The following is a 56951-nucleotide window of genomic DNA, read 5'->3' on the forward strand; positions in this document are numbered from 1 at the left end:
CAGCAGCAGCCGCCCCGCTGGTGTGAGTTTGCCGCGTGCCCGGCCCATAAACGCCTCCCAGAGTGGGGCTTAGCTGCTCTGCCCCACAGGAACGCTGGAAGGCTCTCATGTGTCAACAACCTATCTGGGAACTACAACTAGGCTGTCCGATGTGGATGCCACGCGCGGTGTCCAGTGCGATAAGAGTATCCTGGTAGATAAAAGCGGGATCGTCGTCGGGCGTCTGGAGATACCCACCTACGCCCAGCAAGTAGATGGACCATGGCCCCGGGCCGGCGAATGGTTCGCGTTTCACCGTCGCAAAGGCCTGCTCGATCGGCGGGTCGCGAGTCTTACCCACCGCCGCGACGTAACGGGCAAAGAAATGCCTTAGTTTCGCTGACCGATCCAGCATGATCGGCTGTCTCTATTTGACCATGTCTGACCTGGGCACCTCTCTACCCCTTTCGGGGAATACCGACATACCGGGGCAGGGGTCCGGGCGCACCGCCAGGGCCTATTTTTCAAGAGCCGGCGAGGGGCTATTTTTTCTACCACGAGCTCGCTTCCAAGCCCGCTTCGACCCACGGGTGCTTGCCGCGGCGTGCGCTTCGCAGAACTTTGCGTTGACCGTACGCACGGGCCGATCGCATGCCTCGTCGCCTTCGCGCCAAGCACAGAATCGTGTTGGCAGGCCGAGACCCCGAGATCTCCCTGATGATCGGTCGGACAGGGCGCCCCAAGGAGCCATGAACCGACTAGCGCCTCAGGATCCTTGGTGTCCAGGACCTCGAGCACATGACCCAATGTCATGAACGCGGCGCCGCGGGTATCCTGGAGGTGAAAGAGAAGGGGATAGACCGCCTCAACGGTGTTGCGATGCCCGAGCCAACGTGTTTCTAGCCACCAAGGCGATGCTGCCGCGTCCACAGAGGCACCTGCGAGGATGCTCCATTGCGGCCACGCTTTCTCGACGGCGTTCCCGAGGAGCAGGAGTCCGAAGCGTTTCTTGGGATCGCGCTGGTGTATCTTCATGCCGGCGCGCGGATGGAGGCGCAGGCTGCTCTTGAGCGTGGCCTTGAACTTGCACGCAACAGGACGATGAGGCGCTCGAGGCCCGGATCGAGTTTGCCCTAGCCGCGCTCGACCACGATCTCGAGCAAAGCGGTCAGGCCCAAAGGAGGATCAACCGCGCCATCCACGTGCTCAGCCACAGGGACGACCGGATATCTCGCGTGGCGGCCCGCGATCTCGAGCTTGCGATCGCCGCGGCCGGCGTGGGCGTCCTCGCATAGCCTCGCCGTGCGCTGTCCGCGTCTGCGTCAGCATCCGCACTCCTCGTTTGCTATCGTGCTGCTATTCCGCCAGGAGAAACTCAGGCAAACTGAGCGGGACGGAACATGGTTGGAACCTGTACTGGGAAAGGCTGAGCGGGGCTCAGGACAAACAGGTGTGCCCGGTGGACGATCGCTTACACCGAGGAGGTCGCGGGTTCGACCCTGCCGCGCCCACCATTATCAACATTACTGAACAACCATTCATCGTCCGGAGTACCCGGATTTCGTTAGCAGCCTCACGCCGAGCCATGAAATACAAGGGCTGGCGAGCGGCGCCTCGCTTACACCGAGGTGGCCGCAGGTTCGAGTCCTGCCTCGCCCACCATTCGTTCCACATGGCCCGGAACGCCGACGGCCCCCCGCCAAGCCAGGACCAACCACGTCGCCAGGATAAACAGCGTGGGATTCGTGCTCACCGTTCCAGCGAGCGGGTAATTGGCATTCATGCGTCCTCGGGAGACGGGGGGGAGATTCATGAATGGCTTGGATCTCCGTTGATCGAGTCGAGACTGGCAAGCAGTTCAAAGGGGATCTGCAGCATCGAAGCCTGGAGGTTTTCCCGAAGATGCCTGAGGGAAGATGTTCCTGGAATCAGGAGGATGTTGGGCGAGCGTTGGAGGAGCCAGGCCAGCGCGACCTGCATGGGCGTGGCGTGAAGTGCTGTTGCGGCTGCGTCGAGTACCGACGACTGCAGTGGAGTGAAGCCTCCTAGCGGGAAAAACGGAACGTAGGCTACGCCGTGTGAAGCGAGATGGTCCATGAAAGCATCGTCTCGTCTGTGTGCCACGTTGTAGAAATTCTGGACGCAAACGATCTCCGAAATGGTCTGGGCCTCGGCGAACTGCGCGCGGGTAACATTGCTGAGGCCGATGTGGCGGATGAGCCCTTGACGCTTGAGTTCAAGCAGGGCGGTAAGCGGCGCTTCAATGGAGCCCTCGGCGGGCTCCGATACTCCACCGACCCGAAGGTTGACGACATCGAGAGCGTCGAGGCCGAGATTTCTAAGGTTGTCATGAACGCCATCGATTAACTCCTGACGGGAAAGGGCATGAATCCACGACTTGTCGGCACCCCGGCGGGCGCCAACCTTGGTGACGATCACGAGGCCCTCCGGATAAGGATGGAGCGCCTGTCGAATGATTTGATTCGTCACATGCGGACCGTAGAAGTCGCTGGTATCGATATGGTTCACGCCCGACTCTACGGCCTTGCGCAGAACCGCGATTGCGGCGTCAATATCGTGAGGAGGTCCCCATACCTGCGGGCCGGCAAGTTGCATTGCACCGTAGCCCCCGCGGTTCACTCTCGTTGATGTGCCAGGCAGCACGAAGCTGCCGCCGAGATCAGTGTGTTCAATCATTCCGTTCCTCCTGTTCTGTGCATCACGCGTCGTGGGAAGTCAAAAAGACGCTCCCGCCAGTTCATGCATTCGACGGTGAGTCTACCGCAACGAACTTGAAAGGCTGGACCCAGCGAAATAGCTTGGCCGGTCGAGATCGGCAATAAGCCCTGGCTGCTTGGGCTGCCACCCCAGCAGTTCCCGAGTTCGCTGACTCGAGGCCGGGGTGTCCATCGCTGCAAACTGCGCGAACCAACCAAAGTAGTTGGCCGCTTCCTCGGGAGACTTGCTGACAACCGGCACATTCAGGCGGCGGCCGATTACACGGGCGATTTCTCGGAGGGGTACGCCTTCGTCGGCGACCGCGTGATATCGGGCTCCCGCCGCGCCCTCCTCCAGCGCGAGCCGGTAGAGATGAGCAGCATCGAGGCGGTGCACGGCGGGCCAACGGTTGAGCCCGTCGCCCAGGTACGCCGCATCGCCTTTCTCACGCGCGATCCCGATGAGAAGCGGAACGAAGGCGTGGTCACCGTCGCCATGGACTAGAGGAAGACGCACCATCGACACACGCACGCCACGCTTCAGCAGCGTCTCGGCCGTTGCTTCCGACGCACGGGGATACGAGGCAGAGGCCGGGAGAGGAGCATCTTCCTCCGTAGCCATGCGTCCCAGCGCCACCGTCGCCAGCGCGGAGGTGACAAGCAGTGGCCGTTCGGAGCCTTCGAGCGCCGAGCCGAGCGCCTCGATGGCGTGCTTGTCGATCTCGCAGTTTTCGGCGACTTTCGAGAAGTCGTGGATGAAGCCCGTGTGAATCACGCCATCCGATATGGCTGCTCCGCGACGCAGACTCTCAAGGTCTTCGAGCGAAGCGCGATGTACTTCAGCTCCGGCCGCGGCAAGCGACTTGGCTGCCTTCTCCGAACGGGCGAGGCCGAGTACTTGATGCCCCGCGTCGATCAACTCTCGGACGATTGCGGAGCCGATGAATCCAGTGGCGCCGGTGACGAACACCCGCATTTCAGATTCCTCCTCGAACAGTGCTTCGTTCGTGTTATAATGATTTTATGAAGGATTCTTCGGTTTGGCTATTCGCATTATGGCCACTGACACGCTAACCGCATTTGAGCCAAGAAAGACGCCTGTTCAGGAGCGGGCCGCGGTCACGGTCGAGGCGATTGCCGAAGCGACTGTTCAGGTTTTGTTGACCCACGGCTCCGACCGATTGACGACAACACGTGTCGCGGAACGGGCGGGCGTCTCCGTCGGAACGCTCTACCAGTACTTCCCGAACAAACACTCTCTGCTATTTGCGGTGTTGAAGGAACATCTGAAGGCGGTCTCCGACAGGGTCGAGGTCACCTGTGAGCGTGCAAAACATAGGCCGCTCGCCGAAATGATCAAACAGATGGTCGAGGCATACGTGGACGTCAAGATGGAACGCTCGGACATTGCCGTGGCCCTCTACCACATCGCGCCGGACCTAGGCGGACCCGCGTTGCTGAAGCGAGTTCTCCAACGCCTACGGAAGGCCATCAAAGCGATGCTTGAGACGGCGCCGGATATGACGTCGCAGCCCGACAAGTTCGCCGTAGAAATGATGTTGGCTGCGATGTCAGGCGCGATGCGCTCAGTCCTGGAGGCGGGAGCCTCGCCAGCAATGATGCGGAAGCTGAAAGAGCACCTGGTGCTGCTTTGTCAGTCTTACCTGGCGGCCGCCACGGGAGGTCGTCTTTAATGACTGAGTTCGAACGTGTTGTTCAGTGCTGCCAGCGCCCTACCGGCGCGACGTGACACGAGAGCGTTTGAAGCACTTCATCTAATCGCACCCTGGGGCATCGGGCAAGTCCCACTCGATATTCCGTTTGCCACTGAGAATTCTGAGAGTCGGAAGGGTGTAGGGAATCCGGTTTGGAAGCATTCGTGATGCGCGGGTCAGAGGTTCAATTCCGATCGTCGGCTTCCCGTTGGCGACCGCAGCAGAGCCTCGAGCCCGTGCTTCACACGTCGTTTGACGGGCATGCGGGCGACCCACGAACCCTGATACTAGGGTTACAGTGTACTTCCGTCCGCTTCGACCGGGACATTTGTCAATCCCCGTCACCGCCATGGCGGCGTCCGGAACATAGAGCAATGCGAGCTTGAAAGGCAAATTCATTCCGCGTTCACCGGTTGGCACGCCCTCCTTGGGTGGGGGAGGGGGTGACTTCGTAATGATCGTACGCCAGCGCGCGGGCGGCTCGTAACCGTCTACACGGAGCGTCACCGGGATCGGAGAGACTGCCGATTTCCCTTCCTCGAGCATCGGACCGGCATGAATGACATCCTCGAGCGACGGCGTCGTGAGGTGTGGATTCGGGGGAATGGCATACCGCGCACGCTTGTACAGCACGGGCCGGACGTTCCCGTCGCATTTCCCGCACTCCTGCCACGTCGACGTGTTCGTTCGGCAGGTCGGCCACACCGAACACCGTGAACGTCCCATCATGAACCGCAAAGGCTTCCGGAAGGTCAGCCAGGCGCAGGCCCGTCAGCAGACGGTCACCACCCTCCAACACCTGCGCGACGAGTCCATCCGCATGGCCAAGGAATCGCTGGCGGAGGGGGCGTGGCGAGTCGCGCTGACCTGTTTGGGAAAGGCCGCCTTGTACGACGATCGGGCCACGGCGACGGAGGACATGCGCGACACTCCAAAGTGAGCGGCGAACGCACAGTTGAGAGTAGGGGGTCGGTGAGTTCCCGGCTGCCTCTCTCTTGCTGCGTCGCCCGGTTCCGGCACCGGCTCACCTCTGGTGAACGGGTGGAGTCCCATCTTCGTTGGGCTGCGCCCCATGGTGTTCGGGCACTCGGCAAAGTTGTACACTGCACTCATCGCGGGACAGCATTGCTTCAGGCAGCGTCTCCGGCCGTCCGGGGAAGGTAGTTGTAGACGACAGGACGGCGCAAGGTTCGAGACTCTGGTCGAGGGAAGCGTGATGGCGAGGTGGAGATGCCTGTCTTTCGGACTGCTCGTATGGTGGCTTATCGTGACTTCGAAGGGGCTCGCCGATGGCCCGTTCCCTACGCTCGGTGCTTGCCAACAGTACGCTCGGCATCACGCCGATGCTGCTTGGATATGCGTCGACGACCATCTCGGGCGTTAGGTGAAGGCCGATTCGCGGCTCGCGGTGATCCCCCGGGTGCGAGCGCCCGGGCAGAGTTCAACCAGGAGAGGAGGCAGGTCGGCGCGGCAAAGTAGGCGAGTCGTATGGGGGCGCCCTCCTGGACAGATCACGGAGTCCGGGGGCACGCCGCGTCGCCTATCGACGCCCGGACGCAGACGGATCGCCACGTGTACCGGGAGTAGACCAGGAAACCGCCCAACACCGCAGAGAACCCTCGCGCCAGAAGCGACTGTGCACCCCGAGACCCGGAGGCAGACATGATCCCGCTTGGGGATGTGTCTCGGCGTCCTCGACGCTTTGCCGTCATCACGGCCCTCATCATCCTGACGAACGGGTTCGCCTTCGCGCTTGAGCTGATGGGCGGTGTGACGTTTGTGACGACGTGGTCGGTGATTCCCGCCGACATCGCCGCCGGTCGTCACTGGATCACGATTCTGACGGCGATGTTCCTGCACGGCAGTTGGTTGCACATCGCGGGCAACATGGTGTTCCTGTGGGCGTTTGGCCCAGAGATCGAAGACGCGATGAATCCCGCGCGGTATCTAGTCTTCTACCTCGCCGGCGGGGTGGCAGCGGCGTTCGCCCAGGTCGCGGCCAGCCCGGGTTCCACGGTGCCCACCTTGGGTGCGAGCGGCGCAATCGCTGCGGTGATGGGCGCCTTTCTGGTGACGTACCCACGCGACCAGATTCGCACCGTGCTGTTCTTCGGCTGGTTTGTCCGCGTCACCGTGATTCCGGCCGCACTCTTGATCGGCCTGTGGTTCTTCCTCCAGGTCCTGAGCGTCGGCGTGGTCGCAGACGTTCAAACGGGTGGGGTGGCCTACATGGCGCACATCGGTGGAGTCATCTTTGGGGCCGTGACCGCGCGATTGTTTGAGGATCCCGAGCGCGTCGGCCCGCAACCCTGGAGCGAGTGAGACCGGACGTCTCGGGCATCGAAACGCACGCCCGTGCGCCGGGGTCGACGGCGGTGCCGGCTTCGTTCACGTTCTCACACGCCCCGAAAATCGGAGAGGCGCCCGCCCAGGCCCGGCTTCTCACCATCTCGTGTCCGCCGCCGTCGTCGCCTACAGCTCGTCAGTCGTTCTCCGGAGCTCTCCCCGAAGTACGCCTGACCAGTTTCGGTGTCCGCGCGCGAGCGGTCGAGTCGGGTTTTTCGCCGGAGGGATTGCGCCTCCGTCACTATATGTAACACAGGCCGAACGGCCTCACAATGCGGAAACTCAGTTCGCGCCATTTCTGGACAATGTGGCTAGTATCATGTGGACAAACCGGTCCATCTCTGCCCGATGCTGGGCACGTTAGGGGATAGCGCGTGTCGGGAGGCGGACCACGATGGATACAAAGTGGGCGTTCTGGAGCGGGGTGGCGGCTACCGCGGTCGTGTTCTTCATGACCGGAGCAACGACTGTGCAACTGGACGCCACCGCCTCGGGCCCGCGCGACCTCCTGGTCACCGGTCACACGGACCAGGGAGTGCTCGGCGGTCTCCTCTCGGCAGTGCCGGTGCCCCTCGGCACAGTGCGCGTCGTCAAGCGAAGTTGGGGACTCGTGGACACGTACATGGAACGGGTCGACGTCGTCGCGGCCGCGCTGGCCGACTACGCCGGCACCCCGTTGGCCGTGCAGGTGCGCCTACAACTCCCGGGCACCATCGTGGCCACCAACGCCACCGGACGCGACGGACAGACGCTCGTGTGGGCGTCACTTCCATCGGACGGTCGGTTGTGGGCGCAGTCCCGCGTCGTTCAGTGGCCCGTCGTGCTCCTTGTGGCCGTTGTCGCGATCCTGACGTTCGTCCGTTCAAAACCTCGTCGTGCAACCGGTTTCGTGACCGCGCGCGGTCCCGCTGGCGACCGCCCGTTCGGGCCAAGGCAGATCCGGTAACGGGTAGCGGCCGCTGGCGCACGACGGTCTTGCTCATTCGCGAGGGAGAACACGCGACGCGGTCTGGCGGCGAGGAAGGGAGGAAAAGTCGACGGCCGCCGCCCAGAGCGTAGCACCGGACTGGGCCGTCGCAGCCGTCAGACTCCCATCCTAGAGACGTGGCCCGCACTTGCGCCGGAGGGAGGAGCGCCTTCGTGGCCGTCCGGCGTTGCCGGCCGCACTCGATCGAGACGGTAGGGAGACAGTACACCCACCAGGACTACGGTCGCTACGTTCGGGCGAATACTACCGCCATCTCAAACGTATTAGCTCGTTCGCGGCCGCCGGCCCGCCCATCGGGTCAGGCCGGATGTCCGGGCCCCAGCGCGGCGGTGGGGTTGGCCCGCCTCACCTGCGCCTCGAGGACCTCACGAACCATCTCGTGAGGGAGCTTACGAGTCGTGCGAGCCAAGGACCCATAGTAGTCGATCGCCTGGACGGACAGGCCCAGCGCGCGCAGCAGGTCAAGGGAGTCCTCGAACCTCTGGCGCCGCGCTCCGCCCAGCTGGGTGGTGTCCCGCTTATCCCGCGCCAGCCGTCTGGCTGCGTTAGACATTCAACCGCCGTCTCTCCTCGATATCGCGAGCCGCAAGGGCGCCGGTTGTCGGCTTTCATGCCCTTCTTCGCCGTCGCCTAGACTCACGCACACGCGCAGTCGACCGCGGGGACGGGCGGCCGATCGGGGGCAACCACAGGACAACGCGCTTCCGAGCGCCAACCCACTACCACGAAGAGTGGCGCGAGCGCGCCGGACAACGTCTGTGGGAGGTCGCTATGTGCGCCATGTCTCACGTCGGACCGACGCTTCCCAGGGCCGAGCGGTTGCGCGCCGCAGTGGTGCAGGCCGCTCCGATCGCGTTCGATCGCGAACGGACGCTCGCCAAGGCGTGTGATCTGGTCGCGCAGGCCGCCGGGCAGGGGGCGCAGCTGCTGGTGTTTCCCGAGGCATTCCTGTCCGCGTATCCCAGGGGCGCAAGCTTCGGAACGGTCGTCGGACTTCGCGCCCGCGCCGGCTACGATGCCTTTAAACGGTACTGGGAGAGCGCGGTCGATGTTCCCGGCCCGGTCGTCGACGCGCTCGCGGCCGCCAGCCGCCGGCACGGCGTCTACCTGGCCATCGGGGTCGTGGAACGGGACGGCGGCACGCTATACTGCACGGTGTTGTTCTTCTCCCCCGACGGCTACCTCGGCAAGCACCGCAAGCTGATGCCTACCGCAGCGGAGCGGCTGGTGTGGGGCTTCGGAGACGGCTCGACCCTGCCGGTGTTCGACACGCCGTTCGGCAGGCTCGGCGCCGTGATCTGCTGGGAGAACTACATGCCCCTACTGCGGACCGCGATGTACGCGAAGGGCATCCAACTCTACTGCGCGCCGACCGCCGACCAACGCGACACGTGGCTCGCGACCATGCGCCACATCGCCGTCGAGGGCCGATGCTTCGTGCTGTCGTGCAACCAGTTCGCCCGCCGCAGGGACTACCCGGACGACTACGAGACGAGCTACGGCAACGACCCCGAGACCGTCGTGACCCGCGGCGGGAGCTGCATCGTCACCCCGTTTGGCGAGCTCGTGGCCGGACCGAACTTCGAGGGCGAGACCATCCTGATCGCTGACCTCGACCTCGGCGATCTCATCCGGGGTAAGTACGACTTCGACGTGACCGGGCACTACGCCCGTCCCGACGTGTTCCAGTTGATCGTGGACGAGCGGCGCAAGACCCCGGTGCACACGGTGGCGGCGCCCACAACAGCGGCTGTTCCGGAGGCCGCGGGCGACGTCGCGCAGCCGGAGAAGGCCCCAGCCTAGCCGTGCCGCACGCCGACCCGTCCCGTGGCCGGCACGCCGGTTACGCCACCGGCCGGGCGTTGAAGATGCGCAGGTTGGGCACGAGGCCAAGCGCGCACGCGGGGACGATCGCGCCGGCGATCGCGAGCGCGACCGGCATGCCCAGCACCGATGCCACGGCGCCGATCCCGAGCGCCCCGAGCTGGTTCAACCCCCAGGTCGCGTAGTACAGTCCCATGACGCGGCCGTGCATCTCCTCGCTCGTGCTGACCTGCAACACCGTCGACATCGTCGCATCGTAGAGGCTCCCGAGGTATCCTACGATCGCGATGAGCCCGAGCGAGGCGAGCAACCACGGCGACAGGCTGAACAACACGAGGCACACCCCAAACCCGATCGCCGCGGCGATCATCAACGTGCCCTTGCGCCGTACGTCGCCCCCTGCGGCGACCTGCAGCGTGGCCAGGAACTGTCCGGCGCCGCCCATCGCGGTGAGGTACCCGAGGCCGAGCGCCCCCACCTTGAGCACGTCCCGGGCCATCACCGGGAGCATGTACTGGTACGAGAAACCGAACGACTCGATCGCGAGACTGAGCCACAGCAGCCCGCGCACCGCCGGCGTCCGCAGGGCATATCGAAACCCTTGGCCGACCGCGGCTACGAACGGCTCCGCGTCCCGCCGCACGGACGCGGGGCGGCGAAGCGCCAGCAGGCCGCCGATGCCGACGGCGTAGGCGGCGCAGATGAGCAGATAGTTTTGCCCGACGCCGAGTCGCGCGATGACCAGCCCGCCGGCCAACGCCCCGAGAATGCGGAGGAGGCTCCCGGCCATGAGCTGAAACGCGTTCGCGTTCAGCAAGCGCTGTGCCCCGACCACGTCGTAGATCAACCCGTTGACCATGGGTTTGCTGATCGCGAACGCGCATCCCACGACGACCACGTAAAGCAGCACGTGCCACAGCTGGATCGCATGCGCGAGCACGAGGGCCGCGATGACCAGGGCCGCCCCGGCTTGGACCGCCTGCATCGCGATGAGGGCTGTGCGCCGGTCGGTGTGGTCGGCCAGCGTGCCGCCTGCGAAACTGCACAGGGCCTGGCTCGTGCCCCGTAACCCCGCGGCCAGTCCCACCCACAGGGGGGATTGCGTCAAGATCAAGATGAGCCACCCCTGGCTGATCAGCTCGAGCGTATAGGTCATGGAGGTACACAATGCGTTGAGCCAGAGCCAGCGGTAGCCCGGGGCTTCAAACGCAAGCGAGAAACGCGGCCGCCCGGCGGACACCGCAGTCGATGTCCCCACGGGGTTACCGGGATGCGTCCCGCGTCGGCGGACCAGGGACCGGTTCGTCGTCAGGTGGCCGGCACGTCGACATAGGAGCGATCCAGCGCGGCAACGGACGCGCACCCCAGCAGCCTGAGGGTGCGCTCCAAGTCGGTGCGCAAAATGTCGATCGCGCGCGCCACACCGGCCTCGCCTGCGGCCGCGAGGCCGTATGCGTAGGCGCGCCCCACCAGCACGGCGCAGGCGCCGAGGCAAATAGCTTTGGCGATGTCGCCGCCGCGACGAATGCCGCCGTCCATCAGCACCTCGGCCCGCCCGTTCACGGCCGCCACGACCTCCGGCAATGCCCGCAACGAGGCGGGCGCGGAATCGAGCTGGCGTCCGCCGTGATTCGATACCACCACCGCCACCGCTCCCTCGTCGACGGCCCGGCGGGCGTCGTCGGCCGTGAGCACGCCCTTGATGATAATCGGACCGGGCCAGATTCCTCGGATCCACCGGAGATCGTCCCACGCGAACATGGTGCGCGAGAGATCCGCGCGGGCGTCCGTCAGCGTCATAGAGCCCCGGTTGGGAATGACGATGTTGGGCAGCTTCGGCACGCCTCCGTCCAGCAGAAAATGGGCGAGCCATCCGGGGCGGGCGAGCAGCTGCGGGAGAAAGGGAAGCTTGTCCAGCACGGTTCCGTTCAGGAGTTCCTTCGTGCCGTTGCGCACGTCCCGCTCGCGCATGCCCACCACGGGCGTGTCGATGGTGACGACCAGCGCCGAGAACCCCGCCACCCGGGCTCGTTCGATCGCGCCTTCGGCGGCGCCGCGGCCGCCTACCAAGTACAGCTGGTACCAGACGGGCCCCGGGGACGCCGCTTTGACGTCTTCCAACCGGTGGCCGGAGACGGTGGAGAGCGTGTATCCGGTGCGCGCCGCCCCGGCCGCCCGTGCCGCGGCCACCTCTCCGCCGGGGTGCATCAAGCGGCTGTAGCCGACGGGCGCGAGCAGCGCGGGCAGCGCGAGATCGACGCCCAGCACGCGGACGCGCAGGTCGCACTCAGGGATGGCGACGGCATGCCGCGGCCGGAACGTGACGGCCTCGAGGGCCCGACGGTTCTCCCTGAGCGTGATTTCCCCGTCCGCGCCGCCGTCGAGATAGTCGAAGACCACCCTCGGCAAGCGACGCCGAGCCAAGACCCTGAGGTCTTCGATGCTCACGACACGAGGAGCTGCGACCGCGCGGGACGCCCCAGTCATGCGCACTCTTCCCCCCAATCGCCGCCGCCGTCTCGACGCCAGCTGCGTGCGCACTGGCGTACGATGGTTGAGGTTCGCCCGGAACGAGGTAGGCCCTTGTTTCTTGCCGGTTGCGGGGGAGGTGCCTAAGGGCGGAGGGGGCCGATACGATGTGGGGAGGAACGGCGTAAGGAGGAAATTACGGAAGAGAGCGTAATAGGCAAGAACCCGAGTCGGGCGCGACGCGGCGCCGGGCGTTCGACCGTGGAGCGGGGACGCACAGGGAGGGCACTCCGATGTCCTGGGTCGTGTCCGGTCTCGCAGGCTTCGGCCTCTTCGTCGGACTCTCGCTGCTCTCCACCGGCGAGATGCTCACGTGGGGTCTCCTCGCGGGCTTCGTGTTCGTGGTCGGCGGCGTCACGTGGGACCACCCGCGGTGGTGGCGGCACCATCTGTGGTGGGGCGTTCTCCTCGCGGCGGCCGCGTGCGTCTACGCGTTGGCGCGCTGACCGACGGCCGGGCGACGAGCGGCGCAGGCGCCGGGCCGCGTCACGTTCCGTCGTCTGGGGTCGGTGGTCCGAGCGATCCGTGCACCAGCCGCGGGTAGCGCTCCATGAGAAACAAGACCGCCTGGGCTCGATTCCGCAACCCGAGTTGTCGATAGATCGCCCGCACGTGGCTCTTGACGGTCGACGTCGAGAGATACAGCTTTGCCGCGATTTCCCTGGCGCTTAACCCGCGGGCGATCTCGACCAATACTTCCCACTCTCGCTGTGTGAGCCCCCACCGCGACGTGTGCTCGGCGACCGGGGTGCTGACCGAGGCGGATCCGGGGTTGTGAAGTGTGGCGGTCTCGACCGCCCGAATTGCGTGCACAGCGTTCGCCAACTCCACGGGGGAGATATCCTTGGACAGCACCCCGGCCGCGCCCGCCTCAGATGCGCGTCGGGCCACGGGGGGATCGGCGGCGCCGAGCGCCAGCACGCGCACCCCGGGGCAGTGCTGTCGGATCCGTCGCACGGCGTCGAGGCTGTCGCCGTTGGTCGTGCTGAAATCGATGAGGACCAAGTCGGGGCCAAGCTTCCGCGCCCACGGCACCACGTCGCGGCCGTCGGAGGTCTCGCCGACCACCTCGACGTCCGGCGCCGCGGTGAGCGCCGCCCGGACCCCGAGCCGGATCATGGGGTGGTCGGCGAGGATCAACACGCGAATGTTCATGGAGCGCTCCTCACCCGGTCGTCCCTGATCTGGAGGAATCTCGTGCGCCGCCGTGGCGCGGGGAACGTCTCCGCGGGCGCGCTGAGAGGCCGCTTCCTTGGCCATCGTGATCGCCTTCGTCGGGCGGTCGCTGATGTTCACCGTCGCGCCAGCGAGTTCGCGGGGGGAATGACGCCGATCTCAAACACCTGATTGTAGAAGCCGTATCGCTGGTCTAGCTGAATGCTGAACCACAGCCCCAGCTGCCCGTAGACGAGCTTCCGCAAGTGCAGTTGCGCGTCAAACATCGACTGCGTCGGGTTGCCGATCATTCCCATGATTTGCGCTTCGGTGCTGCCGACGTGCAGTCCGGTCGACGTCGTGTACCGCGCATCGTTGAGCACCCAGATGCGGTCCACCGCGCCCGTCACGTCCACACCGACCCCGACCCCGCTGTTGTTCGGCGGCTGAAACCACCGATACACGCGGCGGCCGTCGAGGAAGGTCCACGTGCTGTGCGGTGCGCCGAGGACCGCGGTCACGTCTTGCGCACGCATGCCGAGCCGCAGCGGCCCGACGCTCTGGCCCGGCGCGACGAGGAACTGTCCCGATGGGACTGCGGATTTGTCGGCGGGCGCAACGGGCGGTGTCTGGGCGGAGGCCGGTACCGTCGCGACCGTCGTGGGCAGCGCACTCAGGAGCGCCGCACACAGGAACGTACTGCACAGGAGCGATGTACGCATGTCCGTCTCTCTTGGCGCGACGTCGTCGGGACAGTGCCGCGATCACTACGGACACTCCGCCACGTGCAGGTCGAGCACGACGGACGTCCGTCCGCGTCGCGCGTGTCCTCTCACGTACTTACCCATCCACGCTCGGGTCCTCACACTCTCACGCGTCGCCAGCGGACGCGCGCGGCGCCTCGGCGGTGTTCCGGTTCGCGTGGGCCTAGTGCGAAAGGACTACGGTCTTCGGTTGATTTTTCCCCAATTCCGGCAACGACGAGTTATCAATTCACGGCGCACGGTGATAGTCAGATGGGAGGCGCAATGATACCTCCGCCCGCGGGATTTGTGTGGCCCGCGCAGGTGCGAGGTGACTCGGTCCGAGCCGGTGATGTGAATTGGTCATGTGGATGATGTGGATGTGGGAGGGCAGCGATGCAACAGCGTCAATCTCGCTTGACCGGTTTCGCGTGGATCGCCGCAGGTAGCGTGGTCGCAGGATTGTTCTTGGGACCGGGGCTCGGTGGGGCGATGTCGCCGACGCGCCCGGGATCGAACGGTGCCGTGCGGCGGTCCGCAGCGGTCGAGAGCATGGTGGTGTCAGATCCGGCCGCGACCAGTCAAACCGGTACGGGTTCTGGCACGCCGGGTACGGCGGGTAGCAACGGGATCGCCGGAACCAACAATACCGGGAGCTCAGGAACTGGCGGTGGTGGAGCGTCGGGCGCGGCCGGGACCAGCGGCAGTGCGGGGACCAATAGCCCGACTCTGACGACGGGAACGCCCAGGGCCAACGGAACCGGCGGCATCAACGACGACGCGAGCAGCGGAAACGGCGGCGCGGGCGGATCCAACGGGACGACTGGGACCGGCAACGCGTCAGGCTCCGGTAGCCCCGGCAACGGTGGGGCGGCCGGGCCCGGCGGCGACGGCAACACCGGAAATTCCGGCAACGGCGGATCGGGTGGCGCCGGCGGCAACGGAGGGAGCAACAACGTCAACGGATCAGGCGCGGGCGGGTCGGGCGGGCCCGGCGGCGGGGGCGGCAGCAACAACAGCAACGGGTCCGGCAACGGCGGCGCCGGCGGTGCAGGCGGCGCCGGCGGCAGCGGCAACAACTAGCCGTCGATCGGGAGCGCGCGCCTGCCGCGTCTTCACACAGCAGCAACGGAGGAGGAACACGCATGGGCAGCAAGACGCACCGCAGGATCTTGGTGTTGAGTGTGACGTGCATTCTCGCGATCGCCGTCCCCGCATGGTTCGCTGCGGTCGGTGTCCCGGCGGCGCAGGCTCAGACGGTGGTTCCCGGGCCGGGTACGGGCGGCAACGGCGGGAGTGGTGGCGCAGGCGGCACCAACAACACGAACGGTCAGGGGAACGGCGGCGCGGGCGGCGGCGGGGGGAACGGCGGTAGCACCGGCGGCGGCAACGGGGGCAACGGGGGCAACGGCGGTGGCGGTGGAAGCTTCCAGGGCGGGAACGGCGGAGCCGGCGGGAGTGCCGGGAACGGCGGCAACGGTGCCGGCAGCTTCGGATTTGGCGGCAACGGCGGGAACGGCGGCAACGGCGGCAACGGTGCGAACACCAACGGTGGCGGCGGCGGGACCGGCGGGAACGGCGGCGCCGGCGGGAACGGCGCATCCGCAGGCGGCCAAGGCGGGGCGGGCGGCGCCGGTGGGAACGGCGGGAACGGCGGAGCCACCGTTGGCGGGAATGGGACGGGCGGTGCCAATGGGACCAACGGCGGGAACGCGAGTGGAACGGAGAACGGCGCGAACGGGCAGAACGGCGCGAACGGGCAGAACGGCGCGAACGGACAGAACGCGCCGAACGGCGGGACCCAACCCGCCCGCGGAGGCGACGGCAGCGGCGGCCCGGGTGGGAACGGAGGGATCGGCGGCAGCTTCGACTTCACGAATTCCGGCAGCGGCGGCGCGGGTGGCGCGGGCGGTGCCGGCGGCAGCTCCAACAGCGGCGGGCATTCCACCGGCTCCGGCGGCGTCGGGGGTCAGGGTGGGAACGGTGGGAACGGCAACAGCACGAGTTCCGGTAACGGCGGCGGCGGTGGCGCTGGCGGCGCCGGGAGCAGCAACAACACCGGCGCCGGTTCCGGTATGGGCGGTAACGGTGGCCAGGGCGGGGACGGCGGCAATGCGAACGTCGACGGGTCCGGCAATGGTGGTGCTGGCGGGAACGGCGGTGCGGGCGGCGGGACCAACAGTGGCGCCGGAAGCGGCAATGGAGGCTCCGGGGCGCAAGGTGGTAACGGCGGCAGTTCGAACACCGGTGCGAGCGCCACAGCCGGCTCAGGGAACGGTGGTGCCGGAGGAAACGGCGGCGCGGGCGGTGGGACCAATAGCGGTGCCGGGAGCGGGAACGGCGGCAACGGCGGTCAAGGCGGGGACGGTGGGCAGGGCAACACCGGTACGTCCGGCAACGGCGGCGCGGGAGGTAACGGTGGTGCGGGCGGCAGCTTGAACGCCGGGAACGCCGGCTCGGGCAACGGTGGCGCCGGCGGGCAGGGTGGAAACGGCGGCAACAGCAACGCCCGAAGCGCCGGCAGCGGTGGCGCTGGCGGCACGGGCGGTGCCGGTGGCAGCTTGAACGGCGGGAACGGATCCGGCACAGGCGGTGCGGGCGGGCAGGGCGGGAACGGCGGCAGCGGGAACGCCGACAGTGCCGGGAGCGGCGGCACGGGCGGTGCCGGTGGCGCCGGCGGCGGCGCAAACAGCGGGAACAACTCGGGCGACGGTGGTGCCGGTGGCCAGGGCGGGAACGGCGGCAATCTGAACACCGGTACTGCGGGCAGTGGCGGCGCAGGTGGCAATGGCGGCGCGGGCGGGGCAGCAAACGGGGGGCACAACTCAGCGAACGGCGGCGCGGGCGGCCAGGGCGGGAACGGCGGCGGCGGCAACGCGGGCGCTTCGGGAAGCGGCGGCGCGGGCGGGAACGGTGGCGCTGGCGGCGGCGCAAACAGCGGGAACAACTCAGGGAACGGCGGCGCGGGCGGCCAGGGTGGTAACGGCGGCAACAGCAATACCGCGAGCGCCGGCACGGGCGGCGCCGGTGGCAGTGGTGGGAGTGGCGGCAGTTCGAACACTGGGGCCAACTCGGGCAACGGCGGCGCGGGCGGTCAGGGCGGCAACGGCGGCAGCAACAACACCAACAACTCCGGAGGCGGTGGCACCGGTGGCACGGGTGGCGCCGGCGGCAGCAACAACGCCAACGGTTCAGGCAATGGTGGTGCCGGTGGTCACGGCGGCAACGGCGGCAGCAGCAATCAGTAGATAGCGGCGTGCATCGCGCGGCGCCCGGGGACACAACTCGTCCTCGGGCGCCGCGATACCCGTCGGCCGCCCGACGTGCGAGCGGCTAACCGGGAACGCGCTGTTCTCCGAGGAACGCGACCGGACCGCCAACCGTGGGCGGGTTCCGCGGTTCGTTCGGGTGCGGTCAGGATACGATCGATCGACGATCTACCGGCAGGGCGGTTGGAGCACCTGGTTCGACTGCGCGGTCCCGGCGCTGTTGTCTGTGTTGGAGTGCCACGTCCACACCCCGATCACGTGGTGCTGGTCGTTCAGCACGGGCGAGCCGCTATTCCCCGCTTGTGGTCTGCCGTCGAACTGCATGTCGAACACCTGCGTCCCATCCTGGGCGGTGTGGAAGCCGCTCACGTGCCCGTCCGCCTTCCATTCCTCTGGAATCGGCGAGATGTGCCCGAACCCAAGCACCTGCACGTGCTGGCCGGTTGCAGCGCCGTCTGCGACCACCAGGGCACGAAACGTCGGCATCGCCCCGTCGCGCGCGGTGGCCAGGGTGATGCGTTGTCCATCGTGCAGCTTATCGACTAGCTCGCGGAACGGGAGCGAAGGAGGCTCCACTGCGATCTCCGCGATGTCCCGGCTCAAGAGCACGGACCTGGTGCCGTCCGTGAGGGGGTTATAGGAGAGTCTGGTTGCGCAGATGATCCGCGCGTCATAAAACGTGTGGCCGACAACCGCCACCAACTTGTACCGATCCGGTCGCGAGAAGCTTGGGAAGACCACGTGGCTATTCGTGATCGCGGTGCCGTCCGGCTTGATGAAGAAACCCGTTCCCGACACCCCCAAGGCCCAATTGGCGTTCCCGTCGAGGTTGATGACCTGGAGCACCGCGTCGGCCGGGTCGGGCGCGTCTGCGCCGGCGAGCGACGCCGCGCCGAGCAACAGGAGCGCGCCGAGCGCGGCGGCGAGACGGTGCGGCATCGCGTTTCCTCCGGCGTACGACGTACCGGACTCTTCACCGCCCCGGGGACCTGTCCCTGGCGAGCGAGCCCGTGGAGATGGGTGTCCTCTGCACCCGCGACCTGGGCATATCTCCAATGACGAACACTGGCTCGGAGCTCGATTATCTTCTCCTCACCGTGGTGACGCATCGTCACGCTCGTCCGCGAGTGGCTACGAGGGTACAGGGCGCCCAACGGATCGGCCGGCCTCCCGGGGGCGGTCCTGCTTCGCCATTCCCTCGTCGTCGGTGCGGGCGCCACGGTGCTCGTGGGGGTCGGGGTGGGGGCGATCGCCGCCGGGATCGGTGAGAAGTATCTTGTGATCTGGCGGGACCACCCCGCCGTACTCGGCGAGTCGATCTGGGCGGCGGTGGCGGTGGGCGCGCTCAGCCTGTACGCGACCTTCGCGGCCGTGCTCCTGGGCGCGGCGAGGGACCTCGAACGGCGTCACGTGGCGCTGCAGCAGGTCTTTACCGACATCGTGCAGTCACTGTCCCACGTGCTCGAGACCCGGTACACTAGGGCCGGAGACCATTCTGATCGGGTCGCCGAATTGGCCGCCGCGATCGCGGCGGCCATGGGCATGTCGCCGGAGGAGGTTCGCGATGTGCGCATCGCGGCCTATCTGCACGATGTCGGGAAGATCGGCGTCCACGACGACGTTTTGGTGAAACGCGGCCCGCTGACGAACGAGGAGCGGGCGGCCATGCAACGGCACGCCGTCTTGGGGTACGAGATCCTGGGGCAGGGACTGCTCCCGGAACGGATCAAGCTGGCGGTTCGCCATCATCACGAGTGGTGGGATGGGAACGGATATCCGGACGGGCTCGCGGGCGTCGCCATCCCACTGGCCGCGCGCGTCATCGCCGTTGCGGACGTCTACACGGCGCTGACAGCGGATCGTCCGTACCGGTCGGCGCTCGCCCCGAGCGATGCGGTGGACGACATTCGCCGCTGGGCTGGCTCGCAGCTCGATCCGCAGGTGGTTGCGGCATTCCTCAGGTTGGGGCAGGAGGAGCCGGCGCCGGTGGGTGCGGAGGATTCCGCCTCGGGTCGGCAGGTGTCGTTCCAGCCCGGATTCTAGGACGAGGGAGACTTACTCAGCGTGAGTGGTTCGTCGGGGCAGGCCGAAGAGTACCTAAGCGTTGCAGAGCTGGATCGCTTCGCCACATTGATGGAGCGCATGGTCCACGCGGACGGCGACAATCCGGAGGCGGTGCTCCTCCGGCTCCTCGATCATTGTATCGTACTGATGGGGGCCGAGGGCGGATCGATCATGGTGCTCGCCGAGCCGAAGGTGCTCGCGCTGCGTGTCGCCCGAGGCCGGCTCGACGACGTGAAGTCGCATGCGCCGGTTCCGTTCGGACAGAGTATCGCGGGGCGCGTGGCGGAAACCGGCGTCGGCATGCTGGTGCAGGATGTGCCCGAGGGGTTGACCGGCTACATCTCCAAGACGCACCCTCCGCGGTCTGCCGTGTGTGTGCCCATCCGGTGCGAGGACCGAGTCGCCGGGATCCTGAACCTGAACCTGTGGACGGCCGACCGCCGGTTCGGCCCCACCGATCTTCGGATCGCCCGCCTGCTCGCGATTCAAGTCGCCTGGGTCCTCACGCTGAACCAGCGGCTCGCCGAGATCTGGCGCATCGCCAAGGTGGACGGGCTGACCGGGCTCTCGACGCGGTGGCACTTTAGGATGCGGCTGGAAGCCGAGATCGCCCGATCCGCGCGTCAGGATCTGCAGTTTTGCGCGGTCATGACCGATCTGGACGAGTTCAAGCATCTCAACACCCGGTACGGGCACCTCGCGGCCGACGCCGTGCTGCGAGAGCTCGGTACCGTGATCCAGGCCCACGTGCGGACCATGGATCTCGTGGCCCGGTTCGGCGGGGACGAGTTCGTCCTGCTCCTGCCGGAGGCGGACATCCGAACGGCACTGCAGATCATCGGGCGTCTGCAGGCCGCCGTGGCCGCGCATCGGTTTCTGGGGCCTCAGGGAGAGGCGATCGGGCTGTCGCTGTGCGCCGGTATCGCGCAGTATCCGCTCGACGGCAGGGATCCCGATGACCTGCTCGAGGCAGCCGATCTTGCCTTGATGGACGCGAAGCGCCGGGGCGCCGGCGCCGTGTCGATCGAGGCGCCGATCGGGTAGACTCCGCTCCGCGTCTGGCGGGTTTCCTGAATCGCCGTGCCGCCGCGGTTTACGTCCCGCGCGGCGGCCACTGCAACCGGGGCGCTCGGCGCCGTCGGCGGGCGCGTCCTGTCAGCGCCGCAGGGGGGGACGAGGCGGTCGTACGGCTCCCGCATCAGCGGGGAGGAGACCATGACGTCCGCCGACGCGCGGGTGCACGCGACCGGGACGTTCCAGCCGGCCGCGACCCGAAGCAGCGCCCGCACGTCCGGATCGTGCGGCAGCGGTTCGAGCGGATCCCAGAAGACGATCAGAAACTCGATCGCGCCGCGCGCAATCCTCGCGCCGATCTCGAGGTCGCCGCCGAGCGGCCCGCTGTGGGACGTGGTGACCGGGAGCCCCCACTCCTCTGCGATGATCCGTCCCGTGGTGCGCGTCGCGTACAGGCAATGGCGCTCCAGCGACCCACGGTTGAACCGCATCCAATCGACCAGTTCGGCCTTCTTGTTGTCGTGCGCAATGCACGCAATCCGCTTCTCGCGTTCGATGCGAATCCGGTGGTACGTCTCCACGCCATCACCTCTCGAACGGGCCCGCGTGCGCCCGCGGGGGGACTGTTTCCTTCGAGAGTAGCGCGGCGGTTCTCTAGCGAAGGTGAGGAGGCGTTCAAGGCTGTGTGAAGCGTCAGTGCTCGTCCAGGCGGTACCCGATGCCCCGGACGGCGACGATGCGAATGCCGCCGGGGGCCTCGATCTTCTTGCGGAGCCAGGCGATGTGCGTGTCCAACGTTCGCGTGTCGCCGAAGTAGTCTTCACCCCACACGTCCCGCAGGAGCCGCTCCCGGCGCACGATCTTGCCTTGATGTCGCAGCAGCAGGTGCAGCAGGCCAAACTCCTTGGCCGAGAGCGGCACCGGCACGCCGCTCGCCGTCACCTCGTGGTGTTCGACGTCCATCACAAGGCCGTGGATCGAGAGCTTGCGCTCCACGCCGGCCTGGATGACGAGTGTCTCGAGGACGTTCGCGATGTCTTCACACCGGTCCGTGGCGTCCTCCAGCATCTCGCAGATGTCTTTCCACTTGAGGATTTCCTTCGCGCTCGCGCGGCTCGCGAACAGCCGCCCGATCGCATCCCGTAGCACGTCGTCGCCGCGGTTCTCCAGCAGATGCAGGGTCCGGGTGTGCGGGAAGACGTCATGCATGTGAGGGACGCGGCGCACCGCCTCCCGCAGTTCTCGGGCGGACTCCAGCACAATCTTCCCTAGGTCGAGCGCAGGTGGGAACACCCGCCGGATGCGATGGATCGCCAGGCGCGCCGCGGCGGCCTCGATCCCGTCGAGCACGTCGTCCAAGTTGCCGGTGAGCGCCTGGACCGCCTCCGACAGCGTCGCATCGCCCCGGCCTGACGCCAAGGTTTCGAAGAGGTCGCGCGCGATCGCGTCGCCTTTGTGCTCCAGATCGCGGATCGGGGGCCACGCATCGCTAAAGGACGCTTTGCCCTCCAACCCCGTCACCAACGCACGCGCGGCGTTGAGGATCGTTTCCGTCATGTCCTGCAGGAGGGCAAACTCCTGCGGGCTTGGGGCGGCCCCCGGCTCAGGCGCGGGACGATCGCGATCGACGTCCATACACAGGCATTATAGCGTACGGCGCCGACGTCGGTCCGCCGCTATGGCGGGTCGGGGAGCCCGAACAGCCGCCGCGCGTTGCCGCCGAAGATCAGCGCGAGATCTTCCGCCGACAGATCGAGCCGGCCGAACGTCTCCCGCTGGTCCTCGAGGATGGGCACCCGATAGTCCTCCGGCGCGCCGGAATCGGTGCCGAACATGATCCGGCGGACCCCGTACGTGCGGAGCAGGTCCCGGAACACCGCCTCGAGCGGCGGACAGCCCGGCGTAAACTCGCGCCAGTTGTTCGTGCCGGATGTGTCCACCCAGATGTTCTCCGTGTGATAGGCGAGGAAGAGCGCTTCCCGCAGAAACCCGGCTCCGCAGTGAGCGATCGTGAACGTGAGCTCGGGAAAGTCTCGCGCCGCCGCAGAGAGGTGCAGCGGGTTCGCATACAGGAGGTCGTAGATCGGCGCGATGGTGATCCCGAAGTGGAAGAGGACCGCGAGGCCTTGTTCAGCGGCCGCCTCGTAGACGGGATACACGCCGCGGTCGCTCGCGCTGAATCGCTGGATCGGGGGATAGAGCTTGAGGCCGCGGAGCCCCCGCGCGCGGAACCGGCGCACCGTCGCCGCCGCATCGGCCGCGGTGGGATCAACGACGCTTCCCCAGGCCTGGAACCGCTCGGGATTGAACCGCATGAACTCGGCCAGCTCCTCGTTGCCTTCGCCGACGGCGATGAAGAACCCAGTCTCGACGCCGGCCCGATCGAACGCAGCGGTCCAGCGCACGGCCTGGTCGCGGAGGGAGACGCCTTCGAGTGCTTGAATCCGTTGCGCCAAGCGGCTTCCCTGCCCGGCGAACGCCTCCATGGCCTTCGGGCGGATCGACCAGGGGCGGTCCCGCATGCGATGGAACATCGAGGCGGTGATGAGGTGCAGGTGGCTGTCCACGGTGTGGGGCACGGAGAGAGGCATCATCGTCTCCTTTCAAGGGAGAATTCGCGTTCGCGGCGGCGCCGCCTGCGTGCGGGACCGCGCCGGCGCATCCCGGCGTGACGGCCCCGTTCAGGCTGCTTGGGTGCGCGGCAGGGCGACCGACGGCGACACCGGGCTTGGCAACCGCGCGGTGGGGCACTAGGATGGAGGGCAGATGACCCGTCTGATTCGGCTGGTGCTGTTGTGGGCGGTCGCTGTCGCGGTGACGACAGGCGGCATCGTTGCCGTGCGGCCTGCATCGGCTGCGCCGGGGATCCGGATCCTCTTCCGGACCGGTGAATCGGCTCCGGACGGAGGCACCTACGCCGAGTTCTCCGACCCGGTGATCAACAACCGCGGGGACATCCTGTTCGGGGCCGTGCTGGCGGGTGCGCGGCCCCGCGAGACGATCTACGTGCGGACCGGCAGTGGGCTTCGACCGCTCGCCTCCACGGGCACGTCGGTCCCCACCGGCGGCGTGTTCCGCGCGTTCAGCGACCTGCTCCTCAACGATCGCGGTACCGTCGGGTTTCTCGCGCGCACGACCGATGCGCGGGCGCCGGAGGGGATCTACCTGGTGCGGGGCTCGCGCGTCGTGCCCGTCGTGACCGTCGGTCAGGCCGCGCCGACGGGCGGCGCCTTTGCCGATTTTGCGAATCCGGCAATCAACAACCGTGACTTGATCGCCTTCGTCGGCCGCACCGTAGGGCAGGAGGGCATCTACACGAACAGCGAGGGGACGACGACCCCGGTGTTGATGGCGGGGCAACCCTCGCCGACCGGCGGCGCGTTCGAGTTCTTTCTCGACGGAACCCCCGCGCTGAATGATCGTGGGCAGATGGCGCTCGTCGCATCGACGACCGAGCACCACGCCCAGGGAGTATTCGTGCTGGTCGACGGGCGGCCCGTGCCCGTCGTGACGACGGAGGACGACGCGCCGGTCGGGGGGCGCTTTACGGAGTTCGGATCCGTGGTCCTGACGAACGCGGGCACCGTCGGGTTCATCGGACGGACCGGACGAAGTCAGGTCGCGGAGGCGTTGTACGTGACGGGCCGCGCGGCGCTCCTCCCCCTCGCCGTCGCCGGGCAGGACGTGGCCGGGGGTGCACTCACGAAGTTCGGCACCGCCGCGATCAATGAACGCGAGGAGATGGTGTTCGAGTTGAGCCTTCCGATCATCCCCCAAGCCGTCTATGTTGCGACGCGCGCGGGCGTGCGCCCGATCGTGCAAACGGGGGACCGCGCCCCCGGCGGCGGCCTGTTCGCCGCCTTTAGCACGCCGGTGTTGAACGACGCCGGGCAGGTGGCGTTTGTCGCGGAGACCGACGACGGCCGCCACGGCATTTACCTCCTGGCGCTGCGATGAGTGCGGAGCCGAACGCGGGCGCGGCGCTCGACGGATTGTGGGCCGTCCAACAGGTGGACGCGAGGTTGCTGGACGCCCGCGGGCGCCTGGCGGGGCTCGACGACGGGACGGCCCTGCGTGCGGAGACGGACGCGGCTCGTGCCGCGGCCGTCTCCACGGCGGCGCGCCTCCATCAGGCACAGGCGACCCTGCGCGACCACGAGCTGCAATTGCAGACGACGGAAGCCAAACAGCGGAAGGCGCACGGCGACCTGTACGGCGGACGGATCTCCAACCCCAAGGAGCTCGCGGGGCTCGAGGAGGAGAGCGGCGCCCTCGCCCGTACGCGCGACCACCTCGAGGATCAGATTCTGAGTCTGCTCGATCAAGTCGAAGCGCTGAAGCGGGAGGACGCCGAGGCGCGAGCGTCGTTGGGGGCGCTCGAGCAACGCCTGGCCGCGCACCTCGCGGCGTTCGAAGTAGCCCGCAGCGGGATCGATGCGGAAATCGAGACGCTGCTGGCGCAGCGCGCGGAGCACGCGGCGACCGTGGAGCCGCGCTTGCTGCGCAAGTACGACGGGATCGCGGCGCAGGAGGGCGGGGTCGGCATGGTCGCGATCCTCGGCGGGTTCTGCGGCGGATGCCGGAACGACGTGCCGTCGCACTTCGTGTCGCGGATCCGGACCGGGCAGGTCGTGACCTGCGAGCGCTGCCACCGCATCCTGTACCTCGACGGCGCGTCGTGACGCGACCGGCTTCCTCGGAGGTCACGGTGTGCATCGACGGGGCCTCCCGCGGGAACCCCGGGCGGGCCGCCATCGGCGTCGTCGTGCTGCGTAGCGGCCGTGCGGTCCGCGAGATCGCCGAACCGATCGGGGTCACGACGAACAACGTGGCGGAGTACCGCGCGTTGCTGCGGGCGCTCGAAGAGGCCGCGGCGCTCGGTGCGCGCCGCCTGCGGGTGCAGAGCGACAGCGAGCTGCTCGTGCGCCAGCTGCTGGGCCAGTACAAAGTCCGCAGCGAACAGCTTGTCCCGCTCCATCGGACCGCGCGCGCGCGGTTGCGCGCGTTCGACGATGTCGCGATCGTGCGCGTGCCGCGCGAGCAGAATCGCGCGGCAGACGCCCTCGCGAACCGCGCGCTGGACGAGGAAGATCCGGCGCCGCGCGCGTCCGCCGGGCGCGCCTGACCGGCGGCGCACGCGGCGCGCATCTCCACAATGTCTCCATTTTGAATCCACACTCCCTCCATCCCGTCGCGGCATACTGGGGCCGAGCAGAGATACAAGGAGGGGTGTGTATGAGAGTCGTGCTTGCGATCTTGGTCGCGCTGGCGCTCGCCGCCGCGGGCGCCGGGGTCGCGTCGTACTCGTACTCGCTCGGGGTCGCGCAGGGACTCGCGCAGAGCGGCAAGCTGCCGGCGCCGGGGCCGTATCCTGGGTACGCGTATCCGTACCCGTACTGGTACGGAGGGCCGTTCCACGGGCCCTTCGGGTTCTTCGGCATCTTCTGGGCGGTGCTGCTGGTGTTTCTCGTGATCACGCTGCTGCGAGGGATGTTCTGGCGGGGCCGTTCGTGGCGTGGAGGCGGGAGCAGAGGGGTCCCGCCGTGGTTCGAAGAATGGCACCGCCGCGCCCATGAGCCGCAGAGCGGCACCGGGACGTCGTAGATGCGTGTCCGCGTACCGCGCCGTGTGATGGCCCCGGAGCGCCGCGCGTTTGCTGCGAGCCGGCGCGCCCTCGGGACGGGTAGACGGTGAAGCGGCCGCGGGAAGCCGGCGCAGCAATGGCGCGCTTCCCGCGGCTCGATCTCCTCAACCATGCGAACGATTCTCGTCGTTGACGATGAGCCCAAGATCGTGCAGGTGGCCCGGGACTACCTGGCGCGGGCCGGGTTCCGCGTGCTGACCGCGGGTGACGGCAATGCCGTGCTGACGATGGTGCGGACGGCGCGGCCCGACCTCCTTGTGTTGGACCTGGCCCTGCCCGGGATGGACGGACTCGACATCACCAGGGCGCTGCGCAGAGAGTCGCAGGTTCCCGTGATCATGCTGACGGCCCGTGCGGACGAATCGGACCGATTGATCGGATTGGAGCTGGGGGCGGACGACTACATCGTCAAGCCGTTCAGCCCGAAGGAACTGGTGGCCCGTGTCCGAGCCGTCCTGAGGCGGTGGGACGCGGCGCGCGCGGGGACGGATCTCGTCCGCGCCGGCGATCTCGCGCTCGACGTGCCCCGGATGCGGGCGCGCCTCGGCGACCGCGCGCTTGCGCTCACGCCCACGGAGTTTCAGCTCCTCGCCGTAATCGCCCGCGAGCCGGGGCGCATCTTCACGCGCGGTCAGCTCCTCGAGGCGGTGCACGGCATTGCCGTAGAGTCCTACGAGCGCGCGATCGACTCGCACATCAAGAACATCCGGCGCAAGGTCGAGCCGGATCCGCACCACCCGCGGTACGTGCTGTCCGTTCACGGCATCGGCTACAAGTTCGCGGACGAATGACGCGGGCCCGGTGCGCGTCGCCGCGCTGGGGCCCCCGCCGCGGGCGTCCGCCGTGGTGGCCCGACGACGAAGCGTGGCCGCCCGCCGGCCGGGGCGAGGTGTGGCGGCACGTCAAGCGACGGTTTCTGCTCCGCGTGCTCGCGCGTGTGTCGGCGGTGGTCGTCGCGGTGGCAGCTCTGTCGGTCCTCCTCCACTGGGCCGTCATGCACGTGTTCGGGATCATGGCGCCCGCGGGGAGGACGGGCGTCGGTGCGGCGACCGTCGCCCTGGCGGCGGTGCTGTGTGGGATGGTTCTTGCCGGCGTCACGGTCCGCGTGATGGTGAGACGGGTGGGCGATCTCATCGTGGCCCTCGGCAGGATCGCCGACGGTGACTTTGGAACGCGCGTCCGCGAAGCGGGCCCGCCCGAGGCGCGGATCCTCGGCCGCGCGTTCAATAGAATGGCGGAGCGGTTGGAACGTCAGGACGCGAAGCGCCGCGGGCTGCTGACGGACATTTCCCACGAACTTCGAACGCCGTTGACTGTCCTGCAGGGGAATCTGGAGGGGATGCTCGACGGCGTGTACCCCCGCGATGCGGAGCACCTGTCGCTGGTGCTCGAGGAGACGCAGGTGCTCGCTCGCTTGATCGAGGATCTGCGGACCCTCACGTTGAGCGAGAGCCTCGAACTGGCGCTGGCTCGGGCGCCGACGGATCTCGCCGCGGTGGCCCGCGACGCGGTCGCCTCGTTCGAAACCCAGGCGGCGGAGGCCGGGGTCTCCTTGCGATTGGACGCCACGCCGGACCTGCCGCTGGCCGAGGTGGACCCGGAGCGCATTCGCCAAGTGATCAACAATCTGCTGTCCAACGCGCTGCGATATACAGCTGCGGGCGGGACCGTGTTCATGCGTTGTGCGGCGGGTTCCCCGGGGCAGCTCGTCGTGACCGTCGAGGACACTGGCGCCGGGATCCCGGCGGAGGACCTGGCCCACATCTTCGAACGCTTCTACAAATCGCCCGATTCGCGCGGTACGGGTCTGGGCCTCGCCATCGCAAAGAGCCTGGTCGAGGCCCACGGCGGCGGGATCATCGCCGAGAGCGTTGTCGGGAAGGGGACGACGATGCGCGTGACGCTGCCCGTCCAGCCGCCGTCCTAGCGCCGGCGAGGAGGCCCCGGGCGCGTTCTCCACGGCATCTCCACGATTCCCTCACATTGGATCCACGTGCGTGCCGCATACTGAGGGCAGGTTGCCCGAGCGGATGTCGGTCGTCCTCTGGCGGGCTCGGGTTGGTGCGGCATCGGTCGTGCCGAAGGAGGAAGCCGCATGCACGAGTCTCGTTCCCTCACGTCCTTCGACGGCGGCGCGTTTGCGGCGCGCCCCATCCCGACCTACCCGGATCTGGCAGGTAAGGTCGCCGTTGTGACGGGGGGGGCCCGCGGCATTGGGGCGGCGACGTGCCGGCTCCTGGGCGCAAACGGCGCTCGCGTAGTGGTGAACGGGCGCGATCGCGCGGCGATCGCGGAGGTGGCGGACGCGATTCGGTGCGACGGGGCGGAGGTGCTCGGCATCGCCGCCGATGTGACCGACGTCGCAGCGATTGAGGGGATGCGCGACCGGACCGAGCGCGACTTGGGCCCCGTCGACATCCTCGTGGCGTTCGCCGGCGGCAGCACCGTGCACCCCGGTCCGGTTCATCAGATCACGGAGGCGGAGTGGCGTGCGGTCGTGGACGGCAACCTCACCGCGGCGTTCCTGACCGCAAAGGCGTTCCTCCCGGCCATGATCCACCGGCGGCGCGGTGCGATCGTGACGATGGCGTCGACCGCGGCGCGTCTCCCGCTGGGCGCACCAGCGCCGTACGCTGCGGCAAAGGCCGGCGTGGCGACGCTGTCCCGGTGTCTGGCGGCCGAGGTCGGCCGGCACGGCATCCGCGTCAACTGCATCGCCCCGTCCGCGATTCGGACGGAGCGCACCGCGCGCGCCATGCCGGAAGAGGTCCAACGGCAGGTGGCCGCGCTCCACCCGCTCGGCAGGCTGGGGGAGCCGGACGACGTGGCGCTCGCGACGCTGTATTTGGTGTCCGACAGCGCGGCGTGGCTGACGGGTGTCACACTCGACGTCGCGGGCGGTCGGATCATGGTGTGAGCGCCGGCCCATTGAACCCCTGCGGCGCCCATGCTAGCATGGGTGTGGGAGCAGGCCGGGCGGCCGCGGGCGCTACGCGCTCGAGGAAAGTCCGGGCTCCGTAGGGCAGGGTGCTGGGTAACGCCCAGTGGGGGCGACCCCGAGGACAGTGCCACAGAAAGATACCGCCTTCGCACGCAAGCGCGGAGGTAAGGGTGCAACGGTGCGGTAAGAGCGCACCAGCGGCCGGGCGACCGGCCGGCTCGGCAAACCCCACCCGGAGCAAGGTCACGTAGGGGGAGATGAGGCGGCCCGCCGATCCCCGGGTAGACTGCTAGAGGCGCCGGGCAACCGGCGTCCCCAGAGAGATGGCCGCACTCGACAGAACCCGGCTTATAGGCCTGCTCCCGCTTCCCACCGACGCGATGCTTCCCACGGCCGCGCCGTTCGAGCCGGCGCCGCCGCGGCGTGCGGATCCAGCCGTCCTCGCGGCGCGAGTCCGCCGGTCGACCCCGTGATGGCCACCACGACAGACGAGATCAACCGAGCGGTGTTGGAGCGGCTGCACGCGGCCGAGCCGGTGCTCGAGGACGTCCTGTCGGCAGGCGAGGTGGTGCCCGGGTTCGGGCCGAGGACCGCGCTGCACGCGGGCCCCGCCGTCGCGTGGGACGAGATGTGCGGGCCGCTCCGCGGGGCGGTCGTCGGAGCGCTCCGGCTCGAGGGCTGGGCCGAGACGGAGACCGACGCGGTCCGCCTGATCCAGTCGGGCGACGTGACGTGTGGATCGGCCCACGACCACGGCGCGGTGGGGCCGATGGCCGGGGTGATCACGCCGAGCATGCCGGTGTTCGTCGTCCGCAACCGCGCGTTCGGCAACATCGCCTGCTGCACCATCAACGAGGGCATCGGGAGCGCGCTGCGGTTCGGCGCGAACGATGCGAGCGTGTTGGATCGGCTTCGATGGTTCGCCGCAACGCTGGGTCCTGGACTCGGCGAGGCGGTGCGCGGAGCGGGCGGGATGGATCTCCGAACGATCATGGCCCGGGCGCTGACGATGGGCGACGAGCTCCACCAGCGGAACGTCGCCGCGACATCGCTGTTCGTTCGGGCGCTCGCGCCCCATCTCGAGCGTGTGGGCATGTCCGCCGACGCCCGCGGCCGCATCTTCGAGTTCCTGTCGTCCAACGACCAATTCTTCTTGAACCTGGCGATGGCGGCCGCCAAGGCGTCGGCGGATCCGATGCGGAACGTGCCTGGGTGCACGCTGGTGACGGCGATGGCGCGCAACGGAACCGTGTTCGGGATCCGGGTCAGCGGGACCGCCGACCGCTGGTTCACCGCGCCGTCGCCCGTGCCTCAGGGGCTTCTGTTCCCGGGGTTCACCGAGGCGGACTGCAACCCTGATCTCGGCGACAGTGCGATCACGGAGACGATCGGACTCGGCGGCGTGGCGATGGCCGCATCACCGGCGGTCGTCCGATTCGTCGGCGGCGCGTCGGTCCGCGAGGCGCTTGCGGTGACCCGTGAGATGGGGGAGATCTGCGCCGGGACCAGCCCGTACTACCGCGTTCCCGCGCTCGAGTTCGCCGGCGTGCCCACGGGGATCGACGTCCGACGCGTCGTCGCGACCGGGATCGCGCCGGTGATCAACACCGGGATCGCTCACCGCCGCGCCGGTGTTGGACAAGTGGGCGCGGGCACGGTGCGGGCGCCGCTCGGCGCGTTCCGCGACGCCGTCGCTGCGCTCGCCGCCGCGCGATGACGGACGGTGATGCCGCCGCCGAAGACACAGGGAACGTCAGGTGGTTCAGAGAAAGTCGACTTAGACTATTCCCGTCGGAGGTCGCCGATGAGCCAGCAAACATCAACCGGACCTCGATCGTATCCGACTGACCCGTTGTTCGAAGACAACGCCGTGGGGCGGATGAAGCAAGAGGTGTGGGACGCGAGCGACGCGCAGATCGACGCGATCCTCGCGGAGTACGGGTTGCCCGCCCCCTGCGAGTGGGCCAAGCCCGGGTCGTACATTCAAACGACGGTCCGTCACCGACTAGAGGCCAACCGGCGAAAGAACGACATCGTGCTGATCCCGCTGGGGTGCACGGAGAACCACGGGAAGCACATGGTGAGCGCGACCGACACCCTGTACGTCAGCATGATCTGCGAAGGGGTGCGGCGCTACACTGAAAAGCGAGGCGCGCCGGTCAACCTGGCGCTGCCCCCGCTGAACTACGGCGGCCATCCCTATCACCACTTGGGCATGCCCGGCAGCGTGATCGTGCGAGAGGAGGTGGTGCGGGAACTGCTGATCGACGTGATGCTCGGGCTGTGGAACGACGGCTTTCGCAAGCAGATCATGCTCAACAATCACGGACAGTTGTGGATCTTGGAGTCGGCGGTCCAGGAGTTCTGCAAGCGCTACCAACTGCCGGGTGTGTTCCGCGTCATGGACTGGCACCGGGCGGTGCGCGAGTTCTTCCGGACGAAGGCGCAAGGGGGGACGTTCGACAGTCCGTTTGTCCACGCCGACGAGTCGGAAACGTCGCTGTCCCTGTACCTGACCCCGGAGATGGTGGACATGACCTACGCCGTGGACACGAAGTCGGTCGAGTTCCTGCCGGGCGGGCACTTCGACACCTCGGTCGACGCGTATCGCCGGCCGCACCGGTGGAGCGAAGGGGAGGGGCACGCCGCGATCGAGATCAAGGGCACGCCTGAAGGGGTCGTGGGGCTTGCCACCCACGGGCAGGCGCGGAAGGCCAAACGGCCGCTGGCCGCGATCCTGCGTTACCTCACGCTGGTGCAGGACGAGATCCTCGCGAAGTTCCCGGCCGGCACCGTCCCGCCGCCTGAGCTGATGAGCTTCCGCGATCCCAAGGAGTTGGAACCGTTCCTGAAAGAGCCGCTGAGCCCTGGATGGAAGCCCGTGTACGCCTTGCCCATGATCGGCCAGCGATAGCGCACCGATTGGGGGAGGCGGGGCCGCGGGACTCAGCACGGTCAGTTCGAGGTCGGGAGAGGGCGGTGTGATCGATGCGCGGGTTGCAGGTACAGGCGGAATGGGAGCCGCGGGCAGGGTACCGCGTCTCGGAGTTCGAGCGCCGGACGGGCAAAGCGGTGACGGGGGCGAGCGTTTGGCGCCACCCGAAGCTGCGGATCGTTGACGTGGCGGAGCCGCCGCTCGGTCCGAAGGATGTGCGGCTGCGACCGCGGGCGTGCGGGGTGTGCGGATCGGACGTCCACTTCTACGAAACCGACAAGGACGGGTACATGCTGTATCCCGGGCTCACGAAGTTTCCGACCGTAATCGGGCACGAGTTCAGCGGCGAGATCGTCGAGATCGGCAACGAGGTGCGGGGGCTACGCGTCGGCGATCCCGTGACCGTCGAGGAGATGATCTGGTGCGGCGAGTGCGTGCCGTGTCGGAACGGCTGGCCGAACCAGTGCGAGAACCTCGAGGAGATCGGATTCACCATTCCCGGTGCGATGGCCGACCAGCTCGTCGTGGGCGCGAAATACTGCTGGCCGATCACGGCGCTCGCGGAGGCGTACGGGAGCGCAGAGGCCGGGTTCGAGGCCGGGGCGCTGTGCGAACCGACGAGCGTGGCGTACAACGGGATGTTTGTCCGCGCGGAAGGCTTCCGGCCCGGTGGAATCGTGGCCGTCTACGGGACCGGCCCGATCGGCTTCGCGGCGATCGCCCTGGCGCGCGCCGCGGGCGCGAGCCGGGTCATCGCCTTTGAGGTGAGCCCGTTCCGGCAGGAGTTGGCCAAGAAGGTCGGGGCGGACGAGGTCCACAGCCCCGTGGACCTCCAGAAGGCAGGGACGAGCCCGCACGAGGTCGTGATGCGGGCGAGCAAAGGGACGGGCGCCGACCTGCAGGTCGAGGCGGCGGGCGCGATGACGGCGACGATCCCGGAGATGGAGCAAGCGCTGGCGATCGGCGGCAAGATCGTGATCATTGGTCGGGCCGCGGAACGGGCGCCGATGTACCTGGAACACTTCCAGACCCACGCGGCGCAGGTGTTCGGGGCACAGGGGCACTCCGGCTACGGAACGTTCCAGAACGTGATCCGGCTGATGGCCTCCGGCCGGGTCGACATGCGGCCGGTCATCACAAGCCGGTTTCAGCTCGCGCAGGCGGATGCGGCGGTGGAGAAGGCGAGCAAACGGCAGGACGGCAAGGTCATGATCAAGATGGCATGAGGCTCTCGGCACGGACCAAAACGTCTGTGGATGGAGGGGAGCGCACATGAGCACCTCACGATCTGGCACGCGCAGGAGCAAGGCTCGACCCGTCCTGACGCGCCGGGACCTCCTCAAGACGGGGGCGGCGGGTCTTGCCGGCGCCGCGCTCGGGGCGGGCACGTTCGGCCGCATCGCGGCGTCCATCGCGGTGGCCGCGGCCAAACCGGCGCAGCTCAACCTGGGAGTGGTCGCGGGCGTCGAGGCCAGCGGCCTTAAAGCGATCGCGCCGGCCTGGGAGAAGGCGACGGGCGTGCGCCTGAACTTCATCGCGTATCCGTACCCCAGCCTCTACGAGAAGAACGTCACGGCCTTCCAGGCCGGCACGTCCCTGTTCGATGTCGTCATGATGGACGACCCGTGGATGCCGAAATTCGGGTCCGAGGGATGGCTGACCCCGCTCGACGCGCCGCCCTTCAACCTGAAACGGGACCCCGACGTGTTTCCGATCGTCTACGACCTGGGCTCCTGGCCGCCGCCGAGCGGTCCGATTCCGCCCGGCGAGGCGTCGAAGCCCCGGCACATCTACTCGATCACGATCGTGGGCAACGTGGAGATCTACATGTACCGGCGCGATCTGATTCCCGCAGCGCCGCAGACGTGGGACGCGGCGCTCGCGGCAGCAAAGAAGCTCAACAAATCCGGTTTCTACGGGTACGCGATCCGGGGGGCGAAGGGGAACCCCGTGATCTCCGATTGGTCGCCGATCCTGCGGGCGTTCGGAGGCCAGGTCTTCGACGACAACTGGAACGTCGTGCTGAACTCACCCCAGAGCCTGGCGGCGCTGACCTTTCTCGTGACCTCGCTCAAGCCGGTCGCAGAGCCGGGGGCTGACGTGGTGGACGCCGCCGACCGCAGCCGGCTCGTCGCCACCGGGCACGCGGCGCAATCGACGGTGTGGCCCGCGGAGGCGTCGGACATCACCGAGAACCCCAAGGTGAGCACGGTCCGCGGCAAGCTCGGCTACACGGTCGTGCCCGCCGGACCCGCCGGGGTGCACTATCCGCTGATGGGCAACTGGCTCCTCGGGATTCCCGCGGCCGCGAAGGAGAAGGCGTGGGCGTACCAGTTCATCACCTGGGCCACCAGCGCCTCGGTGCAGAAGACGTATGCGAGCGACGGCGGGATCCCGTTCCGGAAATCCGTGCTGACGGATCCCGCCCTCAACAAGCGGTTCCCGTACTTCCAGGCGATGGCGGCCTCGATGGCGGCACCACCGTTCTGGCGTCCGCGGACGCCCGAATGGTCGGCCGTGGAGACCATCCTCGGGACCCACGTGAATGCGGCGCTGGCCGGCACCGAATCCGCACAGCAGGCGATCGGCAAGGCGACGACCGAAATCACGCAGCACATGAAGGAGGCGGGCTACATCAAGTAGCCTCGCCGGGAGATCTTAGGCGGCGGGACGCCGCCCGGCCGGGCGGCGTCCCGTTCTGCGAGGGGGCTTCCTACGACGACGTCGCGGCGCCATCTCGCCCCGTACCTGCTCGTCGCGGTGCCCGTGCTGTTTTTGTTGACGGTCGTCGTGTATCCGCTCTTCTATGCGATCGCGCTGAGTCTCCAGTACTATCGCATCGGTGGCTTTGCCGGGTTGCACAACTTCGCGTTCGCGTTTCAGGACGCACTCCTCGGCGATTCGCTGCGGGCGACGGCGATCTACGTGGGGCTCGCGATGAGCGTCGAATGTCTCCTCGGGCTCGTGCTCGCGGTGGCGGTGCAGCGCACGGTCAAGAGCGTGCTTGGGCGCACGCTTGCGTACCTGTTGTTCATCGTGCCGATGGTGACGCCGCCCGTCGCAGCCGGCGTGATCTTCCGGCTGATGTTGATTCCCGACTACGGCATCGTGAACGTGCTCCTGCGCGACGTGGGATACCGCGGCCAGCCGATCCTCTGGATGTCGTCGCCGGCGATGGCGATGCTCTCGGTCGTGACCGTGGACGTCTGGCAGTGGATGCCGTTTGTGTTTCTCGTGCTGTACGCCGGGCTGCAGGCGGTGCCCCTCGATGTCGTGGAGGCGGCGGAGGTGGACGGTGCCGGCGCCTGGGCGCGTTTCCGCCACATCGAGTTGCCATACCTCAAACCGCTGCTGCTGCTCGTCCTGGTCTTCCGGTTCACGGACACGCTGCGCGTATTCGACCATGTGCAGGTCCTGACGATGGGAGGCCCGGGGGCGTCCACGGAGTTCCTCAGCCTGTATCTCTACAGCATCGCGTTCAAGTTCAGCAACCTCAACTACGCGTCGGCGATCGCACTGTACGTCGTGATCGTCATCTCCATCGTGTTTGCGCTGACGAGCCGCTATCTGACGGAGGAGATCGCGTGACGAACGAGGTCCACGCCGCTAGGCCCGCCGCGCCGGCATCGCCCGCGCAACCGTCCGTGGTGCGGCGCGTTCGCACGAGGCGGCGCCGCAACGCCGTTCGCGGGCTCGTTCTCGCGGCCCTGGGCGCGCTTGCGATCGCCTACCTGTTCCCATTCGTGTGGATGATCTCGACCTCGCTCAAGCCGACGAGCGAGTTGTATACGCAGCCGCCCACGTTTTTCCCGGTGCAGCCGACGCTCGATGCGTACCAGGCCGCCCTGATCGGAGCGGGAAACTGGGTGCTCCTCCGAAACAGCGTGATCGTGTGCCTCTCCGCGGTCGCCCTCACGCTCGCGCTGGCCTTGCTCATTGCGTACCCGCTGACCCGCCTCCGGGTCGCCCCGCGGTTTCGGCGTGGACTGCTGTCATGGCTGCTGAGCCTGCGGTTCCTGCCGTCGATGGTCGTGGTGATCCCGATCTTCGCGACGGTCAGGACAGTCGGCCTGTACGACCGTCTGATCGCACTCATCCTCATCTACGCCGCATTCTCCTTGCCGTTCGCGGTGTGGATGCTGAAGGGGTTCCTCCAGGAGGTGCCCCAGGAAATCGAGGATGCCGCGTTCGTGGACGGCGCCGGGCGGTGGCGCGCGTTCTTTCGGATCCTGCTGCCGATGGTGTCGCCCGGCGTGCTCGCGGCCGGGGTGATCACGTTCGCGCTCGCGTGGAGCGAGTTCCTCTACGCGCTGATCCTGACCGCGACGCCCCGGTCCCAAACGTTCTCGATCGGTGTGTGGAGTTTCGTGACGGAGTTCGAGATCATCTGGAACCAGATGGCGGCGCTCGGCGTCGTGTCGGCGCTCGTGCCGATCTGCCTGCTGCTTTTCTCGCGCCGGTACGTGATCTCGGCGCTCACGTTTGGCGCGGTGCGCGATCAGTCGTGAACTACGGGTTGGTGGTGGCCGATATCGATGGCACGCTCGTCGGCGAGGACAAGGTGGTGCCGCCGGGCGTCGCGGTCGCGGTGCGCGCCGCCCGCGACCGGGGCGTGCGCGTCTGCCTGGCCACCGGGAGGATGTGGGACGCCGCGCGCCGGTTCGCCGAGGCGATCGAGGCGGACCCGCCAGCGATCCTCTACAACGGCGCGTTGGTCTACGACTTCGCCGCCGACCGGGCGCTGTGGGCCCACCGCCTGCCGCTCGACGTCGCGGTGCGGCTCCTGCCGGTGCTGCGGCAGTTCCCGCAGACCTCGCCGCTGATGTTTGTCCACGGCAGGGTGTACGCGGAGCGTCAGACGGCGTTCGTGGACGTGTACGCACGGCGGGACCTGGTGACAGTCGGGATCGCCTCGGCCTTCGAGCGGGTGATGGACGAGGACCCGGTGAAGCTGCTCATCGTCGGCCGTCACGCGGACCTCGTCGAGCTCCGCCGCGCGATCGACGCGTCCGCGGGCCCGGAGGTGTCGCAGGTGTTCTCGCAGTCCGACTATCTGGAGGTGCTGCCGCCCGGCGTCAGCAAGGGGGCCGCCCTCCCGGTACTGGCGCAGGCTGTCGGCGTGCCGCTCTCGCGAACCATCGCGGTCGGGGACAACCACAACGACCTGACGATGCTCCAGGCGGCCGGCCTCGGCATCGCGGTGGACGGCGCGCCGCCCGAGGTGTTGGCCGCGGCCAAGGCGACGTGTCCACCCCCGGAACAGGAGGGGGTGCGGGTGGTCATCGAACGATACGTTCTCGACTCAGGCCGCGGGCGCGCGGGGGGGACGACATGAAGCTCGGCTACACCATCTCCGCGTCGACGACGCGCTTCGCGGCCGTCGGCCAGACCGGCGATCTCGCGGGGGCGCTCCGGTTTCTCGCAGGGTTGGGCTTCGACGGGGTGGAGCTGGCGATACGGGATCCGTCGCTCGTGTCGGTCGACGCGATCGCGGAGACCGCGCGGACGCTCGGCGTGGCGATCCCGGCGATCGGCACCGGTCAGGCGTATCTCGAGGAAGGGCTCGCGCTGACCGCGCCGCAGGAGGCGGTGCGCGAGCGCGCGGTCGAACGACTCCTCGCGCAGGTCCCGGTCGCGGCGCGCCTCGGCGCCTTCGTGATCATCGGCCTGATTCACGGGCCGATTCCACCGGACGAGCCGCGCGCGCGGGCCGAGGAGTGGTTCCTGTCCGGGCTCGGCCGCGTCGCGCAGGCCGCGCGCCAGCGCGGTGTGCGATTCGTCGTCGAACCGATCAACCGGTACGAGAGCAACTGGCTCAACACAGTGGGCGAGGTCGTGGACCTGCTGGCACGCCTGGGCGAGGACAACGTCGGCGTGCTGCCCGACACGTTTCACATGAACATCGAGGAGCCGGATCCTGCGGCCGCGCTGCGCACCCTGGGTCCGCGTCTGTGGCACGTGCACGTCGCGGACAGCAACCGGCGCGCCCCCGGCCTCGGGCACCTCGACTTCAAACGGGTCATCAACATCCTGGGCGGCCTCGGCTACACGGGCTTCGTCTCCGCGGAAATCCTCCAACACCCCACGTTCGAGGAGGCCGCGCGGCAGACGATCGCCGCGATGCGTCCGCTGGTGCACCCCGCCGCCCGATAGCGCGTGCACGGCCGGGAGCGCCGCCCGCCGTCGTGAGGGTGGTGCCGAGCCAGGGACCCGAGCCCGTCCGTTTGCAGGCCCATGGGTGCGCCGGCGCATCGTCGCCGCGGTTCCGGGGACTGCCCCTCGCGTCCCGCGCGCCCATCCCGGCGGGCCTTCGCCGGCTGGCGATCGTCCGTCCACGCGGCCCGGCGGTGATTCGTCGCGCGCTGCGTCGCCCGGTCGCACCCGCGGTGCGGGGGCGGGGCCGCCGGGTCGTGCGTGTCCTCGAAGGGATGTTTCCGCACCTCCGAGAAGTGTCACGCAGTCCCTCGCGTTGCTCGCGGTGTCACCCCATTGCATGGGCGGAGGTGGAAGATGCAGGAGTCTTGGCACCGGTATCTCCGGTTGGGAATCGTGCACTTCATGGCGTTTCCCGCGGTGATGAAGGGTGAGGGGCCGTACGCCGACACGATCCGCCAGATCGCGGGAGACGAGTTCTTCTCTGCGATCGAGGTCGGGTGGGCGCACGACGCCGCCGAGCGGCTGGCGGCGGCCGCGGTGCTTCGGGAGAGCCACCTCAGCGTCGGGTTCGGGGCGCAGTCGGCGATCTTGACGACGAAGTCCGATCTGAACGCGCTCGACGAGACGGCGCGGCGCAAGGCGGTGACCGTCGTCGAGGGGTGCATCGACCAGGCCGTCGAGCTGGGCGCCCGCCGCGTGGCGGTGTTGAGCGGCGCGTACCCGGGCGCGTCGGCCGAGGCGAAAGCCAAGGAGCGGCTCGTGGCGTCGCTCCTGGAACTGTCCGCGTACGGCCGGGAGCGCCACGTCGCGATCACGCTCGAGACGTTCGACCGCACCGTCGAGAAGAAGGCGCTGGCCGGCCCGACGAAGCTGTGCGTCGAGATCTCCGAGGCCGTGCGGCGGAGCTATCCCGAGTTCGGGCTGATGTTGGACCTGAGCCACATGCCGCTGCTCGGCGAGGGGGTCCGCGAGTCGTTGACGACCGGGCGCGAGCACCTGGTCCACGCTCACATCGGGAACTGCGTCATGGGGGACCCGCAACACCCGGCCTACGGCGACCAGCACCCCCGGTTCGGCATCGCCGGCGGCGAGAACGACACCCCGGAAGTCTTGGAGTACTTGCGCGTGTTGTTCGAGATCGGCTTCCTCGGCAGTATGGCGCACCGGCCGTTCTTGAGTTTCGAGGTGAAGCCGCTGCCAGGCGAGGATCCCGCGGCGGTGATCGCTGGCACGAAGCGCGTTTTCGCCGACGCGTGGGCGCAGCTCTAGTGGCGCGCGTGGGTGCAGCGGATCGCTGATACGGGAGGCGGTGCTATGGCAACACCGCGGATTTACATCACCCGTCCTTTACCGGCCGAGGCGATGACGCGTCTCGAGGGCGTGGCGGAGTACCGGATGTGGGACCGGGAGAGCGAGCCGGTGCCCCGCGACACGCTGCTGCGTGAGATCGTGGACGTGGACGGCATCGTCTGCTTGATCACCGAGAAGATGGACGCGGAGGTGATCGAACGGGCGCGCCGCTGCCGGGTGATCGCGCAGGTCGCCGTCGGTCACGACAACATCGATGTCGCTGCGGCGACGAAACGCGGCATTCTCGTCACCAACACGCCGGGCGTGCTGACGGAGACGAGCGCCGACATGGCGTGGGCGATTTTGCTGGCGACCGCACGCCGGGTCGTCGAGGGCGACAAGTTCACGCGCTCGGGCCGGTGGAAGACCTGGGAGCTCATGGGCTTCACCGGGCAGGACGTGCACGGCGCGACGCTCGGCATCGTCGGAATGGGGCGCATCGGCGCGGCGATCGCGCGCCGCAGCCGCGGGTTCGGGATGCCGCTGTTGTACCACAACCGCCGGCGCAATGAGGCGCTCGAGCAGGAACTCGGCGCGACCTACGCGCCCCTCGACGACCTGCTCCGGCAGAGCGACTTCGTCATGCTCTCCACCGCGCTGACCCCGGAGACGCGGCATCTGATCGGCGAACGAGAGCTCGGGTTGATGAAGCCGACGGCGACCATCGTGAACATCTCGCGCGGCCCGGTCCTCGATCAGCGAGCCCTGTACCGCGCGCTCGTGGACAAGAAGATCTGGGCCGCCGGCCTGGATGTCTTCGAGGTGGAGCCGGTCCCGATGGACGACCCCTTGCTCCGGCTCGACAATGTGGTGATCCCGCCGCACTTGGGCAGCGCGAGCATCGCGACACGCATCAAGATGGCCACGATGGCGGTGGACAACTGCCTCGCCAGCGTCACCGGGAAGATCCCGCCCAACCTCGTGAATCCCGAGGCGCTGGAACGGCGCTAGCGCCGGCAGCGCGTCGGCGACCCCGATGCCCGTACCCGAGCACATCCTGACGCTCGATCTGGGCACGTCGGCGTGCAAAGCGTCGCTGTTTGCGCCGGACGGTCGCGTCGTCGCCCAGGTCGGCGTCGAGTACCCCACGCTGCAGCCCGCGCCGGGGTGGGCGGAGCAGGACCCGCATGCGTGGTGGGATGCCGCCCGCGCCGGGTGCGCGCAGCTGCCGGCGGAGGCCCGCGCCGGCGTCGTCGCGGTGGGCCTGAGCAGCCACCGCGGCGGGGTCGTGCCCGTCGACGGGGCCGGCCGACCGCTCGCGTCGTGCATGATCTGGATGGACCGGCGCGCGACCGAGGAGGTGGGCGCGTTCGTCCGCGCGTTCGGCCGGGAGCGGGTCCACGAGGTCACCGGGCTCGTCCCGGACACCGAATTCAGCGCCGGCAAGATCCTGTGGCTGCGGGCGCACCGGCCGGATGTGTTCCGCGCGGCGCGGCTTTACCTCCAGCCCCGCGACTATCTCTATCTCCGGCTGACGGGCGCGCCGGCGACCGACTACACGCTTGCCTCCCGGACGCTGCTGCTGGACGTCCGATCCCGCACCTGGTGGACGGACGCGTGCGCCTACGTCGGGATCACGCCCGACGCGTTCCCTCCCGTGTACGCGTCGTCGGCCGCGCCGCACGCCGTGACGGCCGAGGCCGCGGCGGCGCTCGGGATTCCGGTGGGTGCCCCGGTGGCGCTCGGGGCCGGCGACCGGCCGTGTGAGGTGCTCGGGGCCGGCGCGACCGGGGACCGCGTCATGGTGTCCACCGGCACCACCACCAACGTCTCGGTGCCGTCCCCGGCGCCGCCGGCGGTGACCGACCCGCGGGTGATGTGCTCGTTGCACGCCGTAGACGGCATGGTGCTGTTCGAGCAGGGGATGAGCGCGTCGGGCTCGATTCTTCGCTGGCTCCGCGACACGCTGCTCGGCGGCACCGTGGACTACCGGCGCTTCGATGCGCTGGCCGCCGCGGTGCCCGCGGGCGCGGACGGGCTCGTGTTCCTGCCGTTTATGGCGGGCGCGCGGGCCACGCGCTGGGATCCCGACGCCCGAGGCGTCTGGTTCGGGTTGAGCGAAGCGCACGGCGTCGGGGCGCTTGCGCGCAGCGTGATGGAAGGCGTCGCGTACGAGATCCGCGCGTGCCTCGCGCTCCTGGACGGGATCGGCGTGCACCCGAGCGAGGTCGTGGCGGTGGGCGGCGGGGCGCGGAGCGCGCTCTGGGACCAGATTCTCGCGGACGCGCTCGGCCGCTCGGTCGGCGTGCCGCACCAGGCCGACGCCGCGTCGCTTGGCGCGATGTTGCTCGCGGCGGCCGCGATCGGGCGCGTGCGCTCCATCGAGCACGCGGCGCGCGAGATCAACCCGATCGTGCGGGCGTACCGACCTGACGCCGCGGCGGGCGATCGGTACCGCGGGGTCTACGACGTGTACACGCAGCTCTACGATGCATTGCGGCCGGCGTTTCACGACCTCGCGTCGCCGCAGGCACGAGAGGGGTGAGCGACATGGCGGTGACGGGTGACCGACTCCCGCTGGTGGCGGTGACGATGGGGGATCCGGCCGGGATCGGACCGGAGATCATCATGAAGGCGCTAGCCGCGCCGGGGTTGTACGCCGTGTGCCGGCCGCTCGTGGTCGGCGATCTCGGCACGCTGGCGAAGACCGCGCGCGATCTCGCACTCCCGGTGACGCCCGCGGCCGTCGCGGCTCCCCGCGACGGCCGTTACGCGCACGGCGCCGTGGACGTGCTCGACCTCGGCAACGTGGATCTGTCGTCGCTGCGAATGGGCGTGATCCAGGCGGACGCCGGTCGCGCCGCCGGCCAGGCGGTGGAGCGGGCGATCCGCTTGGCTCAGGCCGGTGAGGTCGACGCCATCGCCACCGCGCCGCTCAACAAGGAGGCGCTGTGGGCGGCCGGTTACCCGTACCCGGGGCATACCGAGATGCTCGCCGAACTGACCGGCAGCCGCGAGTCCCTCACGATGTTCGTGATCGGGTCCCTCCGCATCTTCTTCCTCACGCGCCATCTGTCGCTGCGCGACGCGATCGCGCAGATGACGCGCGCGCGGGTCCGCGAGACGCTCGCGATCATGACCCAGGTCTTGGATGACCTCGGCCTCGCGTCGCCGCGCGTGGCCGTCGCCGCGCTGAATCCGCACGCGGGCGAAGGCGGCAAGATGGGGGGCGAGGAGATCCGCGAGATCGGCCCCGGCATCGAGGACGCTCGCGCGGCCGGGCTGAACGTGTCTGGTCCGATCCCCGCCGACTCGGTGTTCCATCTCGCGGCGGAGGGGCGGTTCGACGCGGTGCTGTCGTTGTACCACGATCAAGGTCACATCGCGGCGAAGATGTCGGACTTCTACAAGACCGTGAGCGTGACGACCGGGCTCCCGTTCGTCCGCACGTCCGTCGACCATGGGACCGCGTTCGACATCGCCGGCACCGGGCGGGCGAGCGCCGTCAGCATGATCGAAGCGATCCGCGTTGCCGCAGACCTCACCGCGAGCCGCCGGGCCAAGGCCGCCGCGCGCGGTGCGGTGCTATAATACCGGTACGGCTTGAGCCGGGAGCGCTCGATGCGGTGTCCGCGGTGCGGCAGACAGGCGATCGTCGGCCACGTCACGATCCGGTGGCTGCAGGTGAAGGGCGCGCTGCTCCCGGAGCGCGGCTACTACTGCACCGCGTGCGGGCACGCGTTCGACGAGGTCGCGCCCCGGCCGGGTGACTTCGCGTTCCGGTCCGTGCGTGTCGACGCGATGAGCGACGCGCTCCGCCGCCTGCAGGAGAACGCAGACGTCGTCGTCGTTCGGCACAAGACGGGGACTCGCGAGGTTCTGTACTGACCCTGCTGCTGGCGGCGCTTCTGGGCCTCGCGATCGGATGGGCGCGGGGTGGACGGCTCGGCGGACTCGCCCGCGTTTCGCTTCGTTGGCTCCCCGCGTTGGCGCTCGGCGTGCTGCTGCTCCTCGCCGCGCAACTCCCCTGGCTGCCCGCGCCCGTCGGACGGGCCGCGGTCGCGGTAGGGTACGTGACCGCGATCGCGATGCTCGCAACCAACCGAGACCAACGCTGGCTGCTCCCCGTGCTCGCGGGTGCCGTCCTCAACGCCGCCGTGATCGTGGCAAACGGGGGGCGCATGCCTGTGTCCGCGCGCGCGCTGGAGTCCGTCGGGCGCCCGGCCGGCGCCGCACTTGTCGGCGGGACGGACCCACGACATCTGCTCGCCGCTCCGGGAAGTCCGCTCGGGCCGTTCGATGACTGGCTGGCGTTTCACATCGCCGGACTCGCCGGTATCGCCAGCCCGGGGGATGTCCTGATGGCGCTCGGCGTGGCGGGGTTCGTCCAGGCCGCGATGGTGGGGCGCCGACCCAACTGACCGGAATACGAACGTGTGTGCGGATCCCAGGGCCGCTCCGGCCCTTATTTTATTTGTGCTAGCGGTGATGTGAGGCAGGAGATTGGGGATGGGTGGAGAAACGTGGTGATCCGTAGGGACAGGTGGGGAGACGGGAGCGGCGTGAGGGTGAATGCTCAGGGGCGAGGCGCAGTATGCGCTCGACGACAAGGGGCGGGTGGTGATTCCTCCCAAGTTCCGGGCGGAGATGGGGGATCGCATCACCGTGACCCGCTGGATCGAGCCGTGCCTTGCGGCGTTCTCCCCCCTCGAGTGGCACTCCCTCGAAGAGAAGCTCCGCATGCTGCCGCTCGGCAACGCCGACTTCGTGCGTCTCTTGCTCTCGGCGGCCGAGGACTGCGATCTGGACCGGCAGGGGCGGATCACGCTCCCGCCGCACCTGCGGGAGCACGCGGCCATCACCCGAGGCGTGACGATCATCGGCGTGGGGTCCCGTCTCGAGGTCTGGAGCACGCCGAATTGGCGGCGGAAGCTCCAGTCCGTTCGGAAGCGGCAAGACGAGTTGGTGGGACAACTCCAGGCGCTGATCCTGTAGTGATGATCGAGAGGCGAGGCGCGGGTGGCGTTTGGACGAACCAGCGGCGGGTCGACGTCTCCTCAGCAACCGGTGCATGTTCCGGTTTTGGTGGATGAGGTGTTGACATATCTGGCACCCCGCGCCGGGGCCTTGATCGTGGACGCCACCATCGGCGATGGGGGACACGCCGAAGCCGTGCTCCGCCGCATTGCGCCGGCGGGCCGGTTGATCGGGCTCGACCGGGACGGCGACGCGATCGCCCAGGCGGAAGAGCGGTTGCGCCCGTTCGGGCGCAACGTGATGCTGCGACAGGCGAGTTTCGGCGAACTCGACGAGGCGCTCGACGCGCTGGGGGTCGGAGTGGTCGACGGCGTGCTCTTCGACATCGGGGTCTCGACCCGGCAGTTGCTCGAGCCGGGCCGGGGCTTCAGCTTCGACCGCGCCGGGCCGCTGGACATGCGCATGGACCGGACGCAGGAGCTGACCGCGGCGCAGATCGTCAACACCTTTCCCGAGCGCGCGCTCGCCGACCTGATCTACCGCTACGGCGAGGAGCGTGCCTCGCGCAAGATCGCGAAGCAGATCGTCGCTCGGCGTCCGCTCAAGACTACGCGCGACTTGGCCCAGGCGGTCGAAGCCGCGATCGGCGGCGCCCGGGGGCGGCTGCATCCGGCGACGCGGACGTTTCAAGCGATCCGCATCGTCACGAACGGCGAACTGGACGCGCTTGAGCGCGGGCTGCCGCAGGCGGTCCGCCGCCTGCGTCCCGGCGGGCGACTGTGCGTGATCGCGTTCCATTCGCTTGAGGATCGGATCGTGAAGCAAGTGCTGACACGCTTGTCGCGCGGGTGCACGTGTCCACCAGACCTGCCCGTCTGTCGATGCGAGGGCGAACGGTTGCTGCGCGTGCTCACCAAGAAGCCGGTGACGGCGTCGCCGGCCGAGGTCCGGAGCAATCCGCGGGCGCGCAGCGCACGGTTGCGCGCGGCGGAGCGGCTCGGCGAGACCGCGGCGCGCGATGCACGCGGCACCCGGCAGGGCAGCGGAAGCGGGGTCCACTGACGATGGCGCTTCGACAGGCACAGATGGCAGCTCCCGTGCTGATTCCCGAGCATTGGGGCCTGAGGGGGAGGGAGGCGACCCGGCGTCGGCGGAGACGGTATCCCATGATCGTGACACTCACACTGGCAGCACTTGCGGTAGTGCCATTCGTCGCACACGTCGCAGCTGTATCAAACGCAGCACACATCGGCTACCACATACTCCAGGACACCCAGGAAATTGCCGCCCTCGAGACCGAGCACGAACGTCTCCAAGCCATCGCTTCCTCCCTCAGGGCCCCAGAACGGATCGAACACCTTGCCGTGACTCGCCTCGGGCTGCAGGCTCCAGGCGCCGGTCAGATCGCGTCCTTGTCGCTGCCAGCGCCCGACTCGCGCGAAGAAGCCCGAGGCGGACCGGGGTTCTGGCAGCGGTTCGGCGCATACTTCCACCGAAATGAGGCGGTAGCGGCACCGCTCTCCCGATGACGCCCCGGAGCGGCCGGCCACGGCCGGCCGCCCGCGACGGCGTGAGTGCCTGGCGCGTGACGGCCGTGTTCGTGGTCTGGGCGTTCGCGTGCCTCTGCCTGCTCGGTCGCATGGTTGATGTTCAGGTCATCCGCGGCGGCGCGCTCCAGCGCCTGGCGCTTCGTCAGCAGCTGGAGTCGGTGCAGATCCCGGGCCGCCGGGGCCTCATCGTCGACCGCGTGGGACGCCCCCTGGCCATGAACGTCGAGGTCGACTCCGTGTACGCGGTGCCGCGCGCGATCGACGACCCGGAGGCGTTTGCGGCGCGGGTGGCGCCGGTGCTCGGCCTGCCCCCGACGGCGGTGGTCCGCCGCCTCAAGAGCGGCGGCCCGTTCTTCGCGTGGCTCGCGCGGCGTCGGCCGATGGCGGTGGCGCACGCGCTGACCGCGCTCGGCCTCGGCCGCGCCGTCGGCATCGTGCCGGAGGCTCGGCGCGACTACCCCAACGGGCCGCTCGCCGGCAGCGTGATCGGCTTCACCGGCACGGACGACGCCGGGCTTGCCGGACTTGAGCTCGCGGACGACCGATTCCTTCGTGGGGCCAGCGGACTCGGCACGGCGGATCGCGACGCGATCGGCCGGGAGCTCGTCCAAACGCTGCGGATCGTGACGCCGCCGCGCGACGGGGCCACGGTGGTGCTCACGCTCGACGAGGTGATCCAGCACATCGCCGAACGCGAGCTGCAGCAAGCGATCGACCAGACCACTGCCGACGGCGGCGTGGCGATCGTGATGAATCCCCAGACGGGAGCGATCCTGGCGCTCGCGGCGTTGCCGTCGTTTGATCCGGGTCAGTACCAGAAGGCGCCTGCGGCCTTGTGGAAGAACCGCGCGGTGGCCGATCTGTACGAGCCCGGGTCCACGTTCAAACTGATCCTCGCCGCCGCCGCCATTGCGAGCCACACGATCACGCCGGACGACCGGTTTCGGGATCCGGGGCAGATTCGCATCAACGGCGCCACGATCCACGACGCGGAGAAATCGGAGCACTTCGACGCGCTCAGCCTGACCGACATCATCAAGTACTCAAGCAACGTCGGCGCGGCGCAGGTCGCGACGCGGCTCGGCAAATCGACGTACGACGCCTACATCCGTCGGTTCGGATTCGGGTCCCCCACCGGGATCGATCTGCCCGGCGAGGCCTCGGGCATTATCCGCCCGATCAGGCAGTGGCTTGGGCCGACCCTCCAGAACATCGCGTTTGGCCAGGGAATCTCGGTCACCCCGATCCAGCTCCTGGTGGCGGCGTCTTCGCTGGCGACGGACGGGATGGAAGTGCGCCCGCATCTCGTCGCCGTCGTCCGCGACGCCACGGGCCACGTCGTCGCCACCCCGGACGATGTGGCGCCCCACCGCGTGATCTCCGCCGGAGTGGCCGGCCAGGTGCTGGCGATGATGCGGCAGGTGGTGGCGGGCGGGACGGGCGTCAAGGCGCAGATTCCCGGATACAGCGTGGCCGGGAAGACGGGCACCGCGCAGAAGCCCAGCCCGACCGGCGGCTACGAGTCGGGCGGATACGTGGCGTCGTTTGTCGGCGTCGTCCCCGCGAGCAACCCGGTCCTCGCGATCCTCGTGGTGGTGGATCGTCCGCACGGCGTCTACTACGGCGGCGACGTGGCGGCGCCGGTGTTCCGGGAGATTGCGCGCCAGGCGCTGTGGTACATGCGGGTGCCGCCGACGGCGCCGATCGCCGTGTCGGAAACCGCGCAGGCGCCCGCTGCGGGCGGGCAGGTCGCCGGGAGCGCCGCCGGCGCCGGGCCAGCGCGCGCGCACTGATCACCGGCGCGCGCCTATCGGCGGGCGCGCGATCTTGCTATAGTGGAACTCGGGCAGCCGGAGCCGGGACATGCCGGACCGGCCCCGGGCTCGGAGGAGCGAGGATGCGGTTAGCAAACCTCCTGGCGGCGCTCCCGGTGTCGCCTCCGGGAGACGGCCCGGTGGTGCTCGGGTCCCGGGACCGTGAGGTCACGGGATTGGCCTATCACTCGGCGCACGTGCGGGCCGGCGACCTCTTCGCCGCGATCCGCGGGCTCTCCCAGGACGGGCACCGGTACGCCCAGGACGCGGCCCGGCGCGGCGCGGTCGCGGTGCTCGTCGACCACGCGGTGCCGGACGTCGGGGCGACTCAGGTGGTCGTTCCCGACACGCGGCAGGCTTTGGCGTTTGTCGCCGCAGCCTTCCATGGGACGCCGTCGGAGCACCTGTGGGTGTGCGGCGTGACGGGAACCAACGGCAAGACCACGACCACGTACCTGCTGGAGGCGATCCTCGCGCGGGCCGGCCGTCGCGTCGGGCTCGTCGGCACGCTTGGCGCGCGGCTGGGCGGGGCACCCGTGGAATTCCACGCCACGACGCCCACGACCCCGGAAGCACCGGACGTCCAACGCCTGCTCGCGGAGATGCGGGCCGCGGGCGCCGGCGACGTGATCATGGAGGTGACCTCCCATGCGCTGGCGCTCCATCGCGTCGACGCGTGTCGTTTCGGCGCGGCCGTGTTCACCAACCTTACGCAGGACCATCTGGACTTCCACGGGGACCTCGCGGGCTATCGGGACGCCAAGGCGCGGCTGTTCGAGATGGTCGCACCTGACGGGCTCAGCGTGGTGAACGCCGACGACGAGGCCAGCGCCGCGATGGCCTCGCGCAGCCGGGCCCGCGTCTGGACCTACGGGATCGAGCAGCGCGCGGATGTGTGCGCGGAGCGGCTCACGCTCGGCCCGCGGGGAACGCGCGGTTCCGTCGTGTGGCCGGGCGGACGCATGCCACTGGTGTTGCCGCTTCCGGGCCGGTTCAACGTCGCCAACGCGCTCGCGGCGGCGGCGGTGGCGCTCGCGCGCGGGATCCCGCCGGAGGTTGTGAGCGGCGCGCTCGAGACCGTGCCCGGCGTGCCCGGCCGTTGCGAGCTCGTGAACGAGGGGCAGCCGTTTACGGTCATCGTGGACTACGCGCACACGCCGGACGGACTCGAGAAGGTGTTGCGCCTCGCCCGCGAGGTCGCAACGGGCCGCTGCGTGACGGTGTTCGGCTGCGGCGGCGACCGCGACCGGACGAAGCGGCCGATCATGGGACGCATCGGGACGGCGCTTGCCGACTACGCCGTGTTCACCTCCGACAATCCGCGCAGCGAGGACCCGGGGGCGATCATCCGCGAGATCGAGGCCGGTGCCGCGGGGCGGAACTTTGAGAGCGAGCCGGACCGGCGTCTCGCGATTGGGCGCGCGCTGGCGCTGGCCCGGGCGGGCGACGTCGTGGTGATCGCCGGCAAGGGCCACGAGCCGTACCAGATTCTTCGGGACCGCACGATTGCGTTCGATGACCGCGAGGTCGCGCGGGACCTGCTCCGCGCCGGCCGCACGGAACTCGGAGCGCACCCGTGAGATCCGTGAGACAGCCGATCCGGAGCCCAGGCGCATACGCGTCGTCGCAGCGGAGTTGCGCGGTGGGCCGAGGTCTCGCGTGACGATGGCGAACGGGCGGGAGCATCCTGCGTCGCCTCCGTCCGAGATGGCCGTTCGAGAGCTCGCCGCTGTCTGCGGCGGCGTCGTCGTGCGGGGCGATCCGGCGGCGTCCGTCCGCGGCGTGACCGTCGATAGCCGCGCCGTTTCGCCGGGCATGGTGTTCGTGGCGCTGCGGGGCGAACGGACCGACGGGCATCGGTTCGCGGCCGAGGCGTGCCGTCGGGGCGCCGCGGCGGTGCTGGGGACGCTGGATGTGCCGGACGTGCCGCCGGAGGTCGCGATGATCGTTGTCCCGGACACGCTGCACGCGTTGCACGTGCTCGCGCGGAACGTCCGGGACCGCCAGGCGCTGCGGGTGATCGGCATCACCGGGAGCGTCGGGAAGACCTCGACCAAAGAGCTGACCGCGGCGGTGACCGGCCGAATGTTCCGCACCGTCCGGTCACCGCGCAACTGGAACACCGAGATCGGGATCCCGCTCGTCCTCGCGAATGTTCCGAGCGACGCGGAGATCGCGGTGGTCGAGCTGGCGATGCGGGGGCCGGGGCAGATTCGCGAGCTCGTGGCGGTGTCGCGCCCCGAGATCGGCGTCGTCACGAACGTGGGGGAGTCCCACTTGGATTTCTTCGACGGCCGTGAGGCCCTCGCCGCGGAGAAGACGGCCCTCGTCGAAGGGCTGCCGGCGGATGGGGTCGCGATTCTGAACGCCGAGGATGCGCTGGTGCTGGCGATGCGCCGGCGGACGCCGGCGCGAGTTGTGACGTTTGGGCTGCGCGCGGGCGACGTCACCGCAAGTGCGATCCGCATGCTGCCGGGCGAGGGGAGCGCGTTTCGCCTCCACACGCCCGCGGGCGATAGCGAGGTCCTGCTCCACCTGCCCGGCCGCCATGCGGTCCTGAACGCGCTTGCGGCCGCGGCGGCCGGGGGGGCGCTCGGCGTGCCGGTGGAGGAGATCGCGTTGGGACTCGGAGGGGCGTCGATGCTGCCGATGCGGCTGGCCGTGCGCCGGGTCGGCGAGGTTACCCTCATCGACGACACCTACAACAGCAGCCCCCAGTCGATCGAAGCCGCGCTGGATGTCGTCGACGAGCTGCCCGGCGCACCAAGGATCGCCGTGCTCGGCGACATGCGAGAGCTCGGGGCGGCGTCGGACGACGCGCACCGCCGTGTCGGGCGGCTCGTCGCGGGCAGACGGTTCGACCTCGTGATCGCGTTCGGCCCGCTCGCCGCTGAGCTCGCCGGGTCGGCCATCGACGCGGGCGGCGCCCGGGTGACCCATACGCTGGACCCGGCCGAGGTGCTGCGAGTGCTCCGGCGCGAACTGCGACCCGGCGCGGTGGTGTTGATCAAGGGTTCGCGGGCGCTGGAGATGGAACGGATCGTGGCGGCCCTCGAGGGCGGGACCGGCGTCGGCGATGCGGCCCCACGCGGGCGGGGGCTCGCGTGGGCGTGACCCCGGCCCTCTCGGCGTGGGGGCTCGCGGTCGCGCTGACCCTCGCCGCGGGCGCCCCGGTCGTGACGTGGCTCCGGCGGACCGGCGTGGTGCAGATTGTGCGCGACGACGCGCCCCGTCGTCACGCGGACAAGGCCGGGACCCCGACGATGGGGGGCGTGCTGATTATTGGAGCGGGGCTCGTCGCGGCGCTGGTCGTCGCGGCCGCTGCCGGCCGGATCTCGCGCGACCTCGCCGTCGGACTCGTCGTGATCGCGATCTTCGCCGCGGTCGGCGGGGTGGACGATGCACTGGGAATCGCACGGGGGCGGAACCTCGGGCTGCGTGCGCGGGACAAACTGGCGCTGCAGATCCCCGTCGCCCTGCTGGTCGGCCTGTACGTGGCGCGGACGCCCCGCCTGGGCAGCGCCGTGGCGCTGCCCGGCACGCCGTGGCATCCGGACCTGGGCTGGGTGTATCCGTTGTTGTGCGTGCTGCTGGTGGTGGGGATGGCGAACGCGGTGAACCTGACGGACGGTCTCGACGGCCTGGCGGCCGGCAGTGTCGCAATCGCGGCGGCGGCGCTCGTGGTGCTGATCGGCCGCGCCGGCGCCGCCCCGGTGGCCGTGATCGCGGCGGCCGTCGCCGGCGCGGCGCTCGGTTTTCTGTGGTTCAACGCCCACCCCGCGCGCGTGTTCATGGGTGACGTGGGCTCGCAGGGACTCGGGGCGGCGCTCGCCGTCACCGGGGTGCTGGCCAAGTTGGAGGTCGCGATGTTGATCATCGGCGGCGTGTTCGTCGTCGAGGCGCTGTCCGTGGTCCTCCAGGTCGCGTACTTCCGGTTCACCGGAGGGCGGCGATTGTTCCGGATGAGCCCGTTGCACCACCACTGCGAGTTGAGCGGGTGGACGGAGACCCAGACCGTCGTCCGGTTCTGGGTGTGCGGCGCCCTCTTGGCGGCGCTCGGGATGGCGCTCGTATCGTGATCGCCGACGTGCTGCGCCGGTTGCGGGGCCAATCGATCCACGTCGTGGGCCTGTCCGGCACCGAGGGGTCCACGGTCGTGGAGTTTCTGTTGCGCCACGGGCTCACCGGCATCACGGCGCACGACCTGCAGACCCCGGAGACGTTCGCGGACGCGTTCCGCCGGGCGCACGCGTGGCTGGAACCGGCCGAGCAGGAGGCGGCGGTCGCGCGCCTCCTGGCCGCGCCGATCACCGTCAGGTTTCGCGACCGGTACCTGGAAGGGATCGCGGACGCGGGCATCATCTACACGACGCAGGCGTGGTTCCGGTACCCGGAGAACGCGCCGGTCCGGCGGGCCCGGGATGCGGGCGTGCCGCTCAGCAGCATGACCGCGCTGTTTTTCGAGACCGTGCCGTGCCCGATCCTCGGCGTGACCGGGACGAACGGGAAGTTCACGGTCGCGCACCTCGCGGCGATGATGCTCGAGGAGAGCGGATCCCGGGTGTTTTCGAGCGGCAACGATCGGACGCACGTGCCGATCCTGTATCGGCTGGACGAGGTGACGCCCGACGCGGTCCTCGTGCTGGAGATCAGCAACCGCCAGCTCGTGGGGTTGCCGTACAGCCCGCACATCGCGGTGATCACGAACTTGGCCAGGCACCACCTGGACGACCACGGGTCCTTCGAGGCGTACGTGGAGACAAAGCGGGGGATTCTGGCGCACCAGGGCGCGGGCGACCGCGCCGTCCTCAACGGCGATGATCCGACGACGCGGGCGCTCGCGGCGGGCGCGCCGGCCCCAACGCTGCTGTGGAGCCAGTACCGGACGCTCGACGAGGGCGCCTGCGTCGTGGACGGGCAGATCGTGCTCCGGCTCGACGGCCGCGAGGAGCGGGTCGGCCCGGCGGCGCTTCCGGTGCCCGGCGCGCACGCGCTCGAGAACGCGCTGGCGGCGGCGCTGGCGGCGCGCGTCGCGGGCGCTGCTCCCGGGGCGATCGAGGCCGTGCTGCGGCGGTTCCGGGGCCTTCCGTACCGGTTGCGCTTTGTCGCGGAGATCGCGGGGGTGCGCTACTACGAAGACTCCCTCGCCACGAACCCGGCCGCGACCGTCGCGGCCGTGCTCGCGCTCGATCGGCCGCTCGTGCTCCTCGCGGGCGGACAGCGGCCGGGCGCCACCGCGGGTGATTTCCGGCCGGTCGCTGAGGCCCTGCGGACCCGCCCGCCGCGCGCCGTGGTGGTGTTCGGCGCGATGGCGTCTCGGATCGCAGACGCGATCGGCGAGGCTGGCGGGGGCGTCCGCGTCGTGCGATGCGAGACCCTGGACGAGGCGGTGGCGGCCGCACGCGCGCTCGCGCGGCCCGGGGACGCCGTCAGCCTGTCGCCGGCGTGTGAAAGCTTCGACCAGTTTCGCGACTACCGCCACCGTGCCGAGCGTTTCTGCGAGTTGGTCGCAGGGCTCGGGCGGGACGCGGCGGTCGAGGAGTCGGAGCCCACAGACGCGCTGCCGCGGGGAGCGAGGAGCGTAGACCCGTGGAACTGATCCACAAGCGCGGGGCGGCGTGGGGGCTGTTCTTGACCGTGCTGGCGCTCAGCATGATCGGCGTCGTCATGGTGTACAGCGCGAGCGCGGTCGTGGCGCAGGCACAGTACCACGACAGCGCATGGTTTCTCAAGCGCCAACTCCTGTACACGGTGATCGGGCTCATCGGCATGTCGGTCGCGTGGCGGCTGCACTACGCGAGGCTCCGGCAGATCACCCTGCCGCTGTTGGCGATCACGTTCGTGTCGCTCCTGCTGGTGCTCATGCCGCACATCGGCCGCGAGGCGGGCGGTGCGCGCCGATGGCTGACATTCGGCGGACCGCTCAACTTCCAACCGGCCGAGCTCGCCAAGCTGGCGATCATCCTGTACCTTGCCAACTTCCTCGCCAACCGCGGGGAACGCGCGCGGGAGTTCGGCGCGGGCATGATCCCGCCCGTGATCGTGTTGCTGGCGCTCGCCCTGCCGATCGTGAAGCAGCCCGATCTGGGCTCCGCGCTGATCGTGGCGCTCATCGCGTTCGTGCTGTTGTTCGTCGGTGGCGCCCGCCTCGACCATCTCACCCTGGTTGCGGGCGCGGCGGTGGCCGCGGTGCTGGCCGCGATCCTGCGGGGCGGGTACCGGACCCACCGGCTGTTCGCGTTCCTCGACCCGTGGAAGGACCCGCGGGGAACCGGGTTTCACATCATCCAGTCGCTCCTCGCCCTCGGGTCGGGAGGCGTGGTCGGCCTAGGCTTGGGGCACAGCCGGCAGAAATTCTTCTACCTACCGGAACGCCACACCGATTTCATCTTCTCGATCATCGGCGAGGAGCTCGGCCTGATCGGGACCGCCGCGGTGATCATCCTGTTCCTGTGCCTCGCGGTGTGGGGCTACCGGATCGCGTCGCGCGCCCCCGACCGGTACGGGGCGTTGCTGACGTCGGGGCTGACGACCATGATCGTGGGGCAGGCGGTCCTGAACATCGGCGTCGTCTCGGGATCGCTGCCGATCACGGGCGTGCCGCTGCCGTTCATCAGCTTCGGCGGATCGTCGCTGGTGCTGAGCTACATCGCGATCGGCATCCTGTTGAACGTCTCCCAGTACGCGCACGAGGAAGAGCCGGTCGTGGCCCGCCGCCCGGCGCGGCCGGCGCATGCCCGGCGCCGGTCGGCGTGGGCCCGCGGATGAACCTGCTGCTCACCGGCGGAGGGACCGGCGGCCATGTGTATCCGGCGCTCGCGCTGGCGGAAGCGCTCCGCCGCCGCGACCCGTCGGCGCGCGTGGCGTTTGCCGGCAGCCGGGGCGGGATGGAAGCGACGCTGGTCCCGGCCTCGGGCGTCCCGTTTGTCGGGTTGCGCGTGCGCCCGCCCCGGGCGCGATCGCTGCCGCGCACCGCCATGTCGCTGGCCACGGGGGTGCTGAGCCTCTGGGAGGCGGTGCGGCTCGTGCGGCGGTTCCGTCCGGACGCGATCGTCGCGACCGGCGGGATCGCGGCGGCCCCTGTGGTCGTCGCCGGCGCGGCGCTGCGGGTGCCGGTCGTCATCGTGGAGGGGAACGTGCTGCCCGGCCGCATCAACCGCGTGCTCGCGCGATGGTGCCGCGCGGCCGCGGTCGCGTGGGACGACGCCGTCCCGCTCATGCCGGCGCGCCGGATCATCGTCACCGGGTTGCCGATCCGCCGCGAGGTGTGCGAGACGCGCAGAGCGGACGGCCTGCGCGAGTTCGGTCTGGCGTCGGACCGGCACACCGTTCTCGTGCTCGGAGGGAGCCAGGGCGCGTCGCGCCTGAACGCCGTGGTCGAGGACGCTGTCACGTACCTCCGGGATCGTCGCGACCTTCAGGTGCTGCACCAGGTCGGCGGCGGCTGGGCCGGCGGCTCGGGCGCGCGAGAGGACCGTACCGTCGGCGGGGTGCGGTACGTGCGCGTGCCGTACGTCGAGCACATCGGTGCCGCCTACGCGTCCGCAGACCTCGTCGTGAGCCGATGCGGCGCGACCGCGCTCGCCGAGATCACCGCGGCGGGGCTGCCGGCAATCCTCACCCCGTATCGCTACGCGGCGGACGATCACCAAGCCCGGAACGCCGAGCCGCTGACGCGCGCCGGCGCGGCGTCGGTGATCCCGGACGCCTCGCTCGACGGGGAGACGCTCGCCCGAGAGATCGCCTCGGTGTTCGACTTTCCCGGCCGGTTCGCGCGCATGGCCGCTAGCGCGCGGGGGCTCGGCCGCCCGGAGGCGTCGGAGCGCGTGCTCGCGCTGGTCATGAGCCTGGTGCGCCGGCCGGCCATCCAGAGGGCCGTCGGGTGATCGCGCCCGGCACCCGGGTCCACTTCATCGGGATCGGCGGCGCCGGTATGAGCGCGATCGCGTCGGTGCTCTTGGCGCGCGGCTATCCCGTGTCCGGCTCCGACCTTCGGGAGAGCGAGGTGACGCGGCGGCTGCGCGCGGCCGGCGCGCGGATCCAGATCGGGCACGCCCCGGAGCACGTGACGGCCGGGCAGGTGGTCGTGATCAGCCGCGCCGTGCCCGACGAGAACGTGGAGATTCAGCAGGCGCTCGCGCAGGGGCTGCCGATCATGCACCGCGCTCAGATGCTCGCGGCGCTGATGGAAGGGGCGCGGGGCATCGCGGTGGTGGGCACGCACGGCAAGACCACCACGACCTCGATGACCGCCCTCGTGCTCGAACGGGCCGGCCGCGATCCGACGGTGCTGATCGGTGGAGAGGTGGAAGACTTCGGCGGCAACGCGCGCGCCGGGATCGGGACGGACCTCATCGCGGAGGTGGACGAGAGCGACGGCTCGCTCCTGTGGATCACCCCGAAGATCGCGGTCGTGACGAGCCTCGACGCCACCGACCACCTCGATTTCTACGGGTCCGAGGCGCGACTGGTCGAGACGTTCCGGATGTTCCTCGGCGCGCTTCCGCACGACGGGTTCGCCGCGATCTGCTCCGACGCCCCGGTGGGCCGGGAGCTGGCGGCCCATGCGCGCCCGCGTGTCGTGACCTACGGGCTTGACGCGGGCGCGGGCTACGCCGCGCGCATCCTCGAGATGGCCGGGCGCCGCACGGTGTTCGAGGCGCGCCGCGCCGGCCTCATGCTCGGCCGGGTTACGCTGGACGTGCCCGGCCGGTACAACGTTCAGAACGCCCTCGGCGCGCTCGCCGTCGGGACCGAGATGGACGTTCCGTTCCAGGTGTGCGCCGACGCGCTCGCCTCGTTTCACGGCGTGCAGCGGCGGTTCACGATGCGGGGCGAGGTGGCCGGGGTGCTCGTGGTCGACGACTACGCCCACAACCCGACCAAGGTGGGTGCCCTGCTGCAGGGCGCGCGCGAGTGCTGGCCGGGCGCCCGCATCATCGCGGTGTTCCAGCCGCATCGGTACACGCGCACGCGGACGGTCGGCGAGCAGTTCGGGGCGGCGTTCGACTGCGCCGACGAGGTGATCCTCACCGACATCTATCCAGCGGACGAAGCGCCGATTCCGGGGGTGGACGCCGGTATCGTGGCGCGGGCGATCGGCGGGCGGCGTCCCGTACGGTTCATCGCCGATGCCGGCGACGTCGCGGCGGTGCTCGAGGAGGAGGTCCGGCCGGGCGACTTGGTGCTGACGATCGGGGCGGGGGACGTCTCGAAGGTGGCCGACGAGTTGGTCGTCCGCCTGAAGCGCCGCGCGGCCGAACGGCCGCGCGCGTCCGGGAACGCGGGTGGGTAGCCCGGA

At 69.2% G+C, this 56951-nt stretch carries 53 protein-coding genes, 1 other RNA gene and 2 pseudogenes (1 of these 56 running past the window's edge); 43 read left to right on the top strand and 13 right to left on the bottom strand.

Annotated elements, in window-relative coordinates:
* Window positions 1–1597: 1597 nt before the first annotated feature.
* The 3 genes and pseudogenes from VKZ50_21790 to VKZ50_21800 all read right to left on the bottom strand — a co-directional run bounded on the left by VKZ50_21790 (window position 1598) and on the right by VKZ50_21800 (window position 3672).
* Window positions 1598–1768, bottom strand: a pseudogene (locus VKZ50_21790) (DoxX family protein).
* A 20-nt stretch (window positions 1769–1788) separates the two neighbouring features.
* Window positions 1789–2676 (bottom strand): aldo/keto reductase family oxidoreductase, encoded by an 888-nt coding sequence (locus VKZ50_21795; GenBank protein ID HLJ62362.1) that lies wholly within the window; start codon window positions 2674–2676, stop codon window positions 1789–1791.
* Window positions 2677–2757: 81 nt separating this feature from the next.
* Window positions 2758–3672, bottom strand: a complete 915-nt coding sequence (locus VKZ50_21800; GenBank protein ID HLJ62363.1) for an SDR family oxidoreductase — start codon at window positions 3670–3672, stop codon at window positions 2758–2760.
* Between the two features lie 64 nt (window positions 3673–3736).
* Between VKZ50_21800 and VKZ50_21805 the strand changes: the two genes are divergently transcribed.
* The 4 genes from VKZ50_21805 (at window position 3737) to VKZ50_21820 (ending at window position 7703) form a co-directional block, all read left to right on the top strand.
* The gene (locus VKZ50_21805; protein HLJ62364.1) at window positions 3737–4390 is read left to right on the top strand and encodes a TetR/AcrR family transcriptional regulator; all 654 of its coding nucleotides are present in this window, start codon (window positions 3737–3739) and stop codon (window positions 4388–4390) included.
* Window positions 4391–5015: 625 nt separating this feature from the next.
* Entirely contained in the window at window positions 5016–5351 is a 336-nt protein-coding gene (locus VKZ50_21810) for a hypothetical protein (protein HLJ62365.1), read from the top strand.
* Window positions 5352–6073: 722 nt separating this feature from the next.
* On the top strand, window positions 6074–6733 hold the full coding sequence (locus tag VKZ50_21815) for a rhomboid family intramembrane serine protease (protein HLJ62366.1): 660 nt from the start codon (window positions 6074–6076) through the stop codon (window positions 6731–6733).
* A 418-nt stretch (window positions 6734–7151) separates the two neighbouring features.
* Entirely contained in the window at window positions 7152–7703 is a 552-nt protein-coding gene (locus tag VKZ50_21820; protein ID HLJ62367.1) for a hypothetical protein, read from the top strand.
* Between the two features lie 340 nt (window positions 7704–8043).
* Here VKZ50_21820 and VKZ50_21825 read toward each other — a convergent pair whose 3' ends face one another.
* A complete protein-coding gene (locus VKZ50_21825) occupies window positions 8044–8298 on the bottom strand; it encodes a hypothetical protein (GenBank protein HLJ62368.1) in 255 nt (84 codons plus the stop codon).
* Between the two features lie 218 nt (window positions 8299–8516).
* Between VKZ50_21825 and VKZ50_21830 the strand changes: the two genes are divergently transcribed.
* The gene (locus VKZ50_21830; GenBank protein ID HLJ62369.1) at window positions 8517–9548 is read left to right on the top strand and encodes a nitrilase-related carbon-nitrogen hydrolase; all 1032 of its coding nucleotides are present in this window, start codon (window positions 8517–8519) and stop codon (window positions 9546–9548) included.
* A 40-nt stretch (window positions 9549–9588) separates the two neighbouring features.
* Here the strand turns inward: VKZ50_21830 and VKZ50_21835 are convergent, their stop codons facing one another.
* Both VKZ50_21835 and VKZ50_21840 read right to left on the bottom strand, forming a co-directional pair.
* The gene (locus VKZ50_21835; protein HLJ62370.1) at window positions 9589–10809 is read right to left on the bottom strand and encodes an MFS transporter; all 1221 of its coding nucleotides are present in this window, start codon (window positions 10807–10809) and stop codon (window positions 9589–9591) included.
* 68 nt (window positions 10810–10877) lie between these two features.
* Window positions 10878–12056, bottom strand: coding sequence for an alpha-hydroxy acid oxidase (locus tag VKZ50_21840; protein HLJ62371.1), 1179 nt, complete (start codon window positions 12054–12056; stop codon window positions 10878–10880).
* Window positions 12057–12331: 275 nt separating this feature from the next.
* Between VKZ50_21840 and VKZ50_21845 the strand changes: the two genes are divergently transcribed.
* Complete coding sequence (locus VKZ50_21845; protein HLJ62372.1) at window positions 12332–12544, top strand: hypothetical protein; 213 nt, start codon at window positions 12332–12334, stop codon at window positions 12542–12544.
* Window positions 12545–12584: 40 nt separating this feature from the next.
* Here VKZ50_21845 and VKZ50_21850 read toward each other — a convergent pair whose 3' ends face one another.
* The gene (locus VKZ50_21850) at window positions 12585–13253 is read right to left on the bottom strand and encodes a response regulator transcription factor (protein HLJ62373.1); all 669 of its coding nucleotides are present in this window, start codon (window positions 13251–13253) and stop codon (window positions 12585–12587) included.
* 137 nt (window positions 13254–13390) lie between these two features.
* Window positions 13391–13975, bottom strand: coding sequence for a hypothetical protein (locus VKZ50_21855; GenBank protein ID HLJ62374.1), 585 nt, complete (start codon window positions 13973–13975; stop codon window positions 13391–13393).
* Between the two features lie 417 nt (window positions 13976–14392).
* Here VKZ50_21855 and VKZ50_21860 point away from each other — a divergent pair, with 417 nt between their 5' ends.
* Together VKZ50_21860 and VKZ50_21865 are read left to right on the top strand one after the other, a co-directional pair.
* A complete protein-coding gene (locus VKZ50_21860) occupies window positions 14393–15079 on the top strand; it encodes a hypothetical protein (protein ID HLJ62375.1) in 687 nt (228 codons plus the stop codon).
* A 62-nt stretch (window positions 15080–15141) separates the two neighbouring features.
* Entirely contained in the window at window positions 15142–17244 is a 2103-nt protein-coding gene (locus tag VKZ50_21865) for a hypothetical protein (GenBank protein HLJ62376.1), read from the top strand.
* 189 nt (window positions 17245–17433) lie between these two features.
* Here VKZ50_21865 and VKZ50_21870 read toward each other — a convergent pair whose 3' ends face one another.
* Window positions 17434–18204, bottom strand: coding sequence for a serine protease (locus VKZ50_21870; protein ID HLJ62377.1), 771 nt, complete (start codon window positions 18202–18204; stop codon window positions 17434–17436).
* Between the two features lie 282 nt (window positions 18205–18486).
* On the opposite strand from VKZ50_21870, the gene VKZ50_21875 reads away from it, so the two are divergent.
* Together VKZ50_21875 and VKZ50_21880 are read left to right on the top strand one after the other, a co-directional pair.
* On the top strand, window positions 18487–19308 hold the full coding sequence (locus tag VKZ50_21875; protein ID HLJ62378.1) for an HD-GYP domain-containing protein: 822 nt from the start codon (window positions 18487–18489) through the stop codon (window positions 19306–19308).
* 21 nt (window positions 19309–19329) lie between these two features.
* Window positions 19330–20373, top strand: a complete 1044-nt coding sequence (locus VKZ50_21880) for a sensor domain-containing diguanylate cyclase (protein ID HLJ62379.1) — start codon at window positions 19330–19332, stop codon at window positions 20371–20373.
* A 137-nt stretch (window positions 20374–20510) separates the two neighbouring features.
* On the opposite strand, the pseudogene VKZ50_21885 reads toward VKZ50_21880, so the two are convergent.
* From VKZ50_21885 to VKZ50_21895, 3 genes and pseudogenes are all read right to left on the bottom strand, one after another.
* Window positions 20511–20924 (bottom strand): annotated as a pseudogene (locus tag VKZ50_21885) (methylglyoxal synthase).
* A gap of 112 nt (window positions 20925–21036) precedes the next feature.
* Window positions 21037–21978: a DUF47 family protein gene (locus tag VKZ50_21890; protein HLJ62380.1), complete on the bottom strand. Its 942-nt coding sequence runs from the start codon at window positions 21976–21978 to the stop codon at window positions 21037–21039.
* 41 nt (window positions 21979–22019) lie between these two features.
* Window positions 22020–22934, bottom strand: a complete 915-nt coding sequence (locus VKZ50_21895; GenBank protein ID HLJ62381.1) for an amidohydrolase family protein — start codon at window positions 22932–22934, stop codon at window positions 22020–22022.
* 175 nt (window positions 22935–23109) lie between these two features.
* Here VKZ50_21895 and VKZ50_21900 point away from each other — a divergent pair, with 175 nt between their 5' ends.
* From VKZ50_21900 to rsmH, 24 genes are all read left to right on the top strand, one after another.
* The gene (locus VKZ50_21900) at window positions 23110–24300 is read left to right on the top strand and encodes a choice-of-anchor tandem repeat NxxGxxAF-containing protein (GenBank protein ID HLJ62382.1); all 1191 of its coding nucleotides are present in this window, start codon (window positions 23110–23112) and stop codon (window positions 24298–24300) included.
* The gene (locus VKZ50_21905; protein HLJ62383.1) at window positions 24297–25025 is read left to right on the top strand and encodes a C4-type zinc ribbon domain-containing protein; all 729 of its coding nucleotides are present in this window, start codon (window positions 24297–24299) and stop codon (window positions 25023–25025) included. The genes VKZ50_21900 and VKZ50_21905 overlap by 4 nt, the downstream gene beginning before the upstream one ends.
* Window positions 25026–25051: 26 nt before the next feature.
* Window positions 25052–25468 carry a ribonuclease HI family protein gene (locus VKZ50_21910; GenBank protein HLJ62384.1) on the top strand — a complete coding sequence of 139 codons (417 nt, stop codon included), beginning with the start codon at window positions 25052–25054 and terminating at the stop codon, window positions 25466–25468.
* Window positions 25469–25578: 110 nt separating this feature from the next.
* Window positions 25579–25947 carry a hypothetical protein gene (locus tag VKZ50_21915; protein HLJ62385.1) on the top strand — a complete coding sequence of 123 codons (369 nt, stop codon included), beginning with the start codon at window positions 25579–25581 and terminating at the stop codon, window positions 25945–25947.
* Window positions 25948–26097: 150 nt separating this feature from the next.
* The gene (locus VKZ50_21920) at window positions 26098–26778 is read left to right on the top strand and encodes a response regulator transcription factor (protein ID HLJ62386.1); all 681 of its coding nucleotides are present in this window, start codon (window positions 26098–26100) and stop codon (window positions 26776–26778) included.
* A complete protein-coding gene (locus VKZ50_21925; protein ID HLJ62387.1) occupies window positions 26775–27914 on the top strand; it encodes a HAMP domain-containing sensor histidine kinase in 1140 nt (379 codons plus the stop codon). Before VKZ50_21920 ends, VKZ50_21925 begins: the two co-directional genes overlap by 4 nt.
* A 168-nt stretch (window positions 27915–28082) precedes the next feature.
* Entirely contained in the window at window positions 28083–28904 is an 822-nt protein-coding gene (locus VKZ50_21930) for an SDR family NAD(P)-dependent oxidoreductase (GenBank protein ID HLJ62388.1), read from the top strand.
* A 47-nt stretch (window positions 28905–28951) separates the two neighbouring features.
* An RNA gene (gene rnpB / locus VKZ50_21935) (RNase P RNA component class A) lies at window positions 28952–29295 on the top strand.
* A gap of 105 nt (window positions 29296–29400) precedes the next feature.
* Window positions 29401–30645, top strand: coding sequence for a DUF1116 domain-containing protein (locus VKZ50_21940; GenBank protein ID HLJ62389.1), 1245 nt, complete (start codon window positions 29401–29403; stop codon window positions 30643–30645).
* Window positions 30646–30732: 87 nt separating this feature from the next.
* Window positions 30733–31842, top strand: a complete 1110-nt coding sequence (gene iolN / locus VKZ50_21945) for a 3-dehydro-scyllo-inosose hydrolase (protein ID HLJ62390.1) — start codon at window positions 30733–30735, stop codon at window positions 31840–31842.
* A gap of 74 nt (window positions 31843–31916) precedes the next feature.
* Window positions 31917–33089 carry a scyllo-inosose 3-dehydrogenase gene (iolM, locus tag VKZ50_21950; protein ID HLJ62391.1) on the top strand — a complete coding sequence of 391 codons (1173 nt, stop codon included), beginning with the start codon at window positions 31917–31919 and terminating at the stop codon, window positions 33087–33089.
* Between the two features lie 46 nt (window positions 33090–33135).
* Window positions 33136–34506, top strand: a complete 1371-nt coding sequence (locus VKZ50_21955) for an extracellular solute-binding protein (protein ID HLJ62392.1) — start codon at window positions 33136–33138, stop codon at window positions 34504–34506.
* A 123-nt stretch (window positions 34507–34629) separates the two neighbouring features.
* On the top strand, window positions 34630–35451 hold the full coding sequence (locus tag VKZ50_21960; protein ID HLJ62393.1) for a sugar ABC transporter permease: 822 nt from the start codon (window positions 34630–34632) through the stop codon (window positions 35449–35451).
* The gene (locus VKZ50_21965; GenBank protein HLJ62394.1) at window positions 35448–36371 is read left to right on the top strand and encodes a carbohydrate ABC transporter permease; all 924 of its coding nucleotides are present in this window, start codon (window positions 35448–35450) and stop codon (window positions 36369–36371) included. The genes VKZ50_21960 and VKZ50_21965 overlap by 4 nt, the downstream gene beginning before the upstream one ends.
* A complete protein-coding gene (locus VKZ50_21970) occupies window positions 36368–37198 on the top strand; it encodes a Cof-type HAD-IIB family hydrolase (GenBank protein ID HLJ62395.1) in 831 nt (276 codons plus the stop codon). Before VKZ50_21965 ends, VKZ50_21970 begins: the two co-directional genes overlap by 4 nt.
* Window positions 37195–38016, top strand: a complete 822-nt coding sequence (gene iolO / locus VKZ50_21975) for a 5-keto-L-gluconate epimerase (protein HLJ62396.1) — start codon at window positions 37195–37197, stop codon at window positions 38014–38016. The genes VKZ50_21970 and iolO overlap by 4 nt, the downstream gene beginning before the upstream one ends.
* Before the next feature lie 357 nt (window positions 38017–38373).
* A complete protein-coding gene (locus VKZ50_21980) occupies window positions 38374–39288 on the top strand; it encodes a TIM barrel protein (protein ID HLJ62397.1) in 915 nt (304 codons plus the stop codon).
* A gap of 45 nt (window positions 39289–39333) precedes the next feature.
* Window positions 39334–40320, top strand: coding sequence for a D-glycerate dehydrogenase (locus VKZ50_21985; protein ID HLJ62398.1), 987 nt, complete (start codon window positions 39334–39336; stop codon window positions 40318–40320).
* A 25-nt stretch (window positions 40321–40345) separates the two neighbouring features.
* Window positions 40346–41854, top strand: a complete 1509-nt coding sequence (locus tag VKZ50_21990) for an FGGY family carbohydrate kinase (protein ID HLJ62399.1) — start codon at window positions 40346–40348, stop codon at window positions 41852–41854.
* Between the two features lie 5 nt (window positions 41855–41859).
* Window positions 41860–42900, top strand: coding sequence for a 4-hydroxythreonine-4-phosphate dehydrogenase PdxA (gene pdxA, locus VKZ50_21995; GenBank protein ID HLJ62400.1), 1041 nt, complete (start codon window positions 41860–41862; stop codon window positions 42898–42900).
* Between the two features lie 30 nt (window positions 42901–42930).
* A complete protein-coding gene (locus VKZ50_22000) occupies window positions 42931–43197 on the top strand; it encodes a hypothetical protein (GenBank protein HLJ62401.1) in 267 nt (88 codons plus the stop codon).
* A gap of 98 nt (window positions 43198–43295) precedes the next feature.
* Complete coding sequence (locus VKZ50_22005; protein HLJ62402.1) at window positions 43296–43730, top strand: DUF5317 family protein; 435 nt, start codon at window positions 43296–43298, stop codon at window positions 43728–43730.
* Between the two features lie 151 nt (window positions 43731–43881).
* On the top strand, window positions 43882–44304 hold the full coding sequence (mraZ, locus tag VKZ50_22010) for a division/cell wall cluster transcriptional repressor MraZ (protein HLJ62403.1): 423 nt from the start codon (window positions 43882–43884) through the stop codon (window positions 44302–44304).
* A gap of 72 nt (window positions 44305–44376) precedes the next feature.
* A complete protein-coding gene (gene rsmH / locus VKZ50_22015; GenBank protein ID HLJ62404.1) occupies window positions 44377–45348 on the top strand; it encodes a 16S rRNA (cytosine(1402)-N(4))-methyltransferase RsmH in 972 nt (323 codons plus the stop codon).
* A 170-nt stretch (window positions 45349–45518) separates the two neighbouring features.
* Here the strand turns inward: rsmH and VKZ50_22020 are convergent, their stop codons facing one another.
* Window positions 45519–45836, bottom strand: coding sequence for a hypothetical protein (locus VKZ50_22020; protein HLJ62405.1), 318 nt, complete (start codon window positions 45834–45836; stop codon window positions 45519–45521).
* Window positions 45837–45871: 35 nt separating this feature from the next.
* Between VKZ50_22020 and VKZ50_22025 the strand changes: the two genes are divergently transcribed.
* The 9 genes from VKZ50_22025 to murB all read left to right on the top strand — a co-directional run.
* Window positions 45872–47629, top strand: coding sequence for a penicillin-binding protein 2 (locus VKZ50_22025; GenBank protein ID HLJ62406.1), 1758 nt, complete (start codon window positions 45872–45874; stop codon window positions 47627–47629).
* A 104-nt stretch (window positions 47630–47733) separates the two neighbouring features.
* On the top strand, window positions 47734–49230 hold the full coding sequence (locus VKZ50_22030; GenBank protein ID HLJ62407.1) for a UDP-N-acetylmuramoyl-L-alanyl-D-glutamate--2,6-diaminopimelate ligase: 1497 nt from the start codon (window positions 47734–47736) through the stop codon (window positions 49228–49230).
* Between the two features lie 85 nt (window positions 49231–49315).
* Window positions 49316–50764 carry a UDP-N-acetylmuramoyl-tripeptide--D-alanyl-D-alanine ligase gene (gene murF, locus VKZ50_22035; protein HLJ62408.1) on the top strand — a complete coding sequence of 483 codons (1449 nt, stop codon included), beginning with the start codon at window positions 49316–49318 and terminating at the stop codon, window positions 50762–50764.
* Window positions 50755–51729 (top strand): phospho-N-acetylmuramoyl-pentapeptide-transferase, encoded by a 975-nt coding sequence (gene mraY / locus VKZ50_22040; GenBank protein HLJ62409.1) that lies wholly within the window; start codon window positions 50755–50757, stop codon window positions 51727–51729. The genes murF and mraY overlap by 10 nt, the downstream gene beginning before the upstream one ends.
* Window positions 51726–53249 (top strand): UDP-N-acetylmuramoyl-L-alanine--D-glutamate ligase, encoded by a 1524-nt coding sequence (gene murD / locus VKZ50_22045; protein HLJ62410.1) that lies wholly within the window; start codon window positions 51726–51728, stop codon window positions 53247–53249. The genes mraY and murD overlap by 4 nt, the downstream gene beginning before the upstream one ends.
* Window positions 53240–54418, top strand: coding sequence for a putative lipid II flippase FtsW (gene ftsW, locus VKZ50_22050; GenBank protein ID HLJ62411.1), 1179 nt, complete (start codon window positions 53240–53242; stop codon window positions 54416–54418). Before murD ends, ftsW begins: the two co-directional genes overlap by 10 nt.
* A complete protein-coding gene (murG, locus tag VKZ50_22055; protein HLJ62412.1) occupies window positions 54415–55536 on the top strand; it encodes an undecaprenyldiphospho-muramoylpentapeptide beta-N-acetylglucosaminyltransferase in 1122 nt (373 codons plus the stop codon). The genes ftsW and murG overlap by 4 nt, the downstream gene beginning before the upstream one ends.
* Window positions 55533–56945 carry a UDP-N-acetylmuramate--L-alanine ligase gene (gene murC / locus VKZ50_22060; GenBank protein ID HLJ62413.1) on the top strand — a complete coding sequence of 471 codons (1413 nt, stop codon included), beginning with the start codon at window positions 55533–55535 and terminating at the stop codon, window positions 56943–56945. The genes murG and murC overlap by 4 nt, the downstream gene beginning before the upstream one ends.
* Window positions 56938–56951: the beginning of a UDP-N-acetylmuramate dehydrogenase gene (murB, locus tag VKZ50_22065; protein HLJ62414.1), read on the top strand. Its footprint extends 907 nt past the window's final position; the window shows 14 of its 921 coding nt (coding positions 1–14); its start codon is at window positions 56938–56940; the stop codon falls past the right edge of the window. The genes murC and murB overlap by 8 nt, the downstream gene beginning before the upstream one ends.

Source organism: bacterium, from assembly GCA_035295165.1.
Classification (GTDB): domain Bacteria; phylum Sysuimicrobiota; class Sysuimicrobiia; order Sysuimicrobiales; family Segetimicrobiaceae; genus JAJPIA01.

Excerpts from the sequence above, each read along its gene's own strand:
- VKZ50_21955 (HLJ62392.1), top strand. The coding sequence starts at position 33,136 with ATGAGCACCTCACGATCTGGCACGCGCAGGAGCAAGGCTCGACCCGTC.
- murG (HLJ62412.1), top strand. The coding sequence starts at position 54,415 with ATGAACCTGCTGCTCACCGGCGGAGGGACCGGCGGCCATGTGTATCCG.
- VKZ50_21930 (HLJ62388.1), top strand. The coding sequence starts at position 28,083 with ATGCACGAGTCTCGTTCCCTCACGTCCTTCGACGGCGGCGCGTTTGCG.
- VKZ50_21940 (HLJ62389.1), top strand. The coding sequence starts at position 29,401 with ATGGCCACCACGACAGACGAGATCAACCGAGCGGTGTTGGAGCGGCTG.
- VKZ50_22030 (HLJ62407.1), top strand. The coding sequence starts at position 47,734 with ATGCGGTTAGCAAACCTCCTGGCGGCGCTCCCGGTGTCGCCTCCGGGA.
- VKZ50_21925 (HLJ62387.1), top strand. The coding sequence starts at position 26,775 with ATGACGCGGGCCCGGTGCGCGTCGCCGCGCTGGGGCCCCCGCCGCGGG.
- VKZ50_21865 (HLJ62376.1), top strand. The coding sequence starts at position 15,142 with ATGGGCAGCAAGACGCACCGCAGGATCTTGGTGTTGAGTGTGACGTGC.
- VKZ50_22000 (HLJ62401.1), top strand. The coding sequence starts at position 42,931 with ATGCGGTGTCCGCGGTGCGGCAGACAGGCGATCGTCGGCCACGTCACG.
- VKZ50_21850 (HLJ62373.1), bottom strand. The coding sequence starts at position 13,253 with ATGAACATTCGCGTGTTGATCCTCGCCGACCACCCCATGATCCGGCTC.
- VKZ50_21860 (HLJ62375.1), top strand. The coding sequence starts at position 14,393 with ATGCAACAGCGTCAATCTCGCTTGACCGGTTTCGCGTGGATCGCCGCA.
- VKZ50_21815 (HLJ62366.1), top strand. The coding sequence starts at position 6,074 with ATGATCCCGCTTGGGGATGTGTCTCGGCGTCCTCGACGCTTTGCCGTC.
- VKZ50_21870 (HLJ62377.1), bottom strand. The coding sequence starts at position 18,204 with ATGCCGCACCGTCTCGCCGCCGCGCTCGGCGCGCTCCTGTTGCTCGGC.
- pdxA (HLJ62400.1), top strand. The coding sequence starts at position 41,860 with ATGGCGGTGACGGGTGACCGACTCCCGCTGGTGGCGGTGACGATGGGG.
- VKZ50_21890 (HLJ62380.1), bottom strand. The coding sequence starts at position 21,978 with ATGGACGTCGATCGCGATCGTCCCGCGCCTGAGCCGGGGGCCGCCCCA.
- iolN (HLJ62390.1), top strand. The coding sequence starts at position 30,733 with ATGAGCCAGCAAACATCAACCGGACCTCGATCGTATCCGACTGACCCG.
- VKZ50_21985 (HLJ62398.1), top strand. The coding sequence starts at position 39,334 with ATGGCAACACCGCGGATTTACATCACCCGTCCTTTACCGGCCGAGGCG.
- murF (HLJ62408.1), top strand. The coding sequence starts at position 49,316 with ATGGCGAACGGGCGGGAGCATCCTGCGTCGCCTCCGTCCGAGATGGCC.
- VKZ50_21830 (HLJ62369.1), top strand. The coding sequence starts at position 8,517 with ATGTGCGCCATGTCTCACGTCGGACCGACGCTTCCCAGGGCCGAGCGG.
- VKZ50_21840 (HLJ62371.1), bottom strand. The coding sequence starts at position 12,056 with ATGACTGGGGCGTCCCGCGCGGTCGCAGCTCCTCGTGTCGTGAGCATC.
- mraZ (HLJ62403.1), top strand. The coding sequence starts at position 43,882 with ATGCTCAGGGGCGAGGCGCAGTATGCGCTCGACGACAAGGGGCGGGTG.
- VKZ50_21990 (HLJ62399.1), top strand. The coding sequence starts at position 40,346 with ATGCCCGTACCCGAGCACATCCTGACGCTCGATCTGGGCACGTCGGCG.
- VKZ50_21900 (HLJ62382.1), top strand. The coding sequence starts at position 23,110 with ATGACCCGTCTGATTCGGCTGGTGCTGTTGTGGGCGGTCGCTGTCGCG.
- VKZ50_21980 (HLJ62397.1), top strand. The coding sequence starts at position 38,374 with ATGCAGGAGTCTTGGCACCGGTATCTCCGGTTGGGAATCGTGCACTTC.
- iolM (HLJ62391.1), top strand. The coding sequence starts at position 31,917 with ATGCGCGGGTTGCAGGTACAGGCGGAATGGGAGCCGCGGGCAGGGTAC.
- VKZ50_21820 (HLJ62367.1), top strand. The coding sequence starts at position 7,152 with ATGGATACAAAGTGGGCGTTCTGGAGCGGGGTGGCGGCTACCGCGGTC.
- VKZ50_21855 (HLJ62374.1), bottom strand. The coding sequence starts at position 13,975 with ATGCGTACATCGCTCCTGTGCAGTACGTTCCTGTGTGCGGCGCTCCTG.
- VKZ50_21895 (HLJ62381.1), bottom strand. The coding sequence starts at position 22,934 with ATGCCTCTCTCCGTGCCCCACACCGTGGACAGCCACCTGCACCTCATC.
- VKZ50_21920 (HLJ62386.1), top strand. The coding sequence starts at position 26,098 with ATGCGAACGATTCTCGTCGTTGACGATGAGCCCAAGATCGTGCAGGTG.
- VKZ50_21795 (HLJ62362.1), bottom strand. The coding sequence starts at position 2,676 with ATGATTGAACACACTGATCTCGGCGGCAGCTTCGTGCTGCCTGGCACA.
- VKZ50_21810 (HLJ62365.1), top strand. The coding sequence starts at position 5,016 with ATGGCATACCGCGCACGCTTGTACAGCACGGGCCGGACGTTCCCGTCG.
- VKZ50_21825 (HLJ62368.1), bottom strand. The coding sequence starts at position 8,298 with ATGTCTAACGCAGCCAGACGGCTGGCGCGGGATAAGCGGGACACCACC.
- VKZ50_21915 (HLJ62385.1), top strand. The coding sequence starts at position 25,579 with ATGAGAGTCGTGCTTGCGATCTTGGTCGCGCTGGCGCTCGCCGCCGCG.
- iolO (HLJ62396.1), top strand. The coding sequence starts at position 37,195 with ATGAAGCTCGGCTACACCATCTCCGCGTCGACGACGCGCTTCGCGGCC.
- VKZ50_21845 (HLJ62372.1), top strand. The coding sequence starts at position 12,332 with ATGTCCTGGGTCGTGTCCGGTCTCGCAGGCTTCGGCCTCTTCGTCGGA.
- VKZ50_21905 (HLJ62383.1), top strand. The coding sequence starts at position 24,297 with ATGAGTGCGGAGCCGAACGCGGGCGCGGCGCTCGACGGATTGTGGGCC.
- VKZ50_21800 (HLJ62363.1), bottom strand. The coding sequence starts at position 3,672 with ATGCGGGTGTTCGTCACCGGCGCCACTGGATTCATCGGCTCCGCAATC.